General features: G+C 35.0%; 58 protein-coding genes, 1 pseudogene and 1 other annotated feature (2 of these 60 running past the window's edge). Of the genes and pseudogenes, 45 read left to right on the forward strand and 14 right to left on the reverse strand.

Going from position 1 to position 57,671, the window contains the following annotated elements; genetic code table 11:
• A protein-coding gene (locus DS031_RS03265) for a cation:proton antiporter (RefSeq protein WP_181832987.1) crosses the window boundary here: on the forward strand, positions 1 to 1,407 show its 3' portion. 447 nt of this gene lie to the left of the window's left edge; 1,407 of the gene's 1,854 nt are visible here — the last part of the coding sequence; its start codon lies off the left edge, out of view; it ends in the stop codon at positions 1,405 to 1,407.
• A 48-nt stretch (positions 1,408 to 1,455) separates the two neighbouring features.
• On the opposite strand, the gene DS031_RS03270 is transcribed toward DS031_RS03265, so the two are convergent.
• Positions 1,456 to 2,313, reverse strand: coding sequence for a peptidoglycan bridge formation glycyltransferase FemA/FemB family protein (locus tag DS031_RS03270; protein ID WP_113804504.1), 858 nt, complete (start codon positions 2,311 to 2,313; stop codon positions 1,456 to 1,458).
• A 254-nt stretch (positions 2,314 to 2,567) separates the two neighbouring features.
• Here DS031_RS03270 and DS031_RS03275 point away from each other — a divergent pair, with 254 nt between their 5' ends.
• A complete protein-coding gene (locus tag DS031_RS03275) occupies positions 2,568 to 2,870 on the forward strand; it encodes a hypothetical protein (protein WP_113804505.1) in 303 nt (100 codons plus the stop codon).
• Between the two features lie 63 nt (positions 2,871 to 2,933).
• Here the strand turns inward: DS031_RS03275 and DS031_RS03280 are convergent, their stop codons facing one another.
• Positions 2,934 to 3,203, reverse strand: coding sequence for a hypothetical protein (locus tag DS031_RS03280; protein ID WP_245947175.1), 270 nt, complete (start codon positions 3,201 to 3,203; stop codon positions 2,934 to 2,936).
• A gap of 172 nt (positions 3,204 to 3,375) precedes the next feature.
• Positions 3,376 to 3,540: a hypothetical protein gene (locus DS031_RS23450; protein ID WP_181832988.1), complete on the reverse strand. Its 165-nt coding sequence runs from the start codon at positions 3,538 to 3,540 to the stop codon at positions 3,376 to 3,378.
• Positions 3,541 to 3,674: 134 nt separating this feature from the next.
• Here DS031_RS23450 and DS031_RS03285 point away from each other — a divergent pair, with 134 nt between their 5' ends.
• The 8 genes from DS031_RS03285 to DS031_RS03315 all read left to right on the forward strand — a co-directional run bounded on the left by DS031_RS03285 (position 3,675) and on the right by DS031_RS03315 (position 10,139).
• The gene (locus DS031_RS03285) at positions 3,675 to 3,860 is read left to right on the forward strand and encodes a hypothetical protein (protein WP_113804506.1); all 186 of its coding nucleotides are present in this window, start codon (positions 3,675 to 3,677) and stop codon (positions 3,858 to 3,860) included.
• A 17-nt stretch (positions 3,861 to 3,877) separates the two neighbouring features.
• The gene (locus DS031_RS23455) at positions 3,878 to 4,033 is read left to right on the forward strand and encodes a hypothetical protein (protein WP_181832989.1); all 156 of its coding nucleotides are present in this window, start codon (positions 3,878 to 3,880) and stop codon (positions 4,031 to 4,033) included.
• 446 nt (positions 4,034 to 4,479) lie between these two features.
• Entirely contained in the window at positions 4,480 to 6,381 is a 1,902-nt protein-coding gene (locus DS031_RS03290) for an LTA synthase family protein (RefSeq protein WP_113804507.1), read from the forward strand.
• A gap of 102 nt (positions 6,382 to 6,483) precedes the next feature.
• The gene (locus DS031_RS03295; RefSeq protein WP_181832990.1) at positions 6,484 to 7,413 is read left to right on the forward strand and encodes a PD-(D/E)XK nuclease family protein; all 930 of its coding nucleotides are present in this window, start codon (positions 6,484 to 6,486) and stop codon (positions 7,411 to 7,413) included.
• A 359-nt stretch (positions 7,414 to 7,772) separates the two neighbouring features.
• Entirely contained in the window at positions 7,773 to 8,873 is a 1,101-nt protein-coding gene (locus tag DS031_RS03300) for a M24 family metallopeptidase (protein ID WP_113804509.1), read from the forward strand.
• Positions 8,874 to 8,889: 16 nt separating this feature from the next.
• The gene (locus DS031_RS03305; RefSeq protein ID WP_113804510.1) at positions 8,890 to 9,441 is read left to right on the forward strand and encodes an HD domain-containing protein; all 552 of its coding nucleotides are present in this window, start codon (positions 8,890 to 8,892) and stop codon (positions 9,439 to 9,441) included.
• A 136-nt stretch (positions 9,442 to 9,577) separates the two neighbouring features.
• Positions 9,578 to 9,886, forward strand: coding sequence for a DUF5634 family protein (locus DS031_RS03310; RefSeq protein WP_113804511.1), 309 nt, complete (start codon positions 9,578 to 9,580; stop codon positions 9,884 to 9,886).
• 16 nt (positions 9,887 to 9,902) lie between these two features.
• On the forward strand, positions 9,903 to 10,139 hold the full coding sequence (locus tag DS031_RS03315; protein ID WP_113804512.1) for a hypothetical protein: 237 nt from the start codon (positions 9,903 to 9,905) through the stop codon (positions 10,137 to 10,139).
• Positions 10,140 to 10,181: 42 nt separating this feature from the next.
• Here DS031_RS03315 and DS031_RS03320 read toward each other — a convergent pair whose 3' ends face one another.
• Complete coding sequence (locus tag DS031_RS03320; RefSeq protein ID WP_113804513.1) at positions 10,182 to 10,853, reverse strand: GDSL-type esterase/lipase family protein; 672 nt, start codon at positions 10,851 to 10,853, stop codon at positions 10,182 to 10,184.
• A 373-nt stretch (positions 10,854 to 11,226) separates the two neighbouring features.
• On the opposite strand from DS031_RS03320, the gene treP reads away from it, so the two are divergent.
• The 3 genes from treP (at position 11,227) to treR (ending at position 15,139) form a co-directional block, all read left to right on the forward strand.
• On the forward strand, positions 11,227 to 12,633 hold the full coding sequence (treP, locus tag DS031_RS03325; RefSeq protein ID WP_113804514.1) for a PTS system trehalose-specific EIIBC component: 1,407 nt from the start codon (positions 11,227 to 11,229) through the stop codon (positions 12,631 to 12,633).
• An 83-nt stretch (positions 12,634 to 12,716) separates the two neighbouring features.
• A complete protein-coding gene (gene treC / locus DS031_RS03330; RefSeq protein ID WP_113804515.1) occupies positions 12,717 to 14,399 on the forward strand; it encodes an alpha,alpha-phosphotrehalase in 1,683 nt (560 codons plus the stop codon).
• Positions 14,400 to 14,425: 26 nt separating this feature from the next.
• Positions 14,426 to 15,139, forward strand: coding sequence for a trehalose operon repressor (gene treR / locus DS031_RS03335; protein WP_113804516.1), 714 nt, complete (start codon positions 14,426 to 14,428; stop codon positions 15,137 to 15,139).
• Between the two features lie 360 nt (positions 15,140 to 15,499).
• Here treR and DS031_RS03340 read toward each other — a convergent pair whose 3' ends face one another.
• Positions 15,500 to 16,147, reverse strand: a complete 648-nt coding sequence (locus DS031_RS03340; protein WP_113804517.1) for an HD domain-containing protein — start codon at positions 16,145 to 16,147, stop codon at positions 15,500 to 15,502.
• A 210-nt stretch (positions 16,148 to 16,357) separates the two neighbouring features.
• On the opposite strand from DS031_RS03340, the gene DS031_RS23460 reads away from it, so the two are divergent.
• Positions 16,358 to 16,516, forward strand: a complete 159-nt coding sequence (locus tag DS031_RS23460) for a hypothetical protein (protein ID WP_181832991.1) — start codon at positions 16,358 to 16,360, stop codon at positions 16,514 to 16,516.
• Between the two features lie 32 nt (positions 16,517 to 16,548).
• On the opposite strand, the gene DS031_RS03345 is transcribed toward DS031_RS23460, so the two are convergent.
• Positions 16,549 to 17,127, reverse strand: coding sequence for a YitT family protein (locus DS031_RS03345; RefSeq protein WP_113804518.1), 579 nt, complete (start codon positions 17,125 to 17,127; stop codon positions 16,549 to 16,551).
• 158 nt (positions 17,128 to 17,285) lie between these two features.
• Here DS031_RS03345 and DS031_RS03350 point away from each other — a divergent pair, with 158 nt between their 5' ends.
• The 6 genes and pseudogenes from DS031_RS03350 to DS031_RS24010 all read left to right on the forward strand — a co-directional run.
• Positions 17,286 to 17,825, forward strand: a complete 540-nt coding sequence (locus tag DS031_RS03350) for a cysteine hydrolase family protein (protein ID WP_181832992.1) — start codon at positions 17,286 to 17,288, stop codon at positions 17,823 to 17,825.
• Positions 17,826 to 18,151: 326 nt separating this feature from the next.
• Positions 18,152 to 19,081, forward strand: coding sequence for a 1-phosphofructokinase (gene pfkB, locus DS031_RS03355; protein ID WP_113804520.1), 930 nt, complete (start codon positions 18,152 to 18,154; stop codon positions 19,079 to 19,081).
• Positions 19,078 to 20,991, forward strand: a complete 1,914-nt coding sequence (locus tag DS031_RS03360) for a PTS fructose transporter subunit IIABC (RefSeq protein WP_113804521.1) — start codon at positions 19,078 to 19,080, stop codon at positions 20,989 to 20,991. The genes pfkB and DS031_RS03360 overlap by 4 nt, the downstream gene beginning before the upstream one ends.
• Positions 20,992 to 21,014: 23 nt before the next feature.
• On the forward strand, positions 21,015 to 21,281 hold the full coding sequence (locus DS031_RS03365; RefSeq protein ID WP_113804522.1) for a phosphocarrier protein HPr: 267 nt from the start codon (positions 21,015 to 21,017) through the stop codon (positions 21,279 to 21,281).
• Positions 21,282 to 21,828: 547 nt separating this feature from the next.
• Positions 21,829 to 23,019: an RNA-guided endonuclease InsQ/TnpB family protein gene (locus DS031_RS03370; protein WP_113804523.1), complete on the forward strand. Its 1,191-nt coding sequence runs from the start codon at positions 21,829 to 21,831 to the stop codon at positions 23,017 to 23,019.
• Positions 23,020 to 23,284: 265 nt separating this feature from the next.
• Positions 23,285 to 23,491, forward strand: a pseudogene (locus DS031_RS24010) (aldehyde dehydrogenase family protein); the annotation flags it as partial.
• A 175-nt stretch (positions 23,492 to 23,666) separates the two neighbouring features.
• Here DS031_RS24010 and DS031_RS03380 read toward each other — a convergent pair.
• Together DS031_RS03380 and DS031_RS03385 are read right to left on the reverse strand one after the other, a co-directional pair.
• Complete coding sequence (locus tag DS031_RS03380; protein WP_113804525.1) at positions 23,667 to 24,464, reverse strand: HAD family hydrolase; 798 nt, start codon at positions 24,462 to 24,464, stop codon at positions 23,667 to 23,669.
• Between the two features lie 200 nt (positions 24,465 to 24,664).
• Positions 24,665 to 24,886 (reverse strand): hypothetical protein, encoded by a 222-nt coding sequence (locus DS031_RS03385; protein ID WP_113804526.1) that lies wholly within the window; start codon positions 24,884 to 24,886, stop codon positions 24,665 to 24,667.
• A 232-nt stretch (positions 24,887 to 25,118) separates the two neighbouring features.
• On the opposite strand from DS031_RS03385, the gene DS031_RS03390 reads away from it, so the two are divergent.
• On the forward strand, positions 25,119 to 25,901 hold the full coding sequence (locus DS031_RS03390) for a DUF1189 domain-containing protein (protein WP_113804527.1): 783 nt from the start codon (positions 25,119 to 25,121) through the stop codon (positions 25,899 to 25,901).
• Between the two features lie 31 nt (positions 25,902 to 25,932).
• Here the strand turns inward: DS031_RS03390 and DS031_RS03395 are convergent, their stop codons facing one another.
• On the reverse strand, positions 25,933 to 26,664 hold the full coding sequence (locus DS031_RS03395) for a MerR family transcriptional regulator (RefSeq protein WP_113804528.1): 732 nt from the start codon (positions 26,662 to 26,664) through the stop codon (positions 25,933 to 25,935).
• 210 nt (positions 26,665 to 26,874) lie between these two features.
• On the reverse strand, positions 26,875 to 28,941 hold the full coding sequence (locus DS031_RS03400; protein ID WP_113804529.1) for an AMP-binding protein: 2,067 nt from the start codon (positions 28,939 to 28,941) through the stop codon (positions 26,875 to 26,877).
• Positions 28,942 to 29,662: 721 nt separating this feature from the next.
• On the opposite strand from DS031_RS03400, the gene argC reads away from it, so the two are divergent.
• The 7 genes from argC (at position 29,663) to argF (ending at position 39,276) form a co-directional block, all read left to right on the forward strand.
• Positions 29,663 to 30,700 carry an N-acetyl-gamma-glutamyl-phosphate reductase gene (argC, locus tag DS031_RS03405; protein ID WP_113804530.1) on the forward strand — a complete coding sequence of 346 codons (1,038 nt, stop codon included), beginning with the start codon at positions 29,663 to 29,665 and terminating at the stop codon, positions 30,698 to 30,700.
• A gap of 21 nt (positions 30,701 to 30,721) precedes the next feature.
• Positions 30,722 to 31,969: a bifunctional glutamate N-acetyltransferase/amino-acid acetyltransferase ArgJ gene (gene argJ / locus DS031_RS03410; protein ID WP_113804531.1), complete on the forward strand. Its 1,248-nt coding sequence runs from the start codon at positions 30,722 to 30,724 to the stop codon at positions 31,967 to 31,969.
• A 19-nt stretch (positions 31,970 to 31,988) separates the two neighbouring features.
• Positions 31,989 to 32,765: an acetylglutamate kinase gene (gene argB / locus DS031_RS03415; protein ID WP_113804532.1), complete on the forward strand. Its 777-nt coding sequence runs from the start codon at positions 31,989 to 31,991 to the stop codon at positions 32,763 to 32,765.
• Entirely contained in the window at positions 32,766 to 33,932 is a 1,167-nt protein-coding gene (locus DS031_RS03420) for an acetylornithine transaminase (protein WP_113804533.1), read from the forward strand.
• 133 nt (positions 33,933 to 34,065) lie between these two features.
• Positions 34,066 to 35,145, forward strand: coding sequence for a carbamoyl phosphate synthase small subunit (locus tag DS031_RS03425; RefSeq protein WP_113804534.1), 1,080 nt, complete (start codon positions 34,066 to 34,068; stop codon positions 35,143 to 35,145).
• On the forward strand, positions 35,138 to 38,329 hold the full coding sequence (locus tag DS031_RS03430; protein WP_113804535.1) for a carbamoyl-phosphate synthase (glutamine-hydrolyzing) large subunit: 3,192 nt from the start codon (positions 35,138 to 35,140) through the stop codon (positions 38,327 to 38,329). Before DS031_RS03425 ends, DS031_RS03430 begins: the two co-directional genes overlap by 8 nt.
• Positions 38,326 to 39,276 (forward strand): ornithine carbamoyltransferase, encoded by a 951-nt coding sequence (argF, locus tag DS031_RS03435; protein ID WP_113804536.1) that lies wholly within the window; start codon positions 38,326 to 38,328, stop codon positions 39,274 to 39,276. Before DS031_RS03430 ends, argF begins: the two co-directional genes overlap by 4 nt.
• 56 nt (positions 39,277 to 39,332) lie before the next feature.
• On the opposite strand, the gene DS031_RS03440 is transcribed toward argF, so the two are convergent.
• Positions 39,333 to 40,145: an undecaprenyl-diphosphate phosphatase gene (locus DS031_RS03440; RefSeq protein ID WP_113804537.1), complete on the reverse strand. Its 813-nt coding sequence runs from the start codon at positions 40,143 to 40,145 to the stop codon at positions 39,333 to 39,335.
• A gap of 207 nt (positions 40,146 to 40,352) precedes the next feature.
• Here DS031_RS03440 and DS031_RS03445 point away from each other — a divergent pair, with 207 nt between their 5' ends.
• Positions 40,353 to 40,541 (forward strand): YjzC family protein, encoded by a 189-nt coding sequence (locus DS031_RS03445; protein ID WP_113804538.1) that lies wholly within the window; start codon positions 40,353 to 40,355, stop codon positions 40,539 to 40,541.
• 44 nt (positions 40,542 to 40,585) lie between these two features.
• Here DS031_RS03445 and DS031_RS03450 read toward each other — a convergent pair whose 3' ends face one another.
• The gene (locus DS031_RS03450) at positions 40,586 to 40,768 is read right to left on the reverse strand and encodes a YjzD family protein (RefSeq protein ID WP_113804539.1); all 183 of its coding nucleotides are present in this window, start codon (positions 40,766 to 40,768) and stop codon (positions 40,586 to 40,588) included.
• 244 nt (positions 40,769 to 41,012) lie between these two features.
• Here DS031_RS03450 and DS031_RS03455 point away from each other — a divergent pair, with 244 nt between their 5' ends.
• From DS031_RS03455 to DS031_RS03495, 9 genes are all read left to right on the forward strand, one after another.
• Positions 41,013 to 41,750 (forward strand): alpha/beta hydrolase, encoded by a 738-nt coding sequence (locus DS031_RS03455; RefSeq protein WP_113804540.1) that lies wholly within the window; start codon positions 41,013 to 41,015, stop codon positions 41,748 to 41,750.
• A gap of 131 nt (positions 41,751 to 41,881) precedes the next feature.
• The gene (locus DS031_RS03460) at positions 41,882 to 42,835 is read left to right on the forward strand and encodes an NAD-dependent epimerase/dehydratase family protein (RefSeq protein ID WP_142675742.1); all 954 of its coding nucleotides are present in this window, start codon (positions 41,882 to 41,884) and stop codon (positions 42,833 to 42,835) included.
• 63 nt (positions 42,836 to 42,898) lie between these two features.
• Positions 42,899 to 43,861, forward strand: coding sequence for a BMP family ABC transporter substrate-binding protein (locus tag DS031_RS03465; RefSeq protein WP_113804542.1), 963 nt, complete (start codon positions 42,899 to 42,901; stop codon positions 43,859 to 43,861).
• Entirely contained in the window at positions 43,861 to 44,370 is a 510-nt protein-coding gene (locus tag DS031_RS03470) for a DinB family protein (protein WP_113804543.1), read from the forward strand. The genes DS031_RS03465 and DS031_RS03470 overlap by 1 nt, the downstream gene beginning before the upstream one ends.
• Positions 44,371 to 44,485: 115 nt before the next feature.
• Positions 44,486 to 44,668 carry a ComZ family protein gene (locus DS031_RS03475; RefSeq protein ID WP_113804544.1) on the forward strand — a complete coding sequence of 61 codons (183 nt, stop codon included), beginning with the start codon at positions 44,486 to 44,488 and terminating at the stop codon, positions 44,666 to 44,668.
• 213 nt (positions 44,669 to 44,881) lie between these two features.
• A complete protein-coding gene (locus DS031_RS03480) occupies positions 44,882 to 45,817 on the forward strand; it encodes a beta-ketoacyl-ACP synthase III (RefSeq protein ID WP_113804545.1) in 936 nt (311 codons plus the stop codon).
• Between the two features lie 41 nt (positions 45,818 to 45,858).
• Positions 45,859 to 47,097, forward strand: a complete 1,239-nt coding sequence (gene fabF, locus DS031_RS03485) for a beta-ketoacyl-ACP synthase II (protein ID WP_113804546.1) — start codon at positions 45,859 to 45,861, stop codon at positions 47,095 to 47,097.
• A gap of 175 nt (positions 47,098 to 47,272) precedes the next feature.
• Entirely contained in the window at positions 47,273 to 47,497 is a 225-nt protein-coding gene (locus DS031_RS03490) for a YuzI family membrane protein (RefSeq protein ID WP_342767225.1), read from the forward strand.
• A gap of 100 nt (positions 47,498 to 47,597) precedes the next feature.
• Positions 47,598 to 48,344 carry a YjbA family protein gene (locus tag DS031_RS03495; protein ID WP_113804547.1) on the forward strand — a complete coding sequence of 249 codons (747 nt, stop codon included), beginning with the start codon at positions 47,598 to 47,600 and terminating at the stop codon, positions 48,342 to 48,344.
• A 39-nt stretch (positions 48,345 to 48,383) separates the two neighbouring features.
• Here DS031_RS03495 and trpS read toward each other — a convergent pair whose 3' ends face one another.
• Positions 48,384 to 49,373 (reverse strand): tryptophan--tRNA ligase, encoded by a 990-nt coding sequence (gene trpS, locus DS031_RS03500; protein WP_113804548.1) that lies wholly within the window; start codon positions 49,371 to 49,373, stop codon positions 48,384 to 48,386.
• A 61-nt stretch (positions 49,374 to 49,434) separates the two neighbouring features.
• Positions 49,435 to 49,684 (reverse strand) — a binding site (T-box leader).
• Positions 49,685 to 50,091: 407 nt separating this feature from the next.
• Between trpS and DS031_RS03505 the strand changes: the two genes are divergently transcribed.
• From DS031_RS03505 to DS031_RS03530, 6 genes are all read left to right on the forward strand, one after another.
• Positions 50,092 to 50,547 (forward strand): Lrp/AsnC family transcriptional regulator, encoded by a 456-nt coding sequence (locus tag DS031_RS03505; RefSeq protein WP_113804549.1) that lies wholly within the window; start codon positions 50,092 to 50,094, stop codon positions 50,545 to 50,547.
• A 114-nt stretch (positions 50,548 to 50,661) separates the two neighbouring features.
• The gene (locus DS031_RS03510) at positions 50,662 to 52,296 is read left to right on the forward strand and encodes a peptide ABC transporter substrate-binding protein (RefSeq protein ID WP_113804550.1); all 1,635 of its coding nucleotides are present in this window, start codon (positions 50,662 to 50,664) and stop codon (positions 52,294 to 52,296) included.
• A 95-nt stretch (positions 52,297 to 52,391) separates the two neighbouring features.
• Positions 52,392 to 53,324, forward strand: a complete 933-nt coding sequence (locus DS031_RS03515; RefSeq protein ID WP_113804551.1) for an ABC transporter permease — start codon at positions 52,392 to 52,394, stop codon at positions 53,322 to 53,324.
• A 2-nt stretch (positions 53,325 to 53,326) separates the two neighbouring features.
• A complete protein-coding gene (locus DS031_RS03520) occupies positions 53,327 to 54,274 on the forward strand; it encodes an ABC transporter permease (protein WP_113804552.1) in 948 nt (315 codons plus the stop codon).
• Entirely contained in the window at positions 54,246 to 55,346 is a 1,101-nt protein-coding gene (locus DS031_RS03525; RefSeq protein ID WP_425451920.1) for an ABC transporter ATP-binding protein, read from the forward strand. Before DS031_RS03520 ends, DS031_RS03525 begins: the two co-directional genes overlap by 29 nt.
• Positions 55,343 to 56,278 (forward strand): ABC transporter ATP-binding protein, encoded by a 936-nt coding sequence (locus DS031_RS03530; RefSeq protein ID WP_113804554.1) that lies wholly within the window; start codon positions 55,343 to 55,345, stop codon positions 56,276 to 56,278. Before DS031_RS03525 ends, DS031_RS03530 begins: the two co-directional genes overlap by 4 nt.
• Positions 56,279 to 56,438: 160 nt before the next feature.
• Here the strand turns inward: DS031_RS03530 and DS031_RS03535 are convergent, their stop codons facing one another.
• Positions 56,439 to 56,972, reverse strand: a complete 534-nt coding sequence (locus DS031_RS03535) for an HD domain-containing protein (RefSeq protein WP_113804555.1) — start codon at positions 56,970 to 56,972, stop codon at positions 56,439 to 56,441.
• A 286-nt stretch (positions 56,973 to 57,258) separates the two neighbouring features.
• Here DS031_RS03535 and DS031_RS03540 point away from each other — a divergent pair, with 286 nt between their 5' ends.
• A protein-coding gene (locus DS031_RS03540) for a putative glycoside hydrolase (RefSeq protein ID WP_113804556.1) crosses the window boundary here: on the forward strand, positions 57,259 to 57,671 show its beginning. Its footprint extends 793 nt past the window's final position; the window shows 413 of its 1,206 coding nt (coding positions 1-413); the start codon lies at positions 57,259 to 57,261; the stop codon falls past the right edge of the window.

Here is a 57,671-nt window from a genome sequence, read left to right on the forward strand (position 1 = left end):
ATTCTGAAGTGGGAAGGCATTATTGTTGATCCGTTCGGGGCGCTGCTTGCAGTTTTTGCATTTGAAATTATTAAATTCTTAATGGATGAAAAGGTAACGGCAATGACATTGTTGTTATTTTTTCTAGCCTCTATTTTTGCTCTTATTATTGGATGGACATGCGGAAGAGGAATCGGCTGGATGTTTGAAAAAGGTCATGTGCCTGAGTTCTTAAAATCGCCTGTCGTGTTTGTAGTCGTTATTACATGTTTTGTTTTATCCGATGAAATGATGCATGAAACAGGATTGCTTGCTGTAACAGCAATGGGAATGACGCTTGCAAACCGACATATTTCTTCTATTGAAGATATGCGGCATTTTAAAGAAAACATTTCAGTTTTACTTATTTCTACAATTTTTGTTATGTTAACAGCTTCACTTACAGTTGATACGTTGTATAAAATTTTAAATATAAATATTGCAGTGTTTGTTCTTTTAATGCTGTTTATTGTACGTCCTCTTTCCATATGGCTGTCAACATCTGGCACTGATTTATCAAAACAAGAAAAAACACTTGTTGGTTGGATTGCACCGCGTGGAATTGTTGCATTAACGGTTTCTGGTTATTTTTCTAGTGTTCTTCTTGATGCAGGTTTTACAGATGCCTCTATTTTAACACCAATTACATTTGCGCTTGTATTTTCTACAGTTTGCGTTCATGGCTTTTCAATCGGCTGGCTTGCCAAAAAATTAGACCTTGCCATTAATAGTCAACCAGGTGTTTTAATTATAGGAAGCAGTATATTCAGTACCGCTCTTGCCAAAGTGTTACAAGACTTAAATATTCCAGTGTTAATTGCTGATTCTTCGTGGCAAAGACTTCATCCAGCCAGAAAAGCGGGGGTATCATTCTATCATGGAGAAATTTTATCAGAGCAAACAGAATATCGGCTGGACTTAACTCCATATGAATATATGATTACAGCTACTGAACTCGATTCCTATAATGCGCTTGTTTGTACAACATTTATCCCGAGTATTGGAAGGAATAATGTTTTTCAATTAAGCCTACGTAACAAACGGGGGGATGACCTTAAAGATCTAGTTCATACAATAGGAGGAAGAATTCTTTTTAAAAAAGAAGCTTCTTGGGAAGAAATTAATAAAAAGGTCGAAAGCGGTTATGTATTTCGAAAAACAAATATAACTGAAAGATATAGTTTTGAGAAGTATTTAAAAGAGCGTAATAAGGAGACACTTCTTTTATTTATCTTGAAACCAACGGGTAGAATAGAGTTTTTTGTTGAAGATACAAATATTGGAGCAAGTGTTGGGGATGTAGTCGTTAGTTTAACCTCTCCTAGTAAGGAATTCAATAAAATTCAAGAAAAGTTAGAACAAGAGCAGGAGATGCAGCACCATAAATAATAAAATTAGTAATGACGATAAGCTCTGCTCTTGGTTTTAAAGAATAATCTATAAGTGATGGGAATGTTGAAATGAATTCGCTAAATTCCTTGCCCTTACATGTTCGGGTTTATTTCTCCATTTCCATCTGAAAATTATTAGAACAATCTTTCCAAGCAGACTTTTCGCATATGTTTTTTTGTCTTCATGAACTTCTGTTCCACCAAATCCTCTTTTAAAACGATTAATGTTTTGAGTTTCTTGATTGTTTTCATCAATACATATGCCGCCAAAATTGTACCACATGCACCCTTTTTTCTTGAAACTCAGCCTATCTTTCCAATGTAAATATCGGTTCGCACGTCCAATTAAATTGCGTTCAGGTAAATGGTCTTTTGAGTAGCGTAAAGAGGCAGAGTAGAGTAAAAAACCTTGCTGACCATCTAAAATATGAACATGATAGCATATTACCTGCTGCTCTTTATTTGTAATATATGAAATGACTAAAGCCTGTTTATCTCGCAATGCTTTTAATTTACTCATTATACACCTTGGAATTCTTTTATGATTAGCAAACTTGTTAAAAAACAAAGCAAATTTTTTAATCTGTTTATTTGTTGGAGAAGTAAGTTCATAATAATTTAATTGATCACGTTTTTCTGCACGATTAATTTTATATTTAGTATTTTTATGAATTTCTTTAAAAAGCACTTCGTTTTCTTTTTGTAAATCAATGACTAAAGTTTGATTGTATAGGTTTAATGAATTTTTTCTATCGATTTTTTTAACAGCCGTATTTTGAACAGGCGAAATTAATAATTTAGTATCAATAATTAAATCGGTGGAAGAAACTGAATGATAGTCTCTAAGTTCAGTGCCGAATATTTCAGTGATTTTAAGTAACCCGCGTCTATACTTAATAAGCACTTCACATCCCTCCTAGAATGATCAATAGTTAATCTCAAATTTCTTCCGTTAATGGACGATATTATTTATATGAATAATGGTTTAATTTATGTTAGCAGATCTAAAGACCGCAAAATAGTTGTTTAAAATGGCTCATCCTATAAAAAATTAATAACTTTTAATTTCAAAGCAGGAAAAGTTGAAATTTAATCTAAAAAGTAATATGGATAAAACTTTATGTCAGAAATTATTAAATAGATTTGGGGGGTTATTCCATGGTACTCTATTTATTTATAGCTGCTGCAGTGGGAGTTGTTTTTGCGGCTGTTCGTTTCATTCTATTTTACAATTGGAAGATTATTCATACGGCTTTTGGTTATAAGGAGTACTCGCTGCTTATTTCAAATTTAGAAAGAGAAGGGGTTATGTATAAAATAAAAACAATTATTGATATTGATAATCCTGATCGTACAGTTATTGATCAAAAACAGTTTGATATATATGTAAAAAAAAGTGATCGACACAAAGCCCATCAAATAGTAAAAAAAATTTATAATAATCGTATTTATAGAGAATAGATCGTTAATAAATTAAAATATTTCACATATCGTATTTAAAAATATAAATTTATTGTTCTCGCCTTAGTTTACAAAAATATAGATGACATGAATTGTTGACAGCATAACAGCCGCAGTAATTTGATAACCAGTGCTAAGCAGCTGTGAAAAGGTTTCTGAACATAATTGATGAGGGGGCTCCAAAGGGGCATGCAGGCTGGTATCTATTTTAATTAAACGATTCGTAAGTGGATTACAGTGAACCATTACAACGTGTCGTCCAGTCCATGCTGTGCCAACTTGAGACAATTCTCTATTTTTGTTTCGAAAGTGATAATAGTTATGATAAAACAAGCCATTCACCATCTTTTTACATGTTATTTAAATTTATTGTATGTACAATAAACGCTTATGTGCAGCTGTTTCAAGAATGATTGTAAAGAGCAGCAAAGAAACAATAAACATACTAACATTAGCAGCACAAACCATGGCCTTGGTCTGTGCTGCTAATGTTAGTATGTTTGGATTATTTTTTATTCACTTGACGGCCGCTTTTCTTTTGGCTTTGAGATTTTGTGTTACCAACTGTATATTCACTGCCAAATTCAATATCATTTTTCCCGCGCTGCATTGCATTTTGATCTTGTGTTTGGTTACCATTTTGTCGTCCTTGTTTACTTTGTTTAGCCATTGAAGTTCCTCCTTATTGATTTATCTTCTTTTAATATACCCTATCTTTTTATAATCATTTAGTGAAAAATTACCAGACATTTTTTGATTTATTCTCTGCAAAATAAGTAAAGAATACTTGTTGGAGGGATGCAGGTGATCGAGAGAAAATATGAAAAAGAACTGCCTGGTAAAAAAGGTACGATTTCTGTAGAAGTATCTAAAGGTTATCTTGAAAATGCACTTAACCGTTTACCTGAAGAATTTTCCGAAGAAATTGCAAAAGGTGATTCGAAAAAAATTCTTAATAAAATTGCTGAAAGTAGAGCAAGAAGATTTTAAGGGAAGGAGAGATAAGAATGCCAGAACGTGATAATATTCCAACAAAAGATGAAACCCCCTATAAGCCACCAGAAGGGTTGTCAGGACAATATAAAATTCCAACAGAGTTATCTAAAGAAATTACATTTGAACGGGAGCTTCGTGGTATAGATGAATTTCAAAGTTATCGTTAAAGAAAAAGATGCTGGCAACTTTCCAGCATCTTTTTACTGTTATTATATGAAAAATTGAGCCGTTTTTATTTTAAATTCTTAAAAGAAACCCCTAAAAATAAAGTGGTTGGACGAATACTTTTAAGACATAAAAAACTGCTCACTTAACTGTTCTATCATGCATATGCTGACGCAAACATAGTATAAAGGGTGTATAGAACTGATTGTTTATTTTTATATCAGCATGATAGAAATGAAAATATTTAAGAATTCAAAAAGAAGGATAATTGATTATTCAAGAGTATAACTATATAAGGAGTAAAAAATATGAGGTTTTTACAGTCAATACATTTTTAATTTTTTGTATTTATTTACCTTCATTTAAAAAAAATGACAGATTAATAGAATGAGAGTAGATTATATGAATGAATCTATTTAATTATTTAAATTTGAGGAGTGTGTATTGCATGTTCCGAAAAATAAAGGATCAGGGATGGCTCCAAAGTAAATTTGCGCTGTTTTTCATAACAGTCATTTTTTTATTTTGGATGAAATCTTATTTTGCCCTTCGTTTTTCATTTGAACTAGATATTGAAAATAAAATGCAAGAGTTTATTCTTTTTATAACGCCAATAAGTTCGGCGCTGCTTTTTTTTGGAATGGCACTGTATGTTAGCGAAAAAAGACAAAAACGTGCTATATTAATCATCCATTTTCTTTTATCTTTTATTCTTTATGCAAATGTCGTTTATTATCGTTTTTTTGATGATTTTATTACCATTCCGGTGTTGTTCCAATTTAAAAACTTTGGAGATCTTGGCGGTAGTGCAAAAAACTTAATGAGCGGGACAGATTTATTATATTTTGTTGACTTCTTTATTGTTCTTGGTTTGTCGATGCTTCAAAAGCATCTCCCTGAAAAGAAAGCAAATAAGAAAACAGTTGCGATTGTATTTGCTTCTGCGTTAGCTATTTTAAGCATTAACATAGGTTTAGCGGAAGCGCAGCGTCCACAGCTGTTAACAAGAACATTCGATCGTTTAATGTTAGTAAAGCTTCTTGGAGTTTACAATTATCATATTTATGATGCTGTGATGAGTACAAAGTCTTCTGCACAACGGACCTTTGCTAATAGTAATGAGCTTGCTGAAGTGCAAAACTATGTTTATTCTGAGAAAAAAGCGCCAAACGATGAGTACTATGGAGTGGCAAAAGATAAAAATGTAGTGCTCGTTTCGATGGAGTCTCTGCAAAATTTTGTGATAAATATGGAAGTGAATGGCCAAGAAGTTACACCATTTTTAAATGATTTAATTAATGATAGCTATTATTTTCAAAATTTCTATCATAATACGGGTCAAGGTAAAACCTCTGATGCAGAGTTTATGATTGATAATTCATTATATGGCCTGCCAAGAGGTGCTGTATTTACAACAAATGCAGGGAATGAATTTAATGCAACACCTGAGATTTTAAATAAGTATGGTTATACATCAGCAAGTTTCCATGGTAATAATAAAAGCTTCTGGAATCGGGATTTAATGTATCAATCACTTGGTTACGATCAGTTCTTTTCACAAGAATATTACAATGTTACAGAAGAAAATTCCGTAAATTATGGATTAAAGGATATTCCATTCTTTGAACAATCAATGCCCTTAATCCAAGGATTGAAGCAGCCTTTTTATGCGAAGTTTTTAACATTAACAAATCACTATCCTTATGTGTTAAATAATGAAGAAGATGAAATGATTGCACCAACAGAAACAGGAGATAGTTCTGTTGACCGATATTTCCAAACAGTACGTTATTTAGATGAATCACTTAAACAATTTTTTGATCAAATGAAGCAAAATGGTTTGTATAATAATACAATTTTTGTTTTATATGGAGATCACTACGGAATCTCCTCAAATCATAATCGTGCAATGAGTGAAATTCTTGGTACCGAAATACGACCATTTGAACATATTCAGCTGCAGAAAGTACCTCTCATTATTCACATTCCGGGCATGAAAGGAAAGGTAATGAATACTGTTGGCGGGCAAGTTGACATTAAACCAACTATCCTTCATTTACTAGGTATTGAAGAACCAAGCGATATTCAGTTTGGTTCAGATTTGTTCGCAGAGGATCGTGAAAGTTATACGGTTCAGCGCGATGGCAGCTTCATTACGGGTCATTATGTTTATTCCTCTGAACAAAACATTTGCTATGATAAAACAGCAGGTGAAGAGATTGATAGTGCTGTATGTGAACCTTATGTTGAAAAAACGAGAACAGAACTTGAAATGTCTGATAAAGTTGTTTATAGTGATCTGCTCCGTTTTATAGATGAACAGATTGAAGAAAAGCAATTAGCAGAATAAAAAGGTGCCCGCAGGACAGTGCTGCGGGCTTTTTATTGTGTTTCAAGCTTGAAACTACTAAAATGAAACTAATAATTAGAAATAGAAAAGAGGATGAATAGAATGGCAATCGGTCCGTATCCTTCATTTTCATGGTCCTATTCAAGAAATAGTTCATTTAATGGTTGTTTGCGAGAATATTATTATAATTATTATGGTTATCATTTTGGGTGGTCGAAAAATGCCGACCCTGAAATACAAAGAATTTATCGTCTGAAAAAATTAAATTCCCTTTATATGGTGTTCGGTAACGCAGTACAGGAATTAACCTTTCACGCATTTAATTACTGGAGTCGTGAAGGGAGACTTCCAACTATTGATCAGCTTGAAAGTTTTTTACGCAAGGAATTAAACAAAGCTGTAGCAGATTCTAGAAACAAAGCGGCATTTATTCGAACGCCTAAAAAAGTATTAATGCTTCATGAGTCTTATTATAATGAGGAGCTTCCAATTGATACAATTAAAACAAGAATTAATTGCTGTACATTAAACTTTCTAAGAAGTAAGTCAGTCCAAGAAATCATAAACAACACAGAGAAAATTGAGTTGGTTGAAGTAGACAATCCAAAAGAATTTTCTGAGCCGATTACGTTTAAAGGGGAGCAGTTATTTGCTATTCCGGATTTGCTGTACAAAAAAGGAGACAAATGGATTGTTGTTGATTGGAAAACAGGAAAAGAAGATGATGATCATGTGCAGCAAATCTATTTATATGTTCTTTATGTGCACTATCGTTACGGGATTGATGTTGAAAATATCGAAGCTCGAATTGAATACTTACTCTATGGAACGAATAAAGATGTGGATGTATATGAAGAGGAAGTAGAATGGATGGAAAAAAAGATGTCAGAAAGTATTAACAGCATGAAAAACTATCTTGAAGATCCTGTTGATAATAAACCAAAACATATGGAGTCATTTCAAGCATCACCAAGCTCATTCAAATGTAAAACCTGTAATTTTCGTGAAGTGTGTGTAGAAAGCATAGTGTAATATAAATAAAAGATTTTAAATTATTTTTTCTTTTTGTGCATTAGCCGTTTTCTTTATTACAGTGAATTCATAAACTGCTATTAGATAAACGTAAAACACTAATAATAGAAAACATACTTTATGGTAATACGATGAAGCTGCGATTACAGCTGCATATAGAGTAAAACGTTTGTTACTCCTCTTGTGTGTTTCAAAAACCTCCTCTAGTAGAGGGGGTTTTTTGTAATGATTGTAAGACTATTAGTAAAATTCTGTTGAATATTTTTAAAATAATTTATAATAAACACATTCAATTTTCTGCATACACTATAGTTGATTCCTTTTTAAACCATATTCTAAAATTGAAGGAGAGTGTTTTCATGAATCAGCGACTTCAACATTTAGCTCAGTGGTTAAAAGAACAAAATCATTGCTTTGCACTTCTTACTTCCACAGCAAATGTATTTTATTTAACAAACTTTTATACAAATCCGCATGAACGTTTAGTGGGTTTACTTGTTTTTTCAGAAGAAGAGCCTTTTTTAGTATGTCCAGGTATGGAAGTCTCCCAAGCTAGAGATGCAGGCTGGAAGGGTGAGATTATTGGCTACAGTGACTCTGATAATCCGTGGGAACTTATACATATATCCCTGAAGAAACGGAATATTAAAGAAGCTGAAAGCATTGCTGTTGAAAAAGAACAATTGTCCTACAAACGCGCAGAAGAGGTTATTAAGCGTTATCCAAATGCAAGCCTTCATTCTCTCGAAACAAAGATGAATGAACTTCGTTTAATAAAAGATAAAAAAGAGATCACTGTTTTATCAGCTGCCGCTAAACTTGCTGATTTTGGTGTTAAAAGAGGTGTGCAGGCGTTAAAAGAAGGTGTAACAGAAATGGAAGTAGTTGCTGCTGTTGAATATGCGTTAAAGAAAAAAGGTGTTCGAGAAATGTCTTTTTCGACAATGGTATTGTTTGGTGAAAAATCGGGACAACCCCACGGTCATCCCGGGGACCGAAAATTAACAGAAGGGGATTTTGTACTGTTTGATCTTGGTGTAAGGTTAGATGGTTATTGTTCTGATATTACAAGAACAGTTGTCTATAAGAAAATAAATGAAAAACAAAAAGAAATATATGAACTTGTTTTAAAGGCACAGCTTGAAACATTGGAAATATGTAAGCCTGGTATTAGAATAGGAGATTTAGATACAACCGCACGAACAATTATTACAAATGGTGGTTATGATAAATGCTTTCCACATCGTATTGGTCATGGACTTGGTATTGATGTACACGAATATCCATCAATGAACTCCAAAAATGACGGTGTACTGCAAGAAGGTATGGTATTTACAATAGAACCGGGTATTTATCTTCCAGATCTTGGCGGCGTTCGAATTGAAGATGATTTATTCATTACAAAAGATGGCTGTCAGGTATTTACACATTATCCTAAAAATCTTCAAATTGTTACATAAGGGAGAGTTAATGTTTATGTCAATAGTTACTCAAGCAATTGAATTAGCTGCAAAGGCGCACGAGAATCAATATAGAAAGTCAACAACTATTCCATATATTTCTCATCCTTTTACTGTTGGAATGCTGCTGTTGAAAGCAGGATGCAGGGAGGAAGTCGTTGCAGCGGGGATTCTTCATGATGTGATTGAAGATACAGAGGTAACCATTAATGAAATTAAACATCAATTTGGAGATGAAGTAGCTAAAATTGTGCTTGGTTGTTCAGAACCGGATAAATCAAAATCATGGGAAGAGCGAAAAAGACACACAATTATCTATTTAAAAACAGCTTCCTATGATATTAAGCTGGTTGCATGTGCTGATAAACTGCATAACTTATCTACAATAATGGATGCCTCTAAGCAGCAGGGTGAACGGGTATGGGATCGTTTCAAACGAGGAAAGGAACAGCAAGCTTGGTATTATAAAAATGTGTTGAAAAGTCTTTTATGGGGATTAACGACAGAACAAAAAGAAGCCTTTCTTTTCCAAGAGCTGCAGCTCACAATTGAACAAGTTTTTAACTAAAATTACAAATAAGTAAGTATTCATAGGGGGCGCTTAATTTTTTTATTTATCTCGATTGCATAAACAAGCTTTTTATAATTATGAATAAGTCCTATTGGGCATGATAAGGAAGAAGACATGTGAAAGGAGTGCAGCCATGGATTTTTTAAGCAGAGAAGAAGTGATTTCAGGGATGAATCATTCCCTTGAACCTATGCTTGAACGATATAAACTTGATGAGGTTGGCATTTATGAAGAAGAAGGGGAAGGAGAAACATATTATATGGGTTATACCATTAAAAAAGACAATAAAGTATTTATGGTTCATCTGCCATATGAAAAAAATCAACAAGGTGAGCTCGCAGTAAAAGATTCAAACTGGACAATTCAAATAGAAGGAAACGAAATGAAAAATTGTAAAACATTGGATCAAGTATTTAACCAAATTGATCGTATTGGACATTAAAATAGCGGGTGGGAAAATGAGCAGTCAAAAGATTCATGAGTTTTTACGCAGTAAGAATTGGTTTGATACCGATCGAGATGCACGTTACATTAATCTTAATCATCCTTATGCGGTACTCGTAGCGGGAGAAGAAGGACAAATTACCTTAAGAGAAAAAGTTGGATTTGATGATGGACAAAACGGTGAAGAGATTTACAGTTTTAATTCTTTAAATGAGCTGCAAATGTGGTTTGAAAATAATATTGGTGAGTAGTAAACACCGCAGAATTTTCTGCGGTGTTTTTAATTAAGATTTTTAGGTGTTTTTTAATAGAGGTTCATATCCTAATTGATTAATGGCTTCAGCAATTTTTTGATAACCTATTTCGTTAGGATGAAGAAGATCCTTTGAAAGCAGATCTTTTTCTTTTTCTTTAAAAATAGAGTAAATATCGGCTATTTTAACATGAGGAAGTGATGTAAAGGTATCTAAATGTTTATTAAATTGATTGATCCAGTATGCAGATTCATCTATTTCAGGAAGCGGATTATAAATGTTCGCAGCTCGAACGATAAAAGGGTGATGGCTCATTTGCTTTAACTTATAAATTTGATCAAAAATTCTATTCATATTTTCTCTGCAATTACGAAGGGTTGTAATAAAAGCTTTTTTATTTTTATGCCTTATAAAAGTATCCGCTGCTTGTATAACATCATTTCTTCCTATAGTTAACGTAATCATTTGTGCTTGGTGAATTTTCTCTGCTATAAACGGTACTTCTATGCATTTTAATACGACTTCTGTTGTAGCTCCAGATTGAGCAAAATTGTTTAAATAAATCGGTTTTTTTAGTATGTTTTCTGCAAAGTAAAGATAACGTTCTGGAAAACCTGAAGAAAAAAAGGACGTTCCAACACTCATTGACAATGAATCCCCTAATACAACATACTGCAGCATTTCATTTGTCTTATAATTCCTCAAAGACATACCTGCCACTCCTTTAAACCATCTTCATAGTATGGTCATCTTTTATCACATAGTTTATTGTATGCAGGATTGTTTTAATATTTAAAATAATCATAAATTATCTTTCAATCTTATTCCATGTTATTTAAAGAATCGCACTTCACATTGTTAAAGGTGGATAGAGTTTTGTTTTGAATAACAACTAATAAGGAATGTAGTATAAAGACCAATAAAAAAATTATAATTATTTTTATTGACAGTCTTGTATATACAAGATAAAATGTAAACGTACTCAATCATGTATATACAAGTTCGAACTGAATGTAAACGATTTAAATGATGAGTTAAGTAAATGAAAAGCTTTGAAACCGATACTAACAGGGGGAAAGAAACAATGAGTGAATACAAACAATCTACAGAACAAATTGTCGAAGCCATTGGCGGCAAAGAAAATATTTCAGCGGCAACGCATTGTGTAACTAGACTTCGCTTTGCTTTGAAAGATGAAAGTAAAGTTAATAAAAATCAGCTTGATAGTCTTGATCTTGTGAAGGGCTCATTCTCAACAAATGGTCAGTTTCAAGTTGTAATTGGTCAAGGTACGGTTGATAAAGTGTACAATGAAATGGTAGAAATGACGGGTATTGGTCAAGCATCAAAGCAGGAGATTAAAGATGCTGCAGCTCAAAATTTAAATCCACTTCAGCGCGCAATTAAAACCCTTGCGGACATTTTTATTCCGATTTTACCAGCGATCGTAACTGCTGGTTTATTAATGGGAATTAACAACATCTTAACAGGCCCTGGAATTTTTTATGGAGATCAGTCATTTATTGATGTTCATACAGCATGGAAAGATCTTGCTGACATTATTAATTTAATTGCCAATACCGCTTTTGTATTTCTTCCTGGTTTAATTGGATGGTCAGCGGTTAAACGGTTTGGTGGAAATGAACTGCTCGGTATTGTTCTTGGGTTAATGCTTGTGCACCCGGCACTTTTAAATGCATGGGGATATGCAGAAGCTGTGCAGGAAGGAACCGTACCTTATTGGAATTTATTTGGTCTTGAAGTTCAAAAGATTGGTTATCAAGGACAAGTGCTGCCGATATTAATTGCATCCTATGTGCTTGCTAAAGTAGAAAGTTTTTTAAATAAACGTGTCCCAGATGCATTTAAATTGTTAATCGTAGCTCCTATTACACTTCTTGTTACAGGTTTTATTTCTTTTATTGCGATTGGACCAATGACATTTGCAGTTGCAAATGCTCTTACTGAAGGTTTAGTTGCAATCTTTGGTAATTTTGCAGCACTAGGTGGACTTATTTATGGTGGTTTATACGGACTGCTTGTTATTACTGGTATGCATCATACCTTCTTAGCGGTAGATATTCAACTAATTGGTGCAACAGGTGCCACATTCTTATGGCCGATGCTTGCATTATCAAATATTGCTCAAGGTTCTGCTGCACTTGCAATGATGTTTGCAACAAGGGATGAAAAATTAAAAGGTTTATCATTTACCTCAGCGATTTCAGCGTTTTTAGGAATTACAGAACCGGCAATGTTCGGGGTAAACTTACGATTTAAATATCCGTTTATTGCTGCACTGATTGGTTCAGCAATTGCAGGATTGTTCATTACAATGAATAAAGTAAAAGCATCTTCTATCGGTGTAGGAGGTTTGCCGGGCTTCCTTTCTATTTTTCCAGATAACTGGGGAGCATTTTTTCTTGGAATGGCAATCGTACTAATTGTACCCTTTGCTGCAACCTTTACAATTGCAAAAGTTAAAAAATAATAGTGTGGTATTAGCAGCTAGTTGATTTCAATTAGTTGCTATTGCCGCAATTAAAGAAAAAATAAAAAGTGGTGGTGTTGAGAATGAAGCAGCCGTGGTGGAAAAAATCAGTCGTCTATCAAATTTATCCGAAAAGTTTTAATGATACAACCGGAAATGGTGTTGGAGACTTACAAGGTATTATTGAAAAGCTTGACTATTTAAATGAACTTGGTGTAGATGTTATATGGCTTACGCCAATTTATAAATCCCCGCAGCGAGACAACGGATACGATATTAGCGATTACTTTAATATCCATGAAGAGTACGGAACGATGCAAGATTTTGATCGATTATTAGAAGAAGCTCATAAGCGTCATATTAAAGTAATTATGGATATTGTAGTGAATCATACATCAACAGAGCATGAATGGTTTAAAAAGGCGAGTGAATCAAAAGCAAATCCGTATCGAGATTTTTATATTTGGAAAAATCCAAAGGATGGAAGTGAGCCAACAAATTGGATTTCGAAATTTGGCGGCTCTGCATGGAAGTATGATGAAAAAACAGAACAGTATTATCTTCATTTATTTGATGTGACACAAGCGGATTTAAATTGGGAAAATAAAGAAGTGCGCCGAAAGGTATACAATATGATGCATTTTTGGTTTGAAAAAGGTGTAGATGGTTTCCGCTTAGATGTGATTAACCTTATTTCCAAAGATCAACGGTTTCCTGATGATGATGGCTCTATGCCGCCTGGAGATGGAAGGAAGTTTTATACTGATGGACCTCGTGTCCATGAGTATATGCAGGAGATGAATCGTGAGGTGTTTTCTAAATACGATAGTATGACTGTTGGGGAAATGTCTTCTACAACTATTGACCATTGTATTAACTATACAAACCCAGAGCGTCAGGAGCTCAGCATGACGTTCAATTTTCATCATTTAAAAGTAGATTATCCGAATGGAGAAAAATGGGCGATTGGAGACTTTGATTTTCTAAAATTGAAAGAAATATTATCGACATGGCAAATTGAAATGTATAAAGGTGGGGGCTGGAATGCATTATTCTGGTGCAACCATGACCAGCCAAGAATCGTTTCTAGATATGGAGATGATGGTAAATATCATAATGAAGCGGCCAAAATGCTCGCAACTACCATTCATATGATGCAGGGAACGCCGTATATTTATCAAGGTGAGGAATTTGGAATGACCGATCCGAAATTTGATCGCATTGAGGACTATCGAGATGTTGAATCATTAAATATGTATAAAATTATGAAAGAAGAAGGAAGGTCAGAAGAAGAGATCATCGAAATTTTAAAGCGGAAATCTCGTGATAATTCACGTACACCTGTGCAATGGAATAGTAGTGAAAATGCAGGTTTTACAACGGGAACTCCTTGGATTCATCCAGCTGCAAACTATAAGAACATAAATGCGAAAAATGCCTTGGAAGATAAAAATTCGGTCTTTTATCATTATCAAAAGCTTATTCAATTAAGAAAAGAATACGATATTATTACTACAGGAGATTATCAACTTATCTTAGAGGATCATCCAGAGATTTTTGCTTATATTAGAAATTATAAAAATGAAAAGCTTCTTGTAATCAACAATTTTTATGGAAAAGAAACAACATTTGAACTGCCAAACAGTATTAATATTCAAAATTATCAAAATGATGTAATGATTTCGAACTACTCGGATTCACCGAAAGCATGTAAACATATTTTACTAAGACCATATGAGTCGATTGTTTATCACTTGAAACAATAGTGGTACAATAGAATCGGTGATAAAAGATGAGAAACAAGTTCTTAGTGATATACAATGAATTAGCAGGTCAAATTGAAAATGGTGTCATTAGACCTAATACAAAACTGCTTTCAGAGAATGAATTGGCAGAACAATATAAAACTTCTCGGGAAACAATAAGGAAAGCTTTAACGCTTTTAGCTCAAAATGGTTATATTCAAAAAATAAGGGGAAAAGGCTCTATTGTGCTTGATTTAAGTAAATTTGAATTTCCAGTATCAGGGTTGGTAAGTTTTAAAGAGCTTGCGCAAAAAATGAGCAAAAACTGGCGAACAATCGTCCATGATTTAGAAACTATTTACCCGAATGAAGAAATTAGAACTCACTTAAATGTATCAAAAAAAGAAAAGGTTTGGAAAGTTGTCAGGGCACGGGAAGTAAATAATGAAAAAATTATTTTAGATAAAGATTATTTTCAGACAAAACATGTTCCTAAATTAACAAAAGCAATTTGTGAAAACTCCATTTATGAATATCTTGAAAATGAGCTAGGGTTAATGATCAGCTTTGCCAAAAAGGAAATTATTGTTGAAGAGCCAACTGAGGAAGATCGTATGTATCTTGATTTAGAAGGGTTTCATAATATTGTTGTTGTTAAAAATTACGTATATTTAAATGATACAAGTTTATTGCAGTATACAGAATCTCGCCATCGTCCAGATAAATTTCGTTTTGTGGATTTTGCAAGACGAAACAGATAATAAACCAAAATACAGGCCAAAGTAAAAACCAGGTGACCCATCTGGTTTTTACTTATTGGAAAGCCGTTAATAGCTAAAATTAAATGATTCTATACATAAAATTAATAAATACTTAATAAACTATTAATAATTGTTCACTATAATATTGTGTGTGAACATTATACAGGACGATTAAAATTTTCCTGTATAAAAGTCCGAAAGCCAGCTGCGGACATTAAAGTGATACAGCTGGCACCACGTGGAATATAAAGGAACTGTTCGTGTTGAAAAGAAAAATCCTGTATTTTATAAATAGGAGATCTAGATATTATTTTCGAATGTTATATCGATTAATAAAGCGAATGATCATAATCATTCGCTTTATTGTGTTCCATTCCACTCTTTATAAAACTGTTTTAAAAAATTCTCCATAAAAAGGTGTCGTTCATCTGCAAGACGTTTTCCTTCTTTTGTGTTCATTAAACCTTTAAGTTTTAAAAGTTTTTCATAAAAGTGATTGACTGCTGTTGATTTTCCTTTTCGGTATTCTTCGTTTGTCATTTCTGCTCGCGGTTTAAGCGCTGGGTCGTAGATAAGCTGACCTTTTGCCCCTGAATAGACAAAGCAGCGAGCAATTCCAATCGCACCAATTGCATCTAGTCGGTCAGCATCTTGAACTATTTTTCCTTCTAAGCTTTTTAGAGGTAGGTTGTTTCCACCTTTAAAAGACATTTTAGAAATAATTTGAAGCACATGGTCTATTGTATTTTCAGGAACTTCCTGTAAAGAAAGCCATTCACGAACTATGCCTAATCCTTTTTGCTCATCGCCGCAAATTTTCTCATCAGCTATGTCGTGAAGAAGGGCTGCTAATTCACAAACAAATAAATTAGCATTTTCTTTTTCAGCAATAGTGACTGCTGTTTTTGTGACACGTTCAATATGAAACCAGTCATGACCGCTTCCTTCACTTTCTAAAATGTTTTTTACATATAATTGAGTATTTTGAATCACGTAATTTTCGTTCATTTCGAATTCCTCTTTCATATTTTTAAATTTAATATTAATGATGATTAAAAATATTATAGTTGTCAATTTTGTTGTACATGATATGTATGAAATTCAGCAAAAGGATAAAAAAATAAATAAATGAGAGCTTAAAGTATAAGAAATTCTCCTATTTGTTATGTTAATAAGTAGTGATTGCATTATAAAAAATAATAAAGGAAGATACCTACTATGACAAATAACAAGAACTTAAGAGGTAACCCACAGGAGACTGATACAGAATTTGCAGATGATTTTCATTCAGAAGGTCAGCAAAAGGGACGTAATAACGATCATCCTAACCGTCGTAAGCGGCGTAATGAACCGAGATATGCTCGTAAAAGTAAGTAGTAAAGAAAAGCACGCGTCAGACGTGCTTTTCTTTACTTTACGGATACAGGAGTTTTCATCGTAAAAAATGCTGTCGTAATACCTACTGCGATTACTGTAACAATCGAATATAAAAAAGAATGACCACCAATCATATATCCTCCAAATAAGAGGATAATGCTGTCAATGATTAAAATAATAATTCCTACATTAACATTTGTGATCTTTGCGATAAATTGAGCTAATAAATCAATTGGACCTGTACTTGTTTCTTGACGAAGCATAATGCCAATTCCTGTGCCAACTAAAAACCCTCCAATTAAGGCACTTAAAAAAATAGGGGGCTGGTTTAAAAACTGCATGGGTGAAAGGAAATCAATAAAAAAAGAAGAAGCTAATAAACCATGTAAGCTGTTATAAAAATAAGGCCGTGCAAAAAACCAAGCAAAAACATACATAGGAATACTAAGTAAGATAATCGTTAAACCAGTATGAAAGCCAAAAATATACTTAAAAATCAAGCTGATTCCGATAATTCCCCCATCAAGCAAATGGTATGGGACAAGTAAGCCATTAATTCCAGCAGCTATAAAAATGCTTCCTATAATAATGGAAAGTAGTTTTATGATCATTTATATCGTCCTCATTTCTTTCAATCTTCTCATTGAAAGAATATGTCCATGCTCTTCATAATATCATTCCATTTATCATATTTAAGTGTGTCTTGTCATATGTAAATAACATTGTTATGCTTAGGATAACGAATATGTGGGAAAGAGCGGTGAGGATAATGAGCAAGGAAGCACTATTAATTATTGATATGAGTAATGATTTTGTTTCAGATGACGGCAGTTTAACAGTAGGAAAACCTGCACAAAGCATTGTTCCAGCTATCATTGAAACAGCAAACAAATTTTTAGCTAATAATCAAGTTGTTGCCATTTGTATGGATGAACACGAAGAAAATGATCCTCACTTTGATTTATGGCCTGCCCACAATGTAAAGGGAACATATGGACAGAAGTTATATGGGAAATTAAGTGAATGGTATGAAGAACATAAATATAATAAGAACGTTATTTATGTTGGTAAGCCTGAATATGATGCATTTTTCGGTACAACTTTAGATGAAGAGTTAAAAGAACGTAGTGTAACTAAAGTTCATTTAACAGGTGTTTGTACAGATATTTGTAATTTTCTTACTGCATATGGTGCTTATGCTAGAGGTTATAAAACGGTTGCTTTAAAGAAGCAAATGGCAACTTTTACTGAAAATCATGAGCTTTTTTTAGAACATATGGAAATTGTATTTAAAACAGAAGTTAAATAATAAAAAGCCTTTTTGCTTAAACTATAGCAAAAAGGCTTTTTATTTTGAATGTTTTTGAACATATTTAATTTTATGATAATATAAAATGGTTGTTTTTTAAAAAAAATGATAGTTTTTGATTGATTTTTGAAAGTGATTACATTATACTAAGGATAAGAAATAAACACGGTAATCTTATAATAAAAGAGGTTATAAATTATTATCAAAATTGAAGTTTTAGTACCGGAACTAATAATGAAATTAAAATCATTCAAAAATAGTCAAAATGGATGAAATAAATTTAGCATTAGACATGACAAAAACTTCATAAAAGGTGGTAACGACTAATGATTTATACATGTACGCTAAATCCTTCTGTTGATTATCTTGTCGAAGCTGACTGTATTCAACTTGGTGAATTAAACCGTATTACAAAAGAGGCAAAAATTCCTGGAGGAAAGGGAATCAATGTTTCACGTGTTTTAAATGGTTTAGAAATAAAAAATAAAGCATTAGGCTTTATTGGAGGCTTTACGGGACGTTTTGTTGAAGAGTATTTGCAAAATGAGCAAATTGGTTGTGATTTTGTAACGGTTAACGGAGACACGCGCATTAATGTTAAATTAAAAGCTGATCAGGAAACAGAGATTAATGCAGCTGGACCTAAAATAACTGAAAAAGAATTGAAACAGTTAATGGAGAAGTTTGATCAATTAAAACGTGATGATATTCTCGTTCTAGCTGGAAGCATTCCTCATTCTTTGCCAGCTCAACTTTATAAAAACGTTATGGAGAGATTAGTTAATAAAGGCATTAAAGTAGTTGTAGATACAACAGGTCAATCATTAGCTGATGTATTACAGCTTAAACCTTTTTTTATTAAACCTAACCACCATGAGGTAGCTGAATTGTTTAATGTATCCATCACGAGTGTTGAAGAAGCTGTTCCATACGGCAGAAAGCTTGTTGAGATGGGGGCGGAACATGTTGTTGTTTCAATGGCAGGAATGGGTGCGCTTTTCTTTACAAAAGACCAAGTCTATTATGCAAATGTTCCAAAGGGAGAGGTTAAAAATTCTGTAGGGGCAGGTGATTCTGTTGTAGCCGGATTTCTAGTTTCTTACGTGACCAATGGCGATTTAACAGAAGCTTTTCGCTACGGTGTAACGGCAGGAAGTGCTTCTGCATTTTCCAAAGGCTTCTGCACAAAAGAATTAATTGAAGAGTTAATAAGTGAAGTACAAATAAAAAATGTAAAAGAGGGGGCCAAAATATGAGAATTACAGAGTTATTAAAAAGAGACACAGTGATCCTCGATTTAACTTCAACGTCAAAAGAGACTGTTATTGATGAATTAGTAAATAAGCTTGATCAAGCAGGAAGATTAAGTGACCGAAAATTATATAAAGAAGCAATTTTAGCAAGAGAAGCACAAAGCACAACAGGAATTGGTGAAGGCATTGCGATTCCACATGCGAAAACAAAGGCCGTTAAAACACCTTCCATTGCCTTTGGTCGTTCGGGTGAAGGAATTGATTATGAAGCCCTTGATGGACAGCCAAGCCACTTATTTTTTATGATTGCTGCAAGTGAAGGAGCAAATAATGCACATTTAGAAACATTATCTCGCTTATCAACACTTTTAATGGATGAGACCTTTCGTCAAAAATTAATGGCAGCTGCTTCTGTTGATGAACTTCTAAAAGCGATTGATGAAAAAGAACAGGAAGTTTTAAAAGAAGAAGAGCCGACAGAAACACAAGAAACAAAAAGTGCTAAAGGGAAAGTCCTTGCTGTAACAGCTTGTCCGACTGGGATTGCTCATACTTATATGGCAGCTGACGCTTTAAAAGCGAAAGCGAAAGAAATGGGTGTAGACTTTAAGGTTGAAACAAATGGCTCTGGTGGAGCAAAAAATGTTTTAACAGAGGAAGATATTGAAAACGCTGTAGCGATAATCGTTGCTGCTGATAAGCAGGTTGAAATGGAGCGTTTTAAAGGTAAGCATGTGATTCAAGTTGCTGTTGCAAAAGGAATTCGTGAACCTCAAAATCTAATCGAACGTGCGCTAAAACAGGATGGACCAGTATTCCAAGGTTCTAGCAGTGAAGAAGGTTCTAAAAGTTCAGGAAATAAAGAGCAGCGTTCAGGATTTTATAAGCATCTAATGAGTGGTGTATCCAATATGCTGCCATTCGTTGTTGGTGGTGGTATACTAATTGCCTTATCATTCATGTTTGGTATTAAAGCGTTTGATCCTGAAGATCCGTCTTATCATCCAATTGCAGAAGCACTCATGACAATTGGAGGCGGTAATGCATTCGGCTTAATGATCCCAGTTCTTGCTGGATTTATTGCAATGAGTATTGCTGATCGACCTGGTTTTGCTCCTGGTATGGTTGGTGGATTTATGGCTGCAACGGGCGGTGCTGGTTTCTTAGGTGGTTTAATTGCCGGTTTCTTAGCTGGTTACGTAGTAGTTGGATTGAAAAAAGCTTTTTCAAAATTGCCTAGCGCATTAGAAGGTATTAAGCCTGTTTTACTTTATCCACTGTTTGGTATTTTAATTACTGGTTTAATTATGCTGTTTATTGTAATTGACCCTGTAAAAGCATTAAACGATGGTCTTACATCTTGGTTACAGGGTATGGGGACTGGAAATCTTGTTCTTCTTGGTTTGATTTTAGGTGGTATGATGGCAATTGACATGGGTGGTCCAATTAACAAAGCAGCGTTCACATTTGGGATTGCAATGATTGATGCTGGAAACTATGCGCCGCACGCAGCGATTATGGCGGGTGGTATGGTACCTCCACTTGGACTTGCACTTGCAACAACGTTCTTTAAAAATCGCTTTACAAAAGCAGAGCGGGAAGCAGGAAAAACAAACTATATTATGGGAGCATCATTCATTACAGAAGGGGCGATCCCGTTTGCTGCTGCAGATCCTGGTCGTGTAATTCCTTCAGCAGTAGCTGGTTCAGCAGTAGCTGGTGCTTTATCAATGATGTTTGGAGTAGGTCTGCCTGCACCGCATGGAGGGATATTTGTTATCCCAGTTGTGGAAAATCCATTAATGTACGTAGTATCAATTGTTATTGGCTCAATCGTTACAGCTCTAATGGTTGGATTGTTAAAAAAGCCAATTGAAGGACACCAAAAAAATAAAGAAAATAACGCAGCTTAACAGATAAATGAGGAGGAAGAAAAATGGCAGAAAAAACATTTAAAGTAACGAGTGACGCTGGAATTCATGCACGTCCAGCAACCGCTCTTGTTAATACAGCAAGTAAGTTTGAAGCCGATGTGCAGTTAGGTTTTAATGGGAAAAATGTTAATTTAAAATCGATTATGGGTGTAATGGCTTTAGGGGTTCCTCAAGGTGCTGAAGTAACAATTTCTGCATCAGGTGTAGATGCTGAGGAAGCATTGGATGCCCTTAGTGACGTGATGAAAAAAGAAGAACTTGGAGTTTAATCCGTATAACTTAATATATAAGAAATACTCATCATTGAACTCTTTAGCTTAAAATGTCGAAAGTAATTGTATCCCCTACACGAAAAATAGTGTAGGGGATTTTTAAAAAATATTCTACATAAATATCATATTTCTTTTCATTTTGCTCATTATTTTATTTTGACACATTACTATTCTGAAAGTTAATGACTTATATAGACTCACCATAAGAATTCGACATCTAATCATGTTCACAAATTAAGTGGAAGTGACCTAGTTAATCTTAAGTGAAGGAGAAAAAATATGAAAATGAAATTCTTCTTTCCTTAAAACAAGATTTAAATAAGTCCCATTATGAAGCTTATGTAACCGAAATAGGTTTTTTATTAGAAGAAATTAATTTAACGAAATTCAGCCAGAAGTCCCCTTCCTCAAAAATTCGATGGAATTTTAGGTAGGGGATGAATGGCGCTTTTTTGTTTTGGTATTCAGAAATAAAAATAATAAGATTTTCCTATATGCAAACATTTGTTCCGGATGATAAAATGAAGGTATGGAGGTGAAGCCCATGTATCGAACGATGAAAGTCCCGTTTTCTGCTTCTGCTGCTGCCATTCAAAAGTTGTTTGACATCCGCCGGCTTTGTGCCGTTGTTTGGAATGAATGTGTGCAAATCGCTCGTTATTATTACCGGCTCGGTGGTGGATGGATTACCAAAAGCGATCTTCAAAAGGAAATAAAAGGGCTCTATCCCCTTCACAGTCAAACGATTCAAGCTGTCGCTCATAAATTCCTTCAAGCAAGAGAAGGGGCGCAAAAAGCGAGAAAAGCAGGGTTCAATGTCCGCTATCCTTGGAAGCATAAATTTGTATTCAACCCCAAATGGGTCGGAGAATCGTTTACACTCCAAGGAAAGAAAATGACCCTTTCATTAGGAATATGGAAGGGAAAACGTCAGTCGAGATTAACACTTAAACTGCCTAAAGTCCCTCCAGGAAACGTGAAAGAAGTCGAATTAGTTTTTGATCGAAAATGGTTGATTTGTCTTTCCTATGAGACCAATACCGAGGAAGAACCCCCTAAACAACAAGGACGATCCGCAAGTATCGACCCCGGAGAAATTCACACCATTGCCAGTGTAACCGAAAACGGTGACAGCCTCGTGATCACCGGCCGCTACCTAAGAAGCATCCACCGTTTACGAAATAAAAAACTAACAGAACTGCAGAGGCTGATGAGCCGCTGTAAAAAAGATTCCAGACAATGGAGAAAATACAACCGCGCCAAAAAATATGTGCTGTCTAAAAGTGACGAACAACTAAAGGACGCGCTTCATAAAACAACGAAACAGTTCGTGGACTGGTGTCTTCAACATGACGTTAATCATGTCGTCATCGGCGATGTAGAAGGGGTTCAGCGAAACACGAAAAGGAAAAAAAGCAAAAAGACGAATCAAAAGCTGTCGAATTGGTCTTTTGGAAAGCTGTATGCCCTCCTTGTCTATAAACTAAAAGCAAGAGGGATCACGATTGAAAAAGTTGACGAGCATTTTACGTCCCAAACGTGCCCCGTTTGTGGAAACCGCAAAAAAGGAAGCCGTCGAACCTATCAGTGTCCATGCGGTTATAAAGAACATCGGGATCTTCATGGCGCAAGGAACATTCTCACCAAACAGCTGTATGGGAAGATGATCGATTATCCGCTTCATAATCCGATCTATTTACGACCGACGTATCTACAACCTGCCTCTTCAGCTTAAGAAGACCTTTTTCTGCTGAAAGGAAGTAGTAGACGGGCAGAACCGCCCCTTGTTCGTTGTGAAACGCACAAGTTGCCTACGGTGGCAGTTTTCTGTCGGGAGACACGAAACGGAAAGACCACTATCCCCAAAAGGGATGTTTGGTTCCAAGTATAAAGGCAGTGTTGGTGACACTTGTTCCAGCTGGGACGGCTTTTGGACTTGTGAACTTCAAACAGGAAACCCCTTCCTCAAGCGCGAAGCGATAGGGAGGGGAGGTTCATCGCTTAAGCATCTTAAAAAATGGTCAACACCAAAAAAGGTAAAAATCCCGCTTTCTCATATTGGTTCATTAAGTTATATAATGAAAGAACCTCATGGAAGTGTTTTAATACTTGCACCATGGAATTATCCTTTTCAGCTCCAGTTGGCTCCGTTAATCGGAGCGATATCAGCTGGTAATTGTGCTGTATTAAAGCTTTCTGAACTTACGCGTATCAAGATTAATTAAGAAATTGATTGCAGAAACGGTTGTAAAACAAACGACAAAATTTGATTTTGCATTTCGTTATCCATCCAGCAAATATGGGTTGAAAATAATAAAAAAATTATTAGGAGACTAAACAAAGCCGCTCTTCCCATTACAAAGAGCGGCTTAATTCATTTATTTATTTATTTAATTCATTAAGAATTTCATGGATTTCTTCTAAGTTGTTAACTTCATAGTCAGGGATGGCAATAGAATCATCGCGTTCATTGTTTTCGCGATTAATCCAAACAGAATGAACCCCAACACGTGTGGCACCAAGAATATCAGTTGTTAGTTTATCCCCAACCATTACTACTTCTTCTGGTTTTAATTCAAGTAATCCAAGGGCATGGTTAAATAAAGAAGGATCAGGCTTACCGCGTCCAAAATCACCAGAAATGACAATATGATCAAAATAAGGAACAAGATCAGGAACACCATCAAGTTTTGTTTTTTGCAGGTCAGGTGAACCATTTGTTAAAAGAAGAAGTTGATAGTTTCCTTTTAACTCATCAAGCACTTTATATGTTTCATCATAAACTAAAGGCTTATTACGACGCTCTGAGCGGAATGTTTCAGCAAGTTTAGCACCAAATGCTGGATCATCAATACCTAATGCTTTTAATCCTTGTGTCCATGCGTCTTTTCTGTATGTTGGCGCAACTTTCTCAAGCTGACGAAATCCTTCATGTTCTCCTTCTAGAAAATCTCCCCAAAGGCCTTCAAATGGATTGATGCCAATCATTTTTGTGAATTCATAAGACTCATATGTCGCATAAAGTTCACGAGCTGCACTGCGAACAGCTTCTTCTAACTGCTTTGGATCGAGATTATACTTTTCTTGTGCTGCTTTACAAGTATTATCAAATGATTCTTGAATACTTTGGTTATCCCATAATAATGTGTCATCGAGGTCAAAAAATACTGCTTTAATCATTGGTTTCTTCTCCTTTTCTCTTATCTCTATGGTTTAAAATATTTTCACACTATTTATCATACCATCTCTAAAGGGAAGTGGCATCGGTAGTTTTATTAAAATTTCAAATTAAAGCGTAACTATTTAAAAATTTATAGTCGAAATAATAAAAATCCCGATGCTTCGTTAGTGATCATACGAAACAACGGGATTATGTGCGTTTAGTGATTGGATACAGTTTGCTCAGATGACAGGATAAATGGTTCAACTTCAATCTCCTTTACAACAATCCATTTAATAAAGTTTCGTTCTTTATGTGTTAAAGGACGGTTAAAAAACCCCTGGAAGTCGAGAAATAATTTATTATACCTTCTCATTTGTTCTCTGCTCATTAGACCGGCTTCAGGATTAGACTGGTATTCTTCATGTCTCGCACTTAACATGATAGCCGATTCTCCTTTCAAAATAATGTAGAGTTTGAAAACGCTTTCTTTATATAAGAGTATTCGCCGGTATAAAATAAAAACCTTTTTAAAAATCAGAAAATTATAATTTTTTATAAGAAATTTGCTTGCATCGTTCTTTTTGAGAGGTTAGTGTCGTATAAAAGGTTATGTCAAGCTATTAATGTATGATAATCTAAAAAGACAAGTAGAAAAGAAGGGAAAGTGCTAAATGAATGATCAGAAGTTAAATTTTTTTACTAAACTTTGGTATAGTATGACACAGTTTAGTAAATATCCAGATATGATTAAGCAAGGGATAGGAAAAGCATTTCTTTATTTAGTATTGCTTACATTAACATTAGGAACGGTACATGCAGTGATTACTGGATATAATGTTAGCCAAATGATTAGAGGATTTAATGAACTAGTAAAACAGGAACTCCCTGCGTTTACGCTTCAAAATGGTGAACTTTCTGTTGAAGGCGAGATGCCAATGGTGCTTGAAGAAACGCAATCAAGTTTATTTATGATTGATGTAACAGGTGAAATCTCATCAGATGTTTTAGATCAATATGAAGAGGGAGCTCTTGTCTTAAAAGATCGCGTAATAATGAAAGAAAGCAGTTATGAAAAGCGGGAGTTTACTTTTAATGAACTTGAGATCAATTTAACAAAAGAAGATATCGTTACATGGCTGCCCTATCTTGAATGGCTTGGTGCCGCTGCAGGAATTTTTATGTTTTTCTTTTTCTTTATTGGAAAAATGAGTAGTGCTCTGGTTATTAGTGTAATGTCACTAATTTTTCGGGCAATCGAAAAAGCTTCTCTTTCTTTTGGAGGGCTTTATAGTATGGCAATTTATGCTTTAACACTTCCAGTAATACTCGATGTATTGCTTTCTATTTTTTGGTATGGAACTCCTTGGTATCTTTATTACGGCATTGTGTTTCTTTACATGTGGTTTGGGATAAAACAATATAAAAATATAGATGATTGGGGAAAAGAGTCTTAAAAGGGAATCCGCTTAGATTCCCTTCTTGTTATTATCGCCAAAATGGAATAAGGCGCTTTAATTTCCGGTTTTCTCGCTCTTGTTTTGCAGCTGCAATCTCGCGATGAGTTTTAACAAATTCTATGAACTGTTCTTCCCGTCTTATAATATCCTGACGGTTAACTTCACGTTCTTCTTCAATTTGCTGTTGAGACATTTTCTGCTGATTTTCAACGGACTTAGAAAGGTTTTGAATTTCTTTTGTTGTATGTGAAACAGATTCGTTAATAATCATTGTTTGTGTTTGAGTGGAAGAGGCAATTTCTTTCTTTACTTCTTGAAGCACTTCTTGTCGTACTTCCTGTCGAATTTCTTCACGTACTTCTTTAATCATTTCATCCTTTAATGCATCAAAAGATTCCATCAACTTTTTTAAATCGTCTAATGTTTTGCCATCATCATTTTGAATAATTTGTTGAATTGTAGGAGCATCATTTACTGATAGAGGAACAGGAGATTCTGCGGATTCTTTTTCGTTTTCTTCTGAGCTATTATTTAGTAAAGAGCAAATTGTTGATATACTTAGGTGTTTAGAGCGCATCTGTTTTATTTGAAGAAGGGTTTCAACTTCTTGCTCTGTATAATATCTGGCACCTGTTCTGCTTCGGGGAACTTCTAAAATTAATTGAAAATCCTGTTCCCACTTACGTAATGTCCCAGTTGGGAGTTTCAGTTTTCGACTTACTTCTTTCATTGTATAAGTTGTTGATGGACTCCTCCTCATAATAAAGCCCTCCTTAGATGGTTTTTTATTTATGCATGTTATTTGGTAGTGAGCAGTTAGTTATTGTTTATTTTACTGTATTGGCATTTATATCGCGTTTTTCCTGCTAGTTGACAAAAGTTATCAAAAGAAGTGGAAAGAAGACGAGTTTCAGCAGAAATAGCTGTTTTTCATAAAAAAGAAGCACACAAAATTTTGTGTGCTTCTTTTTTAATTTCCTCCTGCAAGTTTTTCAAGGGTTACATAATCTGTTTTTCCGCTTCCAAGAAGTGGGATTTCATCGATGTGTTCAATGGATGCAGGAACTAATAGTGTGGACACTTTTTTCATTTTTATATGCTTTTTTAATACTCGATCATTTGTTTCTTTATCTGTTGTAAATAAGATGATTCGCTCACCTTTTCGCTTATCAGATACGGCTACAGCGGCAAAATCATTATGACCATAAAGCTCACCTGCTAAGCTTTCAACAAGATTGAGAGAAACCATTTCCCCGCCAACTTTTGCAAAGCGTTTCAGTCTAGAAGTAATTGTAACAAATTCAAATTCGTCAACTTCCACAACATCACCAGTATCATACCAATCTTCAAGGGGGATAAACCCCTTACCATGAATTAAATAACCTTTCATGAGGTTAGGCCCCTTAATTTGAAGTGTTCCCCCTTTTGGAATTCCCTCTACCGGCTGGATATGATATTGAATTCCAGGAAGAAGCTGACCAACAGAACCAGGTTTATTGTAAAGCGGTGTATTTAAAGCCAAGACTGGTGCTCCCTCAGTCGCTCCATACCCTTCTAAAATTCGTATTCCAAACTTTTCCTGCCATGTTTGTTTCAGTTCTTCCTTAGCTTTTTCAGCTCCTGTAATAACATAACGTAAAGAATGAAACATAAATGGATGGGCATTACGTCCGTATCCATTTAAAAAAGTTGGTGTACTTAGCAGTGCCGTCGCATCCTCTTGATAAATTAACTCGGGTATAGCCTTATACTGAACAGGAGAAGGATGCAGAAAAACAGGAATATTCGAAATTAAAGGAAGGATCGTTCCAATTGTAAGTCCATAACTATGAAACATTGGCAGCGGATTAAAAAGATAATCCTTGCTGTTTAAGTCAATGACAGTTAATGCTTGTTTGATGTTTGCAAAGAGATTATGATGTGTGAGAATAACTCCTTTTGGTTTGCTCTCACTTCCAGAAGTAAATAATATAATTTCATTACTTTTTGCTTCTGATTTTGGTGACAGTGTATTATTCTTTAATCCTGTTAGTTTATCTGTTGTAGAGATTTGTTCTTTAACATCTTCTAAATAAATAATCCGGTAGTTGTCGCTTAATGATTTTAAAAGTTCTTGAAGACCTGCTTTTTGAATAAATTGCTTTGACGTTACAATCGTTTTTAGTCCACTTGTTTCACAGCAATCTAATAAATTTTGTTCCCCCATTGTAAAGTTTAAAATTGCAGGGGTGATACCGTTTTTGAAACAAGCAAATAAAAGTAGGGAATGACCAATTGAATTCGGAAGCAGTATGCCGATACGCTCTTCATTAATCATCTGTTCAACTTTTTGGCTAATTACTTGAACAGATAATAAAAATTTATTGTAAGAAATTTGCCCAGATAAATCTTTAATGATAAAATCTCGATCGCGATAGGACTTATCGGCTTTTAAAAACTCATCAAAAAGATTAACATTTCTTTTAAGTTGACATTCTAGCTGATGATTCCCCATTTTTTTATAAATAACTTGAGCAAGCCGTTCTTTTTGTTCTTCGCCTTTCGCGCTTTCAAACTGTGAAAGTGAAAAAGAGCTGCCAAGAGAAATAGAAGGGGTTCCGGAAACAAATGATTCTAAGCGTAATTTTGCCCCATGTTCTTTCAGCTCCTTATTAATATAAATAGGATAAATAACTGCTTTTGTACGATAAGCGATATAAGCAATTTCTGGGTAAATGCGCATTAAATTACCAGCTTTAGAAATTCGATTTTCAGGAAATAGAAGAATATCTTCTCCATCTTCAATTAGATTAACCGTTTTCATTAGTGAACTTGCATCTAATTGATCAAAAGCAGTGACTTTTCTATTTTTTAGGTTTTTCTCATTTAATTCGTATTCTCTTTTATTAAATACAACAAAATGAACCTTCTTCGGAAGAGCGGCATCTAATAGGGAAAGGTCCATCATTGAAAGATGGTTTGACATAAAAATAACACGTTCTTGAGCGGAAGAGGGTGCAATTTTTTTTGTGCGCAGCTTATTTAAAAAGGATAACAAATTTTATACACTCCTTATACAATTAATAAAACGTTTAGGTCCTGTCTTATGTAATGCTTTGTTATATATAGTATTTACGGCTTATTAATGCAATTAAACACATAAAGGCATACAATCTCTATCTTACAGGAAAACAAAAGAACTTGTCGATATTTGTTTTAAGCTTCAAAAAAAGGAATTCCTATTACAATGAAATCTCACGCAAAATGAAGCGTGAGATTGTAATATTTAAGAGCCTATTAACAATCCAACTGCGCTGTCTTTATTAATTATTCCTTTTTTATAGAAGTTATAGAAGGATTAGAATTATAACTATTGCTATGAGGATAAAATAACGAAGATGTGCAAAACATTTGAGGTTCTTGGGAGTAAAACAGAACAAGATAACAGCTCCGAAAGGTAACAATTACCAGCATGAAGAAGATAGAATTACCAATTGTCTCTTTTTTAGATGTAAACGCTTGTAATCTTTAATTTTCAAGGGATTTTCATACATATCCCCTAAATTGACGTTTGATTTTGACTTTTCTGTCATTTATGATTAATACATAGTTAAGGTAAACCTTTATTTAAAAATAAAGGTTTACCTTATTTTATTAATGGATATATACAAAGGTAACTAATAGTATAAAAAATAAAGAATTAATAAATATACTATTGATTTTATTTTTATACATAATTATAATGAACATAACAATTTTAAAAACGAGGTGTACGAAACGTGAATGCAGCAATTATTGGAGCAACAGGTTATGGAGGAGCAGAATTATTACGTTTATTAAAAAATCATCCCGTGATAAAAGTACATTCAGTACATTCTTCCTCACAGCAGGGAAAAGAACTTTCGGAAAGTTATCCGCACTTACAACAACATCCATATACACTAGAAGATATTAACCCTGATCGACTTGCAGAGGAAGTTGATTTAGTGTTTACTGCTACACCATCAGGAGTTTCAAGCAAGGTTGTTCCGCAGCTTCTTGAAGCAGGTTGTAAAGTAGTGGATTTATCTGGTGATTTTCGCCTTTTAAATACGGGTGACTATGAAAAATGGTATAAAAAAGAGGCAGCGCCATTACAATGGTTGGAAAATGCAGTTTACGGATTAACAGAATGGGTGAATAGAGAGAAGCTGCAAAACACCCAGTTAGTAGCAAATCCAGGTTGTTATCCTACAGCCACACTGCTTGGATTGGCTCCTTTAGTAAAGAATAGCTTAGTAGATCCAAAATCTATTATTGTTGATGCGAAGTCAGCGGTTTCTGGAGCAGGTAGAACGCCAAATTTAGTAACACACTTTGCTGAAATGAATGATAATTTTAAAATCTATAAAGTAAATCAACACCAACATATCCCTGAAATTGAGCAAGTGTTAAAAGAATGGAATGAAGCTGTAGAAACGATTACATTCAGTACTCATTTAGTGCCAATGACACGTGGGATTATGGCAACAATATATGCAAATGTAAAGGAAGGTATCTTGGCATCGGAAATTCGTAAAGCTTTTGAAAAGAGTTACAAAGATTCATATTTTGTGAGATTGAGAAAAGAAGGCGAGTATCCAAGTACGAAGGAAGTATACGGATCTAATTATTGTGATCTTTCTTTCTCCTTTGATGAAAGAACAGGACGCCTAACAGTTGTATCTGTGATTGATAATCTCGTAAAAGGAGCAGCAGGTCAAGCAATCCAAAATGTGAATGTAATGCTTGGATTAGATGAGAAAACGGGATTAGAGTTTATTCCAGTATACCCATAAAGATAAAAACGGAATGACATTATGAAAGGTAAGGTGACGGCGTTGTTAACGGCTAACTATGACATCGTTAAAATAGAAAAAGGCACAATTGTAACACCAAAAGGATTCTCAGCAGCAGGACTGCATTCAGGCGTGAAAAAGCAGCGAAATGATTTAGGTGCTATTTTTTGTAATGTACCGGCAAGTGTAGCATCTGTTTATACACTAAACAAAATGCAGGCAGCTCCTTTAAAGGTAACAAAAGAAAGCATTGCAAAAGAAAAGAAGATTCAGGCAATCGTAGTTAACAGTGGAAATGCAAATGCTTGTACAGGTAAACAGGGATTAGAAGATGCTTATGCAATGCGAAAAGCCGCAGCAAAAAAATTTAATATTCCAGAGCATTATGCTGCCGTTGCTTCGACAGGTGTTATTGGTCTACAAATGCCTATGGATAAAATTCTATCTGGAATTTCACAACTGAACCCTGAACAGACAAATGAAAGTGCGGAACAGTTCAATGAAGCAATTATTACAACCGACCTTGTGACAAAGTCTACATGTTATCAAGCGCAAATTAATGGCCGTCCTGTTACAATTGCAGGTTCAGCTAAAGGTTCGGGAATGATTAAGCCAAACATGGCAACAATGCTCGGTTTTGTAACAACAGATGCTGCCATTGAGTCAGATATACTTCAGTTAGCTTTAAAAGAAGTTACAGATCAAACATTTAATCGTATTACAGTGGATGGAGATACATCAACAAATGATATGGTAACTGTAATGGCAAGCGGGCAGGCTGAAAATGAATTATTACATCCTAGTCATCCTGAATGGCAAGTATTTGTACAATTACTTCGTCAAACGTGTGAAGATTTAGCAAAAATGATCGCGCGTGATGGTGAAGGAGCGACAAAGCTTATTGAAGTAGAAGTCAAAGGAGCATTGAATGATGAAGATGCTGGAAAAATTGCCAAAGCCGTTGTTGGCTCTCCACTCGTAAAAACTGCTGTTTATGGAACGGATGCCAACTGGGGACGAATTATTGCAGCTGTTGGTTATAGTGAAGCAGTGATTGATCCTGAATCGATTCATATGTTTGTAGGACCTATTCAAATGTTAAGAGATAGTCAACCTCTTCCTTTCTCTGAAGAAGAAGCTACGGCGTATTTAGAAAATCATGAAGTGAAATTTACAATCGACTTACAAATTGGTGAAGGTTATGGAAAAGCATGGGGATGCGATCTCACCTATGATTATGTAAGAATTAATGCAAGCTATCGTTCGTAGGAGAGGAGACTATAAAACAATGAAAGATATCGTTGTGATTAAGTGTGGGGGGAGTACGATTGAACAGCTCTCCGACGATTTCTTTAAAAGTATAAAAAAGTTAAAAGAAATAGGATTTAAACCGGTGATTGTTCATGGTGGTGGTCCTGCTATAAAAAATATGTTAACAAAATTAAAAGTTGAAACAGAGTTTGTAAATGGTCTTCGCAAAACAACAAGTGAAGTAATGGAAGTAGTTGAAATGGTTCTTTCCGGTCCGGTTAATAAATCACTTGTTCGTAAGCTGGAATCTGTGGGTGTAGATGCTGTAGGAGTGTCCGGCAGTGATCATCACCTAATTGAAGCAGAACCGAAAGATCTTGAAACATTAGGATATGTAGGAGATGTAACCAAAGTAAATGCGAATTTTGTTTATCAACTGCTTAATCTTGAAGTTGTACCAGTGATTGCACCTGTCGCAGTAAATAAGAATGGAACGATTTATAATGTGAATGCCGACACAGCAGCGGGTGCTGTAGCAAAAGCTCTTCATGCTAACAAACTTATTTTTGTAACAGATGTTCCAGGAATTTTGAAAGATAAGAAGTTGCTGGAAACCGTCACAGAGCAGGACGTTAAAGCATTAATAAATAATGGTACAATTTATGGCGGGATGATCCCGAAAGTTGAAGCTGCTTTATACAGCTTAGAAGGCAGCCTAGAAGAAGTGATGATTGTGGATGGCAAACATTCATCAATGGTCCAAGATGGAAAAATTATTGGAACAACGATAAAAAGCACAATGGAGGTTGTCTAAATGTCTGCGCTTTTTCCTACTTATAATCGCTGGAATATTTCAATTGAATCAGCAGAAGGAACAACAGTGATTGATCAAAATGGCAAAAAATACTTAGACTTTATTTCAGGAATTGCGGTTTGCAATTTAGGTCACCGCCATCCTGCTGTTCAAAAAGCGCTTGAAGAACAGTTAAACAAAGTATGGCATGTATCAAATTTATTTCAAATAGACCTGCAGGAAGAAGTTGCAGCACAGTTAACAGAAAAAAGTTCAGGAGATTATGTTTTTTTCTGCAACAGCGGTGCTGAAGCAAATGAAGCCGCTATAAAAATTGCGCGTAAATATACAGGGAAATCGAAAATTATTACATTTAAGCAGTCTTTTCATGGGCGTACATTCGCAACGATGTCAGCAACTGGCCAAGAAAAAATTCAGCAAGGTTATGGCGATTTGCTGCCTACTTTTGAATATGTTCCATATAACGATGCGGCAGCTTTAGAACAAGCAGTTGATGAAAATACCGCGGCTGTTATGCTTGAAGTGATTCAAGGTGAAGGCGGCGTAAATCCGGGAACAGCGTCTTTCTTAGAAAAAGTTCAAAGTCTTTGTAAGCAGCATAAACTTTTACTTATTGTCGATGAAATTCAAACAGGAATCGGTCGAACAGGAAAGCCGTTTGCATACCAGCATTTTGCTCTTGATCCAGATATTATAACGGCAGCAAAAGGATTAGGTAATGGTTTTCCAGTCGGTGCGATGATTGGAAAAGAACACTTAAAAGATACATTTTCACCAGGAAGTCATGGCACGACATTTGGTGGGAATATGCTTGCAATGGCAGCTGCTAAAGCAACATTATCTGAAATTTTCAACGATTCCTTTTTACAAGAGGTCGAAGAAAAAGGAAATTACTTATTAAAACAGCTTCAAGAAAAACTGGCAAGCTGTCCACTTGTAGAAGAAGTTCGCGGTAAAGGGTTAATGGTTGGGATTTCTTGTAAAGAAGATGTTGTTTCTCTTATTTCCACATTTCAGGAAAAAGGGCTTCTCATTGTTATTGCCGGACCTAAAGTCCTTCGCTTACTGCCGCCGTTAACGGTTACGAAAGAAGAACTCGATCAAGCAGCTTCCATTCTTGTAGAAGAAATATTACTGAAAAATAAAAAAGGTCTTGCTACTTCGTAAAATAAACGTTAGGATAAAGAATAAAGATGTAGCTTTTTATACAAAAGCTGCATCTTTTATACTCAAAAATGAATAAAAATACTTATATATAAATAATTATCCAAAAAAGACAGTGGTTTGGAGGAGAGAAATCATGAAAGGTTATTTAGTACTTTCAACAGGTGATGTGTTTACTGGTGAATGGGTCGGAGATAACAGTGCCACCTATGGAGAAGCAGTTTTTTTTACCGGCATGACAGGATATCAAGAGGTGTTAACAGATCCTTCATTTAAAGGACAGTGTGTTGTATTTACGTACCCTCTTATTGGGAATTATGGGGTGAATTTAGCTGATAATGAGAGCATTAACCCACAGGTATCAGCGGTTATTGTGAGTGAATCCAGTCTAGAAGGTTATCATTATGAAGCGGTTGAATCGTTTGAGCAAACATTAAAGAAACATAACATCCCAATGCTTAAAAACGTGGATACAAGAGCGGTTGTAAAACGGATCCGGGAAGTGGGAGATGTTGCTTGTATTTTAACGACAAATCCTGATGCAGTGAATTTCTCTTCTTTTAAGGAAATTGGAACACGCGACTTAATTGAAGAAGTAACGAGTCAATCTACGCAATCATTTGGAGATGGAAAAGAACATGTTGTATTAGTAGATTTTGGATATAAAAAATCAATGATTGATTGTTTAGTAAAACAAGGCTGCAAAGTAACCGTTGTTCCTTATACAACTTCATTTCAAGACATAAGCAAATTGAATCCAGATGGTATTCTACTATCAAACGGACCAGGAAATCCGAAGCAAATGAAACCATACTTAGAGAAAATTAAAAAATTAGCAGAGACCTATCCAACGTTAGGAATTTGTCTTGGACATCAGTTATTAGCTCTTGCATTTGGTGGAGATACAAAAAAACTTAAATTCGGTCATCGCGGGGCGAATCAACCTGTAATCGATTTAGTAACAAATAAAGTGTATATTACTTCACAAAACCACAGTTATGTAGTAGATGATAACAGTTTAAAAAATACGCCATTTAAAGTGCGTTATCAAAATATAAATGACGGATCTGTAGAAGGAATGGTACATGAACAACAAGCAATTTTTTCTGTTCAATTCCACCCAGAAGCACATCCAGGTCCGAGTGATAGTGAATGGATTTTTGAAAACTTTTTAACAATGATAATGAAGGCCAAGGGAGAGAGTGTCTATGCCTAAGCATGAAGGAATAAAAACTGTACTCGTAATCGGATCAGGACCGATTGTTATCGGTCAAGCGGCAGAATTTGACTATGCAGGAACTCAAGCTTGCTTAGCGTTAAAAGAAGAAGGCTGTAAAGTTGTTTTAATTAATAACAATCCAGCGACGATTATGACAGATGAAGAATTTGCGGATGTTGTTTATTTTGAGCCGCTAACAGTTGAAAGTGTTGAAAAAATTCTTATTAAAGAGAAACCTGATGGACTTTTGGCGACACTAGGCGGTCAAACGGGTTTAAATTTAGCGCTTGAGCTTCACAAGCAGGGGATCTTAGAAAAATATAATGTTCCTCTTCTCGGTACACCAATTGAATCGATTATGAAAGGCGAAGATCGGGAACTATTTCGTGCTCTTATGCATGAATTAAATGAGCCTGTACCGGAAAGTGAGATTGTTAGCACATTAGCAGAATCACTTCAATTTGCTGAACGTGTGGGGTATCCTGTTATTGTGCGTCCGGCTTATACCCTTGGAGGGTCAGGTGGTGGAATTGCGCAAAGTCAAGAAGAGCTTGAAGTGATTGCAAAGCGTGGACTAAAAGCAAGCCCCATTCACCAATGTTTAATTGAAAAAAGCATTGCTGGTTTTAAAGAAGTAGAATACGAAGTGATGCGTGATGATAATGATACATGTATTACAATTTGTAATATGGAAAATGTAGATCCAGTTGGGATTCATACGGGTGATTCTATTGTTGTAGCGCCATCACAAACATTAACAGATGTAGAATATCAAATGCTGCGCTCTGCGTCGCTTAAAATTATTCGGGCACTTGGAATTGTTGGAGGATGTAATATTCAATTTGCTCTAGACCCATACAGCAAACAATATTATTTAATTGAAGTGAATCCTCGTGTAAGCCGTTCGAGTGCTTTAGCGTCAAAAGCAACAGGTTATCCAATTGCAAAGATCGCTGCCAAATTAAGCATAGGCTATCATCTTCATGAATTATTTAATCCAGTGACAGGTCATACGTATGCAAGTTTTGAGCCCGCACTTGACTATGCGGTCGTTAAATTTCCATGCTGGCCATTTGATAAGTTTAAGCATGCCGATCGCACACTTGGTACACAAATGAAGGCCACAGGTGAAGTGATGGCGATTGAGCGCAACTTAGAAAGCGGCTTTCAAAAAGCAGTAAGGTCACTTGAATTAAATACAGATGGCTTAGCATTAATTGAGTTTAATTCTTATGAAACAGAAAAGTTATGGGAGTTAGCAAAAAATGTAGATGATCGCCGTTTCTTTGCCTTAGTAGAACTATTGCGCAGAGGGAATTCAGTAGATCAAATTCACGAAGTAACAAAAATTAATAAATTTTTCTTAGATTGTTTTAAACGGTTAACAGACCTTGAAGGAAAAGCAAAACAAACGTCAATCGCAACAGTGAGCAAAGAAGAACTGCTTGTATTTAAACAAAAAGGTTTTTCAGATGAGTGGCTTGCAGGTGTATGGAATGTTGAGCTTGCAGATGTACGTAACAAACGAAAGGAATTTGAAATTTTCCCAAGTTATAAAATGGTTGATACGTGTGCAGCAGAGTTTACGGCATCAACTGCTTACTATTATTCTTCTTGGAAAGGCGAGCATGACGCAGTGCCATCAGCTAAAAAGAAAATATTAATTGTTGGCTCAGGCCCAATCCGTATTGGCCAGGGTATTGAATTTGATTATTGTTCTGTACACGGCGTTATGTCGCTTGAGAAAAACGGATATGAAACAATTTTAATTAATAACAATCCTGAGACGGTTAGTACAGATTATGCTGTGGCAGATCGTTTGTATTTTGAGCCTCTAGCAGTAGAGGATGTGTTAAATGTTGTAGAATTTGAGCAGGTTGATGGTGTAATTGTCCAGTACGGTGGTCAAACAGCTATTTCTTTAGTAGAAGGATTAGAAAAAGCGGGTGTGCCATTATTAGGAACGACAAAAGAAGTCATTGATCAATTAGAAGATCGGGATTTATTTTATCAATTTTTACAAAAGCTTTCTATTCCGCATATCCCAGGACAAACAGCTTTTAATAAAGAAGATCTTGTTCAAAAAGTCACAGACATTGGTTATCCAGTCTTAATTCGTCCTTCCTATGTAATCGGCGGAAAAGGGATGATTATTCTTTCAAATGAAACTGAGTTAAAAACGTATGCTGATATGCTTGACGATGCTGTACATTTCCCGATTTTAACGGACGCTTATTATCCGGGTAAAGAAGTGGAAGTAGATGTGGTCACAGATGGAAAGAATATTTTAATTCCAGGCATTTTTGAACATGTTGAAAAAGCAGGTGTTCATTCAGGTGACAGCATGGCAGTAACACCACCGTATTCAATTTCAGAGGACGCGAAAGAAAAAGTGGTTCAGTATGCTGAGCGTATTGCAAAAGGCATGGACTTTAAAGGGATTTTCAATATTCAATTTGTTCTTTATAACAATGAAGTATATGTACTTGAAGTAAATCCACGTGCTTCACGAACGGTGCCAATCTTAAGTAAAGTAACAGGCACAAACATGATTCAGCTTGCGACTGATACTTTATTAGGTAAGAAGTTAGCTGATATTAATGAAACGACTGGTTTACTACCTGAAACAAATTACTTCACAATTAAAGCACCAATTTTCTCTAACTTTAAACTACCGGGTGTGGATCCGAAGCTTGGACCTGAAATGAAATCAACAGGGGAAATTATTTCAATTGCAAATTCAATTGAAGAAGGATTTCATAAAGTGTTTATGTGGAATGAACAGCAATCAAATGTGTTTAAAGAAGAGGAATGTCAAGTTTATCTTGATGTAGAGCTATCAGATTTACAACATTTAAATCCGTATGCAGACGCTTTTAAAAATCGTGGTATAAATCTTATTACAAATTCTCAATTAGCGGATGGAACGGATTGGTTAGAAGCTGTTGGAGATTATAAAGAATGGTTAAAAACTGAAAAAACATTGGGAATGATTAGTCTGAAATCTCGCAGTGATCAATCCGCGATTGAGAATAGACAATTAGCCGTTCAGCATGGTCTTATCGTTATGACAGATTGGGAAACAGTTGAAGCATTTTTAACAGGGAAAAATACAGATAAACAACCACAATCCATTCAAGCATGGAAAAAATCAGACTACAAGGAAGTGATTTCACAATGAGCGGTGTTGTAGAAAAAAAAGTGAATTTAAAGGGGAAAGATTTATTAACATTAGCAGATTTTTCTAAAGAAGAAATTCTTTATTTATTAGACTTTGCTCTTGAGCTAAAACAGCAGCAAAAAAGAGGAGAAAAGCATCTTCTTCTTGAAGGGAAAACACTTGGGATGATTTTTGCTAAATCTTCAACAAGAACGCGCATTTCTTTTGAAGCAGGTATGAATCAGCTTGGTGGAAAAGCGATGTTTTTAAATCAAAGTGATATGCAGATGGGACGCGGCGAATCAATTGCGGATACTGCAAAAGTATTAGCGCGTTACCTTGATGCAATTATGATTCGTACGTTTGAGCACGAGATTGTTGAAGAGTTGGCGGAACATGCTGATATTCCGATTATTAATGGTTTAACAGACGATTTCCACCCATGTCAAGCATTAGCAGATTTGCTGACGATTTATGAAGAAAAAGGAACATTTGCAGGAAAAAAACTTGTTTATGTTGGTGACGGAAATAATGTGGCGCATTCTCTCATGATTGCTGCATCAAAAGTTGGATTAGATTGTGCAATTGCAACACCGAAAAATTATGAACCTAGCGCTAAAGTTATTGAAATGGTGGAACAGTTTACGAAAGAAAGCGGCTCACAGCTGCTTTTAACAAATGATCCAATTGAGGCTGTAAAAGATGCCGATGTAATTTATACCGATGTCTGGACGAGTATGGGTTGGGAATCAGAAAATGAGCAGCGATTAAAAGATTTTGCAGCTTTTCAAGTGAATCAAGAGCTTGTTAAACATGCTAAATCTGATTATTCTTTCCTGCATTGTTTACCTGCACACCGTGGTGAAGAAGTAACAGCTGACATTATCGATGGGCCGAATTCTGTTGTGTTTGATGAAGCGGAAAACCGTCTTCATGCACAAAAAGCTGTTTTAGCTTCTTTATTATAAAAAATCAGACAGCAAAAAAGCGAGGATTGATTTGAATCAATCCTCGCTTTTGTATTTTATAAGAACAGCAGTACAAACGCACCTGCGATTAAACAATAATAAGCGAAATATTTTAAGTTTCCGCGTGCCATAATATTCATAAACCATTTTAATGAAAAGTAGGATGCAATAAGAGATAGTAAAAAGGCAACAGCATAAGGTAAAAGTAATTCAGAAAGGCGAGGGTCTTCTAATAAATCACTAAGACCAAGAATAACGCCGCCTACACTTACAGGTATATATAATAAAAATGAATAGCGAAGAGCTGTTTCCTGTTTCATTCCAAGTCCCATTGCAGCTACAATAGTAGCACCTGAGCGGCTAATTCCTGGAATTAAAGCAACTGCTTGAGCGAAACCGACAATAAGAGCATCTTTAACTGAAAGATCAGCATCGTTTTTTCTACCGCGTAAATTTCGGATTAACCACAGTGCAGTAGCTGTAATAAGCAAAGTAATCCCAACGGTTTTAATGCCTTTTAAGTGTTCTGAAATGACATTATCAAACAAAATGCCAATCACACCGGCTGGAATTGTTCCAATAATTAAATAAACGATAAACATAAAGTCACTTTTTGAACGTTCATTTTTTGTCATTAAGTAATTCGTTCCGTTAATGGTTAAGCGCAATAAGTCATCACGATAAATAAGTAATACAGCAAGAAGTGAGGCGAAATTCATAATGACTTCGAAGCTTAATCCTTCAATGCGCAAATTGAAGAAATATTGTGCTATTACTAAATGTCCGCTTGATGAGATTGGGATTGGTTCTGTTATACCTTGTAATAATCCTAAGAATGCGTATTTTAGTAGTGTAAAAAGTTCTTCCATTGTTAAATTCCCCCGTGTTTCAATTAATTACATGTATTCATTAAACTATATATTGTAGAAATTTGTAAAGCACTAATTTGGTTTGCTTTCATAGGATAAATTTGCTTCGTTGAAAAATGCTTTATAGAAATAAGCGGAGTATTTTACTTATGATCTTTTATGATTAGGGAATAATAAGGGAGATAATTTAATAAAGGAGGAATTAAGATGGGTGGAGAAAATCGTCAATTTGTTCCAGGGCAAAAAGCGCCGAATTCTGGAAGTTATATTGAAATTGGTGAAACAGGAGGAATGGTAAAAAATCCGCGAATGGTTAATTTAGAAGTTGGCGAGGAATTTCCTGCAACCTCAAATCATAATCGGAAATGGGCGAGAAAACCGAAAAAGAACCGATAGGACATCCTATCGGTTCTTTTTTACGTATTCTCATGTATCGATTTTTATTTTGCTTCTGATGAATTAGGGACTGCTGCATCGCCTAATACAAAAATAATCGCAGATACAACAAGCGAAATAATTGCAGCTGATGAAAATTCATAGCTTGTAGATGTCATATTAGAAACTACATAGAATAACATCTGTGTTAATAAAAAGCTCCAAATAATTGTCCATATGTAACGCATTTTCTTCACCTCAATTGCAAACGAATTCAGCTCAGTCTTATTTTATCACAAATTTTTTAAAAATGAACATTCTTCTTAAAAAGTTTATGAAATTTCTGTTAAACAATAAAGAGTATTAAAAAGAGTATTAAGAGGAGAGAAACGGAATTAAAAAAATAACTTGAGAAAATATGGAATACTTTTTATCTAATTATTATTCATCGCATAGATTAATAGTAGAATTTAATTATTGTGAGGAGAAGATATGGGGATTCAACAGCGCTTCTTTCAAATAGACAGCCAATGGAACGTTATCCATATTCCTGAACGTCCCAATGGATTTGCAATTTTTTTATTCGGCGATACAACCCATTACGTTGATGATAAAAGCAGTTTATGGACACAAAGCAATACACGTTCAAGATTTCTTTATAGTTTATTAACACAAGGTTATACTGTTTTTTATTCTCACTTACATGGCCGCCATTGGGGGAGTTCTGCAGCTGTTTCATTGGCAAAATCTGTGTATCAAGTGGTGATGAGAAAAGAAATATTAAATCCAAATATTCATATTTTAGCTGAAGGAATGGGAGCCCTTGTGGCATTGTCATTAATGGAAAAGGAGAGCTATATAAGGTCGGCTGCGATGATTAACCCGTGTTTAGATTTAAAAAAGCACTTCAACAATGAAAGAGATAATAAATTGTTTTATAAGCGTTTTAAAAAAGAGCTTGCTAAAGCATACCATATAAATATTGTTGAAGTGGAAACGTTAATTGAAAAATGGAATGAGCTTGAATCGTGTAAAACAAAAGTCCCGACTAAAATATGGCATTCTCCAAATGGGGTAAGTTATTCCGTTGAAGATCATTCGCGAAAATATGAAGAAAGACGTAAAAAGCAAAAAAGCGATATTTCGATTGTATTACCATTAAATGAAAGAAGTTTTTCATTTAATGAAGCACTTTGCAGGTTTTATCAACAAAATGAAAAGATGATCTAAACGTCAGTCTAGTTTAGATCATCTTTTATTATAGACGTCATACGATGATATATATACCTTTAACTTAATTAGGGATATGTATATGAGCTAAAATCAGTCCTTCTATGTTCTGCTCTTGAAACGATATAGAATTGATCATTAAAGAGTTGGGGGAGAGAAAAATGAGGAAAGTACTGGTTACAGGTGGATTAGGTTTTATTGGTTTTCATTTGTGTAAAAGGCTGTTGGAGGAAGGAATAGAAGTAATAGCAGTGGATAAATGTGAAAATCCAAATCGAAAACTTGTTCAAGAGGAGATGTTACTTTCAATCGGTAGAAATGCAAACTTTCAATCTATTAATAAAGGTTTTGGCGACTCTCTTTTTTCTAGTATTTTGAAAAATGTAGATTGTGTCTTTCATTTAGCTGTGCCTGCTATTTCTAGATCATGGGATAATTTTGGGAAAGTTATTTTTTCACATCTAACAGAAACAAGTCAGTTAATAACTGAATGTAAAAATAAAAACACCCAAGTTATTTATCTTTCTTCTATTGAAGTATATGGACCACGTTTTGGTATACTCACAGAAGAAACGCCGCTTAGTCCAATAACAAAGTTAGGATTATTAAAAACTGCAGAAGAAGCTCTGATCTTTCAAAAATTAGAAAATCATATGCGCAATTTATGTGTTTTAAGGGTTCCAACGATTTATGGTCCATGGCAGGGACAAGAGTCGACTTACCATCAATTACTTCTTACACAAATAAGAGGAAAAATGGATAAGGTTGTCGAAGATAGTTGTAGAGAAGATGTTATCTATATTAAAGATCTAATCGATATTTTATGGCGTGCAGGAAATAAGGAAGAAGTGGTTGGTGTTTATAATGTTGGCAGCGGAGAAAAAAATCAATGGAAAAAGGGCATTGAGCTTATTTCCCCAGCCTATTTAAGCTCCCTATCTCAACCATTTTTTTCAGTTGAAGTATCAATAAAAAAGCTAAAAAACCAATTAAACTTCAGTCCATCTACTTCATTACAAATTGGACTAAAGGAGCAGAAAGAACACATTGAAAAAATGATGAAGTTTAAAAAAATTTACAGTTAACAGAGCACTAGTTTAATACTAAATTTTATATAGGAAATTTGTTAAAGGGAGAGAAAAGGTATCATGCGCACACTATACATACTCATCATCATTTTTTCGTTCCTTATCACAATTAGCTGCCAAAATAAAGAGTCAGATCAGAAGTTGAAAAATGTGGGGATTTTACTTCCCGAAACAATTAATGATCAATCATGGAATACAAAAGGTTATGAAAGTTTACTTGGTATTCAAACTGAATTTGGAGTAGATGTTTTTTATAAGGAAGAAGTTAAAAGTCTTAATACGATACGAAAAACAATCATAGAGTTTCAACAGCAGGATGTAAATTTAGTTTTTGGTCATGGAAATATTTATGCAAAATATTTTGTGGAAATTCAAAATGAGTATCCTTTCATTCATTTTGTAACGTTTAATGGTGATGCAGAGGGACAAAGTTTTACAAGTTTACATTTTAAAGGTAGGGCAATGGGCTTTTTTGGAGGAATGATTGCAAGCGGGATGAGTAAAACAAATAAAGTTGGTATTATTGCAGCTTTTCCATGGCAGCCTGAAATAGAAGGTTTTGAATCTGGAGTAAAGTTTCAAAACAACAATGTCCAAGTAATTACAAGTTATACAAATGATTGGGCAAATGAACAAAAAGCGCTTTCCATCTTAGATGAATTTCTTAACGAAGGTGTAGATGTTGTTTATCCTGCAGGAGATGGATATAGTGTAGCAGTTATTGAAAAGTTAAAAAGAAAAGGTTTATATGCCGTTGGTTTTGTTACAGATCAGTATAATCTTGGAAAAGCTACTGTATTAACGAGTACTGTCCAGCATGTTGATCAGCTTTATATATTAGCAGCAAGACAATTTAACAATAATGAACTATCGTATGGCAATCTTTATTTTGACATGCAGGATGATGTGATTTCGATGGGGAAATACAGCGCAGAAGTGCCAGAACAGCTAAAACAATCTGTGCAATCAGCAATTGATTATTATGTAGAAAGCGGTCAATTACCCAATAAGGAGGAATTATAATGGTTGAAAAAACATTAGGAAATTATGATATTCATGATGCTGTTCATTTGTTACAAGGATTAAAGGAGACTAGGGAACAGCTTTTATCCGTACTTTCTAGTTTAAGTACAGAACAATTGCATGAAAAATTAACGAATATGCCTTCTGTTGGTCAACTATTAATGCACCTTATTGAATATGAAAGAGCTTGGCTTAAAGCGATTCATACTGACCAAGATCAGAAGGACATTTCAGCTGAATTTGATTATAAAGAAGATGATACAGTGAAGGGTTTTCAAAAATCATGGTTTTTAGCTCGATTAGCAGAAACGAGAGAACAAACGAGAAACTATTTTTATAAATTGTCTGATATTGAATTTAGGCGCCCTACCTTTCAAATTCGAAAAGAAGAAGAAGTGCTTCGTTATTCGCCAGAATGGATTGTTTATCATTTACTTGATCATGAAAGTTATATAAGAGGGCAGATTGCAATTATTTCCTCCTTAATTTTGCAAAAGCAAATCCTGTAACTTGGATAACAACAAACATGTTAATGGACTGAACAGTAGGAAAATACTTGATTTTTTACCGTTCTTTCTTGTATGGTATTACTGAGAAAATAAAAGTGAAGTTGGAGTGAACAGCATGGATCAAGAAATGAATATGAAGTTTATGCAGATTGCAATGAAGTATTTGCCTGAAGCAAAAGAGATGTTAGATCAAAAAGGAATTGAAATCGATATGGAAAATTTGCAGTCTGTCCTTAACTTGTTAATGCAGGTAATGGGAGATGCATATGAGTTAGGAAAACAAGAAGCAAAGCAATAAGAAAGAGTCACGTGAAGTGACTCTTTCTTATTTAGAATGGGCCATTCTCTTATTGAATGAATATGGGATAGGAAACATTTTTGTATAGGTGTGGGAGAAAACTAGAAAGTGTTGATATGAGCGGTATATACTAGACAAAAATAATAAAATCCATTAAAATTAGTACCAGGTCATAATAATTGATAGTAAATTTTTTATAAAGGAGACTATTTCATGAATGCTGGAATCTTAGGGTTGGGAAGATATGTACCTGATCGTATTTTAACCAATTATGATTTAGAAAAAATGGTTGATACTTCTGATGAATGGATTCGTACAAGAACAGGTATTCAGGAAAGAAGAATTGCCGGCGATGATATTGAAACGTCGGATATGGCTGCAGAAGCAGCAAAAGAGGCGCTTGAGCAATCAAAATTAACAGCAGAGGATATTGATTTATTGCTCGTGGCGACTGTTACTCCTGATTATGGTTTTCCGTCAGTCGCTTGTCTTGTACAGGAAAAGATTGGTGCTGTAAATGCATCCGCAATGGACTTAAGTGCTGCATGTGCAGGATTTATGTATGGAATGGTAACAGCAAAACAATTTATTGAAACAGGCACTTATAAAAATGTTCTTGTTATTGGTGCAGAAAAACTATCTAAAATTACAGATTGGAAAGATCGCAACACAGCAGTGCTTTTTGGTGATGGTGCTGGGGCAGCGGTAATTGGTCCTGTGTCAGATAATAAAGGAATTCTTTCATTTGAGCTAGGATCAGATGGAAGTGGAGCAAAACATCTGTATCAAGGTGAAAAATATATTTACATGAATGGTAGGGAAGTATTTAAATTTGCGGTTCGCCGAATGGGTGAATCATCTTTATCAGTCATTGAAAAAGCAGGGTTAACAAAAGAAGATGTTGATTATCTAGTACCTCATCAAGCAAATATTCGCATCATGGAAGCTTCAAGACAGCGTTTAGATTTACCAGAAGAAAAAATGGCGAAAACAATTGAAAAGTATGGGAATACTTCTTCTTCTACAATTCCGATCGCATTGTATGAAGCTGTTCAAGAAGAAAAAGTAAAAGATAATGATGTTGTGGTGTTGGTTGGTTTTGGCGGCGGCCTCACATGGGGAGCAGTTGCTTTAAGACTTGGTCAATAATAACATTAGAATAAGACTACATAAAGGGAGTTGAACAACTTATGAATAATCGTGTAGTAATTACAGGATTAGGTGCAGTATCTCCACTAGGAAATGATACACAAACTACATGGGAAAATGCTGTTAAAGGATTAAATGGAATTGGAAGGATGACAAGACGTGACCCTGACCTGTTTCCGGCAAAAGTTGCAGGAGAAGTAAAAGACTTTGATCCAACCCTTTACATAGACCGTAAAGAGGTTCGGAAAATGGATCTTTTTACTCAGTTTGCGGTAGCAGCTGCAATGATGGCAGTAAAGGATGCTGATTTAGAAATAACAGAAGAAATCGCTCCAAGAGTCGGTGTCTGGGTTGGTTCAGGAATCGGCGGTATGGATACGCATGAAGAGCAATTTAATATTTTTAAAGAAAAAGGCTATCGTCGTGTCAGTCCATTCTTTGTACCGATGATGATTCCTGATATGGCTGCAGGACAAATTTCTATTTTACTTGGTGCAAAAGGAATTAACTCTTGTACTGTAACAGCTTGTGCAACAGGAACAAATTCAATTGGAGATGCATTTAAAGTTATTCAACGCGGTGATGCTGATGTTATGATTACAGGTGGAGCTGAAGCACCGATTACAAGTATGGCGTTAGCTGGATTTAGTACGGCAAAAGCTTTATCATTTAATGATGATCCTAACACAGCAAGCCGCCCGTTTGATGCAAATCGTGATGGATTTGTAATGGGAGAAGGTGCAGGAATTTTAGTTCTTGAATCATTAGAGTCGGCTCAAAAACGCGGAGCAAAAATTTATGCGGAAATCGTTGGATACGGGGCAACAGGTGATGCGTATCATGTAACAGCTCCAGCACCAAATGGTGAAGGCGGTGTACGTGCAATGCGTCAAGCGCTCCAAGATGCTAACTTAAATCCAGAAGATATTGGTTATATTAATGCACATGGAACAAGTACACCATACAATGATAAATTTGAAACAATGGCTATTAAAACGGTATTTGGTGAACATGCTTATAAGTTAGCAGTAAGTTCTACAAAGTCGATGACAGGTCACTTATTAGGTGCAGCTGGTGGAATTGAAGCATTGTTTAGTGCAAAAGTTATTGAAGAAGGAATTATTCTACCGACGATTAATTATGAAACACCTGATTCAGAATGTGATTTAGATTATGTGCCAAATGAAGCGCGTGAACAAAAAGTAAATGCGATTCTTTCCAACTCACTTGGTTTTGGCGGACATAATGCATGTTTAATCTTTAAAAAATTTGAAAAGTAAGGAAAAAGAACCTTTAGGAGAGTGCTCCTAAAGGTTCTTTTTACGTAAAACAAACCATTAAAATCTACTTTAGTATGAAAAGGTAAGCATATGAGCGCAGTTTGTCCATATAAATAAACTAACTCCAATAACGAAAAATGAAAGGAGTACAATCAATGAGAAGAAACATTGATTGGTGCAAACAGTGATGGTTCGATTCTTATTATTGTTGATTGGTTTTGGTTTAGCAGTTATAGACGGCGTAAGTCTTATTGCATATTTAAATATTATTACGACTGGACACGGAATTAGCGGTTATTTGCTGTTTATTAAGTCAAAGGCAGAATTATATTTATTTTTAATTGGTAATGTATTAATTTGGTTAAGTATTTATTTTCCTTTTCAAAAGAGAAATCATTAAAAATTTAGAATTTATTTTACCAGAATAGGGTAGTAATGGAATAAAAAAATGTACCTCTGACTATACTGTTTGAAAAACATAATTAAAGTGAGGGGTTCAAATGTTATATTTGCACGATGTTTGGGTCAATTGGTTTGAAGGTGAGGAAAATGGATATAACGTTTGTGAATTTCATGAATGGAGAAAAGATGATTTTATTGAAATATTAGATCAAGTACCGGTCGTCTTGGTGGAGCCTAAGTTATTTTTTTATATCGAGAATAACTTAGCGGATTTACCTAATGAATTATTAGATGATATTCACAACAAAAGTTTTGTTAGAAAAAATAATGAACGTACATCGCTTGAATATTGCTTTATTGCGACTGATGGAAGTAGAGTAGTGGTTGTCAATACCTTAACTTATCAAATTCCGGTACGTAAAAGCAGATTAATTCCAAGACAAGAAGCAATGGTTCTTGAAATGAAAGATCAATTAGAAGTAAAGCATTATTATATACCAAACCCTATAGAAAACAAGGAATATCATATTTTATCGCCTAGTCCAGACATAATGAGCGGGTTAACTCGAAAAGAAAGACAATTAAAGCAGCTTTTATTTATGGCGCTTGATCAATTACATACAACAGGAAATGTGGCAGAAGTAAGATATTGGTATACAGAGTGTTTTCCTAAAAAATATGTTGAAATTCAAATGATGGATTTTGATGAAGCTTGGGACGCTTTATATGACGAACTGCAAAATGGATGGAGCAATATGCACTATCATTTATGTGAAAGACTAATTAAGGGACAACCTTTCTTTGAAAAAGTATGGGAGCTTGAAGAGGGTACACAAGTAAACTAAAAGAAAGCAACGGAGGAGTTGCTTTCTTTTAGTTTGCTATTAACGACGTCTTCTTTCTAATCCCATTGCTCGTTCTGCTTTAAAAAGCATTTTTTGTGCAGTGCGGTTTGCTTTTTCAGCACCTTTATCAAGAATTTCGTCAAGTTCATCTGAATTAATTAGCTCATGATAGCGCTCTTGAATGGGTTTTAATGCCTGAATAACTGCATTCGCTGTATCTTCTTTAAACTGTCCGTAGCCTTTTCCTTCATACATATTTTCAAGTTCTTCAATGGATTTATTGGCACATAAAGAATAAATTGTGAGTAGATTTGAAACACCTGGCTTCTTTTCTTTATCAAAACGAATCTCGTTATCAGAATCTGTCTGAGCACGTTTTATTTTCTTCAAAATTGTCTTTTCATCATCAAGCATTGAAATAAATGCATTTTGATTTTCATCTGACTTACTCATTTTCCTTGTGGGATTTTGAAGAGACATAATTCGTGCTCCTACTTTAGGAATACGCGCTTCAGGAATCGTAAAAATTTCATTGTACTGTCGATTAAAGCGTTCTGCTAAATCTCTCGTTAATTCAATATGTTGTTTTTGGTCTTCTCCGACAGGCACAATGTCTGTTCCGTACAGAAGAATATCAGCAGCCATAAGCGGAGGATATGTTAATAATCCTGCAGAAACGGCAGCTTTTCCTTCTGATTTATCTTTAAATTGGGTCATTCGTTCTAGTTCCCCTATGTAGCTTACACATTGTAAAATCCAGCCTAATTGAGCATGTGCAGGTACTTCTGATTGAATGAATACAGTTGATTTGTCTGGATGAATACCTACCGCAAGATATAGAGCTGCTAAGCTTCTTGAATTTTCTTTTAGCTTAGCCTTCTCTTGCGGAACAGTAATGGCATGTTGATTGACAATGCAAAAATAACAATTATATTCCTCCTGCAGGTCGACAAAGTGCTTCATAGCCCCTAAATAGTTGCCAAGTGTTAATGTGCCGCTTGGTTGAATGCCTGAAAAAATAGTTTGCATTTTTCCTATCTCCTTTCAAATATATAAGCATATAAAAAGGCTTATTCTTTCCTTCTATAATAGAAGGGACGAATAAGCCGCGGTACCACCCTTGTTATTTTATTAAGTGCACCTTAATAAAATCACTTTCTATGTAACGTCAAGATTTAACGTTTAAGCCTACTAAAATAAGGGGATTTATAACTTAATTTCCTTAAAGATTCGACTTAAATGCTCAAAAGTCCATTCCGTATTATTCCACTACCTGTTTTCACCACCCACAGGCTCTCTGAAGTTTCCTAATACGTACTCTTCTTTCTCATTGCATCATTATTCTTACTGTAAAAGTAGTATACAAATAAATTAAGAAAGTTGCAAATAAATAAAGGGAAAAATCTCATATTATACGTATAAGCTAAATTAGTAAAATTTACTTGAAAAACGATTCTTGTGATAATCGAGCAAATAAATTATAATTAAGCAGTAAAAACTATAAAATATTACGAAAATAAAAAAAGATAACGTTTACTATTATAAAAAACGTAATATTTGGTAGAGGGTGTAGGAAATTGCCACATTATTTCTAGATCTTAACATAAACTTAACGAAACTTGCACAATTACTTAATATTATTTATAATAAATAGTAAGAAAATTAGTTTTCTTTACGAAATTAATAGTTTTTTATGTATTAAAGTGTTGTAATCGTATTTGGTATTTTGAGGAGGTTAACTGAATAAGTGGAAAAGCTTGACACGCTCGATATGTCCATATTAACGATGCTTCAAGAAAATGGAAGGCGTTCCTATACTGAAGTTGGGAAGTACCTTAATGTAAGTGAGGGAACAATTCGTTCTCGCATTAATCGAATGTTAAAAGATGGGGTATTTGAATTTGTTATACATACCAATCCGAATAAAATTGGTTTAAATGTTCAAACCATTATCGGATTAACTACAAAATTAGGGATGCAGGAGAAAGTTGCAAAGCAGTTGAACCAATTTTCAGAAGTGCGGTTTGTAGGTGCATTTTCTGGTAAACATGATCTTATGCTTCAAGCTTATTTTAGAAGCAATGAAGATCTTGTTGATTTTGTAAACAACCAATTATCAAAAATTGATGGAATTGTTTCAGCAGATGTTTCCTTAGAATTAAAACAATATAAGGACTCTTTCTCATTTATTGAAAAAAAATAAGTTTTTAATCGTTTACTTTGTATCTTTTTTAGGAGGTGAGGCTTTCATATAAAGGCTTCATGATGTGCAGTATGAGGAATTATTAAATAGAATATAAAAGGGGAGAAAAAACGATTGAAGAAAAAACAATTTTCACTTATTGTAAGCTTGTTAGTAGTATTTAGTTTATTATTAACGGCATGCGGCGGAGATAATAAACAAGCAGAAGAAGGCGGAGAAAGTGGTAATGCACCCGCTCAAGAGTTAAGCGTTAACATTAACACAGAACCTTTCTCGCTTAACCCAAGTCTAGCTAATGATTCAACGTCATCAAGTGTCCTATTGCAAACATTTGAGGGGTTAACTCGTATTGATCAAAATGGGGAACCGCAAATGGCGATGGCAGAAAGTCATGAAGTGTCAGAAGATCTAAAAACATATACGTTTAAAATTCGCGAAGATGCGACATGGTCAAATGGTGACCCTGTAACCTCACAGGATTTTGAATATGCATGGAAATGGGTATTAGACCCAGCTTCTGAAGCACAATATGCTTATCAACTTTACTACATTAAGAATGCTCAAGCTGTAAAAGAAGGAAATGCATCAATGGACGAGCTTGGTGTAAAAGTAGTGGACGAAAAAACCTTAGAAGTGGAACTTGAAAACCCGACACCTTATTTCTTAGAATTAACAGCGTTTTATACTTATTTCCCGGTAAACAGCAGCATTGCTAAAGAAAATGCTGAATGGGCAACAGATGCCAGTGAAAACTATACATCAAATGGACCATTTGTTATGACATCTTGGGAACACAATGACAAAATTGTTCTTGAAAAAAATGAGAATTACTGGGATAAAGATGCTGTAAAATTAGATAAAATTGAATTGATTATGATTAATGATCCTAACACTGAACTCTCAATGTATGAAAATGATGAACTTGATTGGGCTGGTAAACCTACAGGACAACTACCATTAGAGGCAATTCCAGCGCTTAAAGACTCTGGTGAACTTCAAATTGAACCAATTGCAGGTACGTATTGGTATAAGTTTAACACAGAGAAAAAACCATTTAATAACAAAAAAATTCGTCAAGCATTTGCTTACGCGATTGATCGTCAGTCCATTGTAGACAATATTACAAAAGGTGGAGAAGTTCCTGCAATGGCAGCAGTACCACCAACAATGTTTGAAGAAAATGAAAAAGGTTATTTTAAAGATGGAGATTTAGAAACGGCGAAAAAGCTTTTTGAAGAAGGACTAGCAGAAGAAGGTTATGCAAGTGCAGCTGATTTGCCATCTATCATTCTCTCATACAATACAAATGAAGCTCATGCAAAAATTGCTCAAGCTATCCAAGATATGTGGAAGAAAAATCTTGGTGTAGAAGTGGAACTTGATAATGCTGAATGGGCTGTTTATATTGATAAGCTTCACAATGGCGATTATCAAATCGGACGTATGGGTTGGTTAGGTGACTTTAACGATCCAATTAATTTCTTAGAGTTATATAAAGAACAAGGTGGTAATAACGATACTCGCTGGACAAATGAAGAATTTAAAAACTTATTAAATCAATCTGCTACTGAAACAGATGAGCAAAAACGTGCCGAGATGTTAAAACAGGCAGAGGAGATTTTAATGGATGAAATGCCAATTGCACCAATTTACTTCTACACAAATACTTATGTTCATAAAGACAACTTAAAAGACGTTGTTATTTCTGGACTTGGTGATGTGCAGTTTAAATGGGCATACTTTGAATAAGAAAAAAGCCTTCTAGAGGTAAAGGTATATGGGATAAACCATATACCTTTACTTCTGATTACGCCTTTTTCAGAATATTTTGGAGGTGTGAATCTTTGTTTAATTATATTGTTAAACGGCTAATGTTTATGATATTAGCACTATTTCTTATTATTACAGCAACGTTCTTTCTAATGAAGGCGGCTCCTGGTGGTCCGTTTACATCAGAAAAAGAAATTCCAGCTGAAATTCAAAAAAGCTTAAACGAATATTATGGTTTGGATAAACCATGGTATGGTCAATACTTTGATTATTTAGTTTCAGTAGCAAAGTGGGATTTTGGTCCATCATTTAAATATAAAGGACAATCAGTGAATGATTTAATTAGTGATGGTTTTCCGGTTTCCTTTATTTTAGGGATGGAGGCAATTTTTATTGCGCTAGCTTTTGGGGTATTATTTGGAGTTATTGCTGCGTTAAGACATAACAAATGGCAAGACTATTCAGTAATGATTATTGCCGTACTCGGAATTTCAGTGCCAAGTTTTATTATGGCTTCTGCCTTTCAATATATGTTTGCGATGAAACTTGGGATCTTCCCGGTAGCTCGTTTTGAAACGTTTATGCACTCTGTATTACCAGCACTAGCCTTAGCATCTACTCCGCTTGCTTTTATTGCTCGTTTGATGCGCTCAAGTATGCTTGAAGTGTTAAATCAAGATTATATTAAAACAGCGAAAGCAAAAGGATTAAAAGAAAGTGTCATCATCGTAAAGCATGCTATTCGAAATGCATTAATGCCGGTTATTTCATATATGGGACCATTAACATCAGGAATTTTAACAGGAAGTTTTATTATTGAAAAAATCTTTGGTATTCCTGGTCTTGGCATGCACTTTGTAACAAGTATTTCAAATCGGGACTACACAACAATTATGGGTGTTACAGTTTTTTATAGTGTGCTTTTATTAGCTTCAATTCTTATTGTTGATATTCTGTACGGATTAATTGATCCTCGTATTAAATTAGCTGGAGGAAAGGGGGAATAACGATGTCACAGCATTTAGAAAAGCAAGCTGTTAGTCAGCAAAGCTTACCTAAAGAATATTTTGAACCTGCTAAAAAAGATAGTGATGAAGCGGAAAAAATCGGTCCAAGCCTTTCATTTTGGAAAGATGTATGGATGCGTTTTAAGCAAAATAAATTAGCAATTATCGGCGTAATATTGTTAGCAATGTTGGCATTTATGGCGATTTTTGGTCCTTATATGACACCATATGATTATCGAACAAACGATTTAGCAAATGCGAATCAAGCACCTTCTAGCGAACATTGGTTTGGAACGGATGAACTTGGACGTGATATGTTTACACGTACTTGGCAGGGAGCAAGAATTTCCTTATTTATCGGATTAGCTGCCGCGGTTATTGATTTAGCGTTAGGCGTTATTTGGGGTGGTATTGCCGCTTACTTTGGCAAACGAGTTGATGAAGTGATGATGCGAATTGCCGATATTCTTTGGGGAGTACCGTACTTGTTAGTAGTTATTTTATTAATGGTTGTTCTTGAACAGGGTTTAACGACTATGATTATTGCGATGTCTATTACTGGATGGATTGGGATGGCAAGAATTGTACGCGGCCAAGTGTTACAGTTGAAATCACAAGAATATGTGCTCGCTGCGCAAACGCTTGGAGCAAGCACAACCCGTATTATGGCACGTCATTTAATTCCTAATACAATGGGACCAATTTTAATTACGATGACACTAACTGTGCCAACAGCGATTTTTACCGAAGCATTTTTAAGTTATTTAGGATTAGGTGTTCCGGCACCGCTAGCTAGTTGGGGAACAATGGCAAGCGATGGATTGCCTGCATTAAAATATTATCCATGGCGCTTGTTTTTTCCTGCCACATTTATCTGTTTAACAATATTTGCCTTTAACGTAATTGGTGACGGACTGCGCGATGCTCTTGATCCAAGACTGCGTAAATAGGAGAGTGAGAAAATTGGAAAAAATATTAGAAGTAAATGATTTAGCTGTTTCTTTCCATACGTTTGCAGGAGAAGTAAAGGCTGTTCGCGGTGTTAACTTCCACGTTAATAAAGGAGAAACATTAGCAATCGTTGGAGAATCAGGATCAGGAAAAAGTGTCACAACTCAATCCATAATGAGACTCATTCCAATGCCTCCCGGTGAATTTGTGAATGGTTCGATTCTCTTTCAAGGGGAAGATCTTGTAAAGAAAACAAATAAACAAATGGAAAAAATTCGTGGGAAAGAGATTGGAATGGTTTTCCAAGATCCGATGACATCCTTGAACCCAACAATGAAGGTCGGACATCAGATCATGGAGGGGCTTATTAAGCATCAAAAACTTTCTAAAGAAGAAGCAAAAAAAGAAGCGATTAACCTTCTTGATATGGTAGGAATTCCGATGGCAGAAAGTCGAGTTAATCAATATCCGCATGAGTTTAGCGGCGGAATGAGACAGCGTGTTGTTATTGCGATCGCTCTTGCTTCAAAACCAAAGCTTCTTATCGCTGATGAACCAACAACAGCTTTAGATGTAACAATACAAGCACAAATTCTTGAGCTGTTAAAAGATTTACAGAAAAAAATTGATACATCGATTATTTTTATTACCCACGACTTAGGTGTTGTAGCAAATGTAGCAGATCGTGTAGCGGTGATGTATGCAGGACAAATTGTTGAAATGGGTACTGTTGATGAAATATTTTATAATCCAAAGCATCCATATACGTGGGGGTTACTTGGTTCAATGCCAAGTCTTGACAGCAAAAGTGATGAATTATATGCCATTCCAGGCTCGCCACCGAATTTAGTGAATCCTCCAATTGGAGATGCTTTTGCACCAAGAAATGAATTTGCAATGAAAATTGATTTTGAATTAGAACCGCCAATGTTTAAAGTTTCTGATACACATTACGCGAAAACATGGCTGCTTCACGAAAATGCGCCAAAAATTGAACCGCCCCTTGCAATTCAAAGTCGAATGAAGAAATTTCAAGAGAAAGCGGCCAAAAAGGCGGGTGAAAAAAGATGATAGAAAAGAGAGAGAAGTTATTAGAAATTGAAAACCTAAAGCAGCACTTTAAAAAAGGTGAGACTGTTATTAAGGCGGTAGACGGACTTACATTTAATATTTATAAAGGGGAAACATTTGGATTAGTTGGCGAATCAGGATGTGGTAAATCAACGACTGGTCGAACAATTATCCGCCTTTATGATGCGACAAATGGTAAAGTGATGTTTAATGGAGAAAATGTTCATGGAAGAAAATCTCGAAAAGAGTTAAAAAAGTTTAATCGTAAAATGCAAATGATTTTCCAAGACCCGTATGCGTCATTAAATCCAAGAATGACAGTTGCGGATATTATTGCAGAAGGCATTGATATTCATGGGCTGGCAAAAAATAAACAAGAGCGTATGGAAAAAGTGTATGAATTACTTGAAACAGTTGGTTTAAACCGTGAACATGCAAACCGTTATCCGCATGAATTCAGCGGTGGACAGCGTCAGCGTATTGGCATTGCCCGTGCTCTTGCTGTGGAGCCGGAATTTATTATTGCAGATGAACCTATTTCCGCATTAGATGTTTCCATTCAAGCGCAAGTAGTAAATCTTATGAAACGGCTGCAAAAAGAAAAAGGCCTTACCTATTTATTTATTGCCCATGATTTATCAATGGTTAAATATATAAGTGATCGTATTGGGGTAATGTATCGAGGTAAAATTGTTGAATTAGCGGAAAGCAATGAGTTATATAAGAATCCAATACACCCTTATACCCAATCTCTATTATCAGCGATTCCGCTTCCTGATCCTGATTATGAAAGAAATCGCAAGCGCCAAGTCTATGATCATAAAGATCATGAAGCCAACAGTGAAAATAGAGAATTACGTGAAGTAAAAGCTGGGCATTGGGTAGCATGTACAGAAGAAGAATATGCAAAATATAAAGATCAATATAGCTAATAAGAAAGGCCTCTTACTAAAAGGGGTCTTTTTTAATAATTATTTTTATTTGGTTAGTTAAGATAAAGGTAGTTTTAGGTAAGTAGGAGAAGGGAATAGACAAATAACTGCAGAGCATTTTATGTAATCAAAGCAATGCACAGCAGTGCACGCTTTGATACTAAACAGATTTTTTTATTTGATTTTCAAGTTCTTCTTCAACCATTTCATCAAGTCGTTTAATGCTTTGTAGGGCTCTTTCTTGATTTATTTTACGATAGTGGTGATTTCCCTTTGGTTCTTCGTCTGCTTTATCAGCAAGTGCAACTACTTTTTGAAGAGAGCTTAATTGAAGTTCTCCATCGGGTAAATAGGAGTCTGTATGAAGCAAAACAGCAAGTGCAATCTCTTTAGCGCTCGCAGGATGTTCGCCGCATCGAATTAACAGTTTATGGGCCCGTTCGGCACCTTTAATAGCATGAATGTCATATTTTTTGTATAGTTCAAAGTCCCATTTTCCATTTCGATACCATGTATAATGACCTATATCATGAAGAAGGGCTGCTTTTGTGGCAAGATCTACACAAACATTGTTTTTCTTTGCAAAATGAAAAGCATGAAAGGCAACAGCAATAGCATGAGCTTTGCCGGAACGACTTAAAAATTTATCTGCAATAGGATGTGTAAAAAGCTCAGTAAGTGTAACATGACGCATTTTTTAAGCCCCCTTTAATTGATTGAATTTTCGAAAATATAGTGTATACTTTAATATATTGTTTTACAATATAACATGTTCATTATGAACTTTCAATAATAGTTGTGATATTATCAAACAAAAAAAGAAATGAAACTGTATAAATAAGCATACTGTGTAAATAGAGGCTTAAAAAATAATTGGAAATAAACCTTTAAATCTTGGAAAGAGCTCATTATAATGTTACGTATTGTGTGTCGTTGTTTACGCAAAATATAGAGAAAATTAAAAGGTTGAGGTGCTGCATATGGGGAAAAAATTAATAAGTTTGAATATGATTGTAATACTGGTTTTTTTAGGTGGATTTAGTACTGTTATTGCTCAAGAAAGCAAACAAGTAGGTCTTCTTTCAAAGAAACAGTTAACTTTACAAGTAAAAGAACTTCCTGAGTTGATGCCGCGATTTAAATATGATACCGGTTTAACGTTTCAATACCCCGACGCTGTAAGAGGTATTTATGTAACTGGTCATTCAGCAGGTGGAAGTAGGTTTACTCAACTAATAAACCTCATTAATAATAGTGAATTAAATGCGATGGTTATTGATATTAAAGATGACTATGGCAACCTTACATATGTACCAAATGAAGAGGATCCGCTTCATGAATTTGGTCAGCCCTTTATAAAAGATCCAAGGGCTGTGCTCGAAGAACTTGAAAA

This window comes from Bacillus taeanensis, assembly GCF_003318295.1.
In the GTDB taxonomy this organism is placed as follows: Bacteria; Bacillota; Bacilli; order Bacillales; family UBA6769; genus Maribacillus; species Maribacillus taeanensis.

Bases quoted from the DNA above. Each gene is read 5' to 3' on its own strand.
- argF (WP_113804536.1), top strand. From the start codon at position 38,326: ATGAGCGGTGTTGTAGAAAAAAAAGTGAATTTAAAGGGGAAAGATTTA.
- treC (WP_113804515.1), top strand. From the start codon at position 12,717: ATGAAGCAGCCGTGGTGGAAAAAATCAGTCGTCTATCAAATTTATCCG.
- DS031_RS03425 (WP_113804534.1), top strand. From the start codon at position 34,066: ATGAAAGGTTATTTAGTACTTTCAACAGGTGATGTGTTTACTGGTGAA.
- DS031_RS03430 (WP_113804535.1), top strand. From the start codon at position 35,138: ATGCCTAAGCATGAAGGAATAAAAACTGTACTCGTAATCGGATCAGGA.
- DS031_RS03520 (WP_113804552.1), top strand. From the start codon at position 53,327: ATGTCACAGCATTTAGAAAAGCAAGCTGTTAGTCAGCAAAGCTTACCT.
- DS031_RS03445 (WP_113804538.1), top strand. From the start codon at position 40,353: ATGGGTGGAGAAAATCGTCAATTTGTTCCAGGGCAAAAAGCGCCGAAT.
- fabF (WP_113804546.1), top strand. From the start codon at position 45,859: ATGAATAATCGTGTAGTAATTACAGGATTAGGTGCAGTATCTCCACTA.
- DS031_RS23450 (WP_181832988.1), bottom strand. From the start codon at position 3,540: ATGGCTAAACAAAGTAAACAAGGACGACAAAATGGTAACCAAACACAA.
- DS031_RS03300 (WP_113804509.1), top strand. From the start codon at position 7,773: ATGAATCAGCGACTTCAACATTTAGCTCAGTGGTTAAAAGAACAAAAT.
- DS031_RS03275 (WP_113804505.1), top strand. From the start codon at position 2,568: ATGGTACTCTATTTATTTATAGCTGCTGCAGTGGGAGTTGTTTTTGCG.
- argB (WP_113804532.1), top strand. From the start codon at position 31,989: ATGAAAGATATCGTTGTGATTAAGTGTGGGGGGAGTACGATTGAACAG.
- DS031_RS03310 (WP_113804511.1), top strand. From the start codon at position 9,578: ATGGATTTTTTAAGCAGAGAAGAAGTGATTTCAGGGATGAATCATTCC.
- DS031_RS03470 (WP_113804543.1), top strand. From the start codon at position 43,861: ATGGTTGAAAAAACATTAGGAAATTATGATATTCATGATGCTGTTCAT.
- DS031_RS03350 (WP_181832992.1), top strand. From the start codon at position 17,286: ATGAGCAAGGAAGCACTATTAATTATTGATATGAGTAATGATTTTGTT.
- DS031_RS03450 (WP_113804539.1), bottom strand. From the start codon at position 40,768: ATGCGTTACATATGGACAATTATTTGGAGCTTTTTATTAACACAGATG.
- DS031_RS03390 (WP_113804527.1), top strand. From the start codon at position 25,119: ATGAATGATCAGAAGTTAAATTTTTTTACTAAACTTTGGTATAGTATG.
- DS031_RS03535 (WP_113804555.1), bottom strand. From the start codon at position 56,972: ATGCGTCATGTTACACTTACTGAGCTTTTTACACATCCTATTGCAGAT.
- DS031_RS03360 (WP_113804521.1), top strand. From the start codon at position 19,078: ATGAGAATTACAGAGTTATTAAAAAGAGACACAGTGATCCTCGATTTA.
- DS031_RS03440 (WP_113804537.1), bottom strand. From the start codon at position 40,145: ATGGAAGAACTTTTTACACTACTAAAATACGCATTCTTAGGATTATTA.
- DS031_RS03380 (WP_113804525.1), bottom strand. From the start codon at position 24,464: ATGATTAAAGCAGTATTTTTTGACCTCGATGACACATTATTATGGGAT.
- DS031_RS03525 (WP_425451920.1), top strand. From the start codon at position 54,246: ATGCTCTTGATCCAAGACTGCGTAAATAGGAGAGTGAGAAAATTGGAA.
- DS031_RS03290 (WP_113804507.1), top strand. From the start codon at position 4,480: ATGTTCCGAAAAATAAAGGATCAGGGATGGCTCCAAAGTAAATTTGCG.
- DS031_RS03465 (WP_113804542.1), top strand. From the start codon at position 42,899: ATGCGCACACTATACATACTCATCATCATTTTTTCGTTCCTTATCACA.
- DS031_RS03480 (WP_113804545.1), top strand. From the start codon at position 44,882: ATGAATGCTGGAATCTTAGGGTTGGGAAGATATGTACCTGATCGTATT.
- DS031_RS03295 (WP_181832990.1), top strand. From the start codon at position 6,484: ATGGCAATCGGTCCGTATCCTTCATTTTCATGGTCCTATTCAAGAAAT.
- DS031_RS03395 (WP_113804528.1), bottom strand. From the start codon at position 26,664: ATGAGGAGGAGTCCATCAACAACTTATACAATGAAAGAAGTAAGTCGA.
- DS031_RS03420 (WP_113804533.1), top strand. From the start codon at position 32,766: ATGTCTGCGCTTTTTCCTACTTATAATCGCTGGAATATTTCAATTGAA.
- argJ (WP_113804531.1), top strand. From the start codon at position 30,722: ATGAAAGGTAAGGTGACGGCGTTGTTAACGGCTAACTATGACATCGTT.
- trpS (WP_113804548.1), bottom strand. From the start codon at position 49,373: ATGCAAACTATTTTTTCAGGCATTCAACCAAGCGGCACATTAACACTT.
- DS031_RS03365 (WP_113804522.1), top strand. From the start codon at position 21,015: ATGGCAGAAAAAACATTTAAAGTAACGAGTGACGCTGGAATTCATGCA.
- pfkB (WP_113804520.1), top strand. From the start codon at position 18,152: ATGATTTATACATGTACGCTAAATCCTTCTGTTGATTATCTTGTCGAA.
- DS031_RS03320 (WP_113804513.1), bottom strand. From the start codon at position 10,853: ATGTCTTTGAGGAATTATAAGACAAATGAAATGCTGCAGTATGTTGTA.
- treP (WP_113804514.1), top strand. From the start codon at position 11,227: ATGAGTGAATACAAACAATCTACAGAACAAATTGTCGAAGCCATTGGC.
- DS031_RS03455 (WP_113804540.1), top strand. From the start codon at position 41,013: ATGGGGATTCAACAGCGCTTCTTTCAAATAGACAGCCAATGGAACGTT.
- DS031_RS03315 (WP_113804512.1), top strand. From the start codon at position 9,903: ATGAGCAGTCAAAAGATTCATGAGTTTTTACGCAGTAAGAATTGGTTT.
- DS031_RS03345 (WP_113804518.1), bottom strand. From the start codon at position 17,127: ATGATCATAAAACTACTTTCCATTATTATAGGAAGCATTTTTATAGCT.
- DS031_RS03305 (WP_113804510.1), top strand. From the start codon at position 8,890: ATGTCAATAGTTACTCAAGCAATTGAATTAGCTGCAAAGGCGCACGAG.
- DS031_RS23460 (WP_181832991.1), top strand. From the start codon at position 16,358: ATGACAAATAACAAGAACTTAAGAGGTAACCCACAGGAGACTGATACA.
- DS031_RS03475 (WP_113804544.1), top strand. From the start codon at position 44,486: ATGGATCAAGAAATGAATATGAAGTTTATGCAGATTGCAATGAAGTAT.
- DS031_RS03370 (WP_113804523.1), top strand. From the start codon at position 21,829: ATGTATCGAACGATGAAAGTCCCGTTTTCTGCTTCTGCTGCTGCCATT.
- DS031_RS23455 (WP_181832989.1), top strand. From the start codon at position 3,878: ATGCCAGAACGTGATAATATTCCAACAAAAGATGAAACCCCCTATAAG.
- DS031_RS03340 (WP_113804517.1), bottom strand. From the start codon at position 16,147: ATGAACGAAAATTACGTGATTCAAAATACTCAATTATATGTAAAAAAC.
- DS031_RS03530 (WP_113804554.1), top strand. From the start codon at position 55,343: ATGATAGAAAAGAGAGAGAAGTTATTAGAAATTGAAAACCTAAAGCAG.
- treR (WP_113804516.1), top strand. From the start codon at position 14,426: ATGAGAAACAAGTTCTTAGTGATATACAATGAATTAGCAGGTCAAATT.
- DS031_RS03385 (WP_113804526.1), bottom strand. From the start codon at position 24,886: ATGTTAAGTGCGAGACATGAAGAATACCAGTCTAATCCTGAAGCCGGT.
- DS031_RS03495 (WP_113804547.1), top strand. From the start codon at position 47,598: ATGTTATATTTGCACGATGTTTGGGTCAATTGGTTTGAAGGTGAGGAA.